General features: G+C 54.6%; 37 protein-coding genes. 11 read left to right on the top strand and 26 right to left on the bottom strand.

Annotated elements, in window-relative coordinates:
* The 7 genes from FE784_RS34365 to FE784_RS34335 form a co-directional block, all read right to left on the bottom strand.
* On the bottom strand, positions 1-464 hold a 464-nt coding region (locus tag FE784_RS34365), incomplete at its 3' end, for a cohesin domain-containing protein (protein WP_176706719.1).
* Positions 461-1,150 carry a cohesin domain-containing protein gene (locus tag FE784_RS34360; protein ID WP_139606770.1) on the bottom strand — a complete coding sequence of 230 codons (690 nt, stop codon included), beginning with the start codon at positions 1,148-1,150 and terminating at the stop codon, positions 461-463. The genes FE784_RS34360 and FE784_RS34365, both read right to left, overlap by 4 nt.
* Entirely contained in the window at positions 1,150-4,152 is a 3,003-nt protein-coding gene (locus FE784_RS34355; protein ID WP_139606769.1) for a dockerin type I domain-containing protein, read from the bottom strand. The genes FE784_RS34360 and FE784_RS34355 overlap by 1 nt, the downstream gene beginning before the upstream one ends.
* A 117-nt stretch (positions 4,153-4,269) precedes the next feature.
* The gene (locus FE784_RS34350) at positions 4,270-5,421 is read right to left on the bottom strand and encodes a response regulator (RefSeq protein WP_176706718.1); all 1,152 of its coding nucleotides are present in this window, start codon (positions 5,419-5,421) and stop codon (positions 4,270-4,272) included.
* 35 nt (positions 5,422-5,456) lie between these two features.
* Complete coding sequence (locus FE784_RS34345; protein WP_176706717.1) at positions 5,457-8,567, bottom strand: ATP-binding protein; 3,111 nt, start codon at positions 8,565-8,567, stop codon at positions 5,457-5,459.
* A gap of 223 nt (positions 8,568-8,790) precedes the next feature.
* The gene (locus FE784_RS34340; protein WP_139606766.1) at positions 8,791-9,717 is read right to left on the bottom strand and encodes an amidoligase family protein; all 927 of its coding nucleotides are present in this window, start codon (positions 9,715-9,717) and stop codon (positions 8,791-8,793) included.
* 194 nt (positions 9,718-9,911) lie between these two features.
* Positions 9,912-10,526 carry a TetR/AcrR family transcriptional regulator gene (locus FE784_RS34335; RefSeq protein ID WP_139606765.1) on the bottom strand — a complete coding sequence of 205 codons (615 nt, stop codon included), beginning with the start codon at positions 10,524-10,526 and terminating at the stop codon, positions 9,912-9,914.
* Positions 10,527-10,756: 230 nt separating this feature from the next.
* Between FE784_RS34335 and FE784_RS34330 the strand changes: the two genes are divergently transcribed.
* Positions 10,757-11,518 carry an SDR family oxidoreductase gene (locus FE784_RS34330; RefSeq protein ID WP_246132318.1) on the top strand — a complete coding sequence of 254 codons (762 nt, stop codon included), beginning with the start codon at positions 10,757-10,759 and terminating at the stop codon, positions 11,516-11,518.
* A gap of 78 nt (positions 11,519-11,596) precedes the next feature.
* Here FE784_RS34330 and FE784_RS34325 read toward each other — a convergent pair whose 3' ends face one another.
* The 4 genes from FE784_RS34325 to FE784_RS34310 form a co-directional block, all read right to left on the bottom strand.
* Entirely contained in the window at positions 11,597-12,283 is a 687-nt protein-coding gene (locus FE784_RS34325) for a class I SAM-dependent methyltransferase (protein ID WP_139606774.1), read from the bottom strand.
* An 85-nt stretch (positions 12,284-12,368) separates the two neighbouring features.
* Entirely contained in the window at positions 12,369-13,379 is a 1,011-nt protein-coding gene (locus FE784_RS34320) for a MerR family transcriptional regulator (protein WP_139606763.1), read from the bottom strand.
* A 77-nt stretch (positions 13,380-13,456) separates the two neighbouring features.
* A complete protein-coding gene (gene sda / locus FE784_RS34315) occupies positions 13,457-13,603 on the bottom strand; it encodes a sporulation histidine kinase inhibitor Sda (RefSeq protein ID WP_139606762.1) in 147 nt (48 codons plus the stop codon).
* A gap of 694 nt (positions 13,604-14,297) precedes the next feature.
* The gene (locus tag FE784_RS34310; protein WP_139606761.1) at positions 14,298-14,480 is read right to left on the bottom strand and encodes a hypothetical protein; all 183 of its coding nucleotides are present in this window, start codon (positions 14,478-14,480) and stop codon (positions 14,298-14,300) included.
* A gap of 141 nt (positions 14,481-14,621) precedes the next feature.
* Here FE784_RS34310 and FE784_RS34305 point away from each other — a divergent pair, with 141 nt between their 5' ends.
* Positions 14,622-15,566: an alpha/beta hydrolase family protein gene (locus tag FE784_RS34305; RefSeq protein WP_139606760.1), complete on the top strand. Its 945-nt coding sequence runs from the start codon at positions 14,622-14,624 to the stop codon at positions 15,564-15,566.
* Positions 15,567-15,733: 167 nt separating this feature from the next.
* Here FE784_RS34305 and FE784_RS34300 read toward each other — a convergent pair whose 3' ends face one another.
* The gene (locus tag FE784_RS34300) at positions 15,734-16,684 is read right to left on the bottom strand and encodes an acetylxylan esterase (protein WP_139606759.1); all 951 of its coding nucleotides are present in this window, start codon (positions 16,682-16,684) and stop codon (positions 15,734-15,736) included.
* Between the two features lie 494 nt (positions 16,685-17,178).
* On the bottom strand, positions 17,179-17,649 hold the full coding sequence (locus FE784_RS34295) for a DinB family protein (RefSeq protein ID WP_139606758.1): 471 nt from the start codon (positions 17,647-17,649) through the stop codon (positions 17,179-17,181).
* Between the two features lie 1,152 nt (positions 17,650-18,801).
* Here FE784_RS34295 and FE784_RS41290 point away from each other — a divergent pair.
* Positions 18,802-18,948, top strand: a complete 147-nt coding sequence (locus FE784_RS41290) for a hypothetical protein (protein WP_176706716.1) — start codon at positions 18,802-18,804, stop codon at positions 18,946-18,948.
* A gap of 131 nt (positions 18,949-19,079) precedes the next feature.
* Here the strand turns inward: FE784_RS41290 and FE784_RS34285 are convergent, their stop codons facing one another.
* The 4 genes from FE784_RS34285 to FE784_RS34270 form a co-directional block, all read right to left on the bottom strand.
* Positions 19,080-19,622 carry a hypothetical protein gene (locus FE784_RS34285; RefSeq protein WP_176706715.1) on the bottom strand — a complete coding sequence of 181 codons (543 nt, stop codon included), beginning with the start codon at positions 19,620-19,622 and terminating at the stop codon, positions 19,080-19,082.
* Between the two features lie 476 nt (positions 19,623-20,098).
* Complete coding sequence (locus FE784_RS34280) at positions 20,099-20,566, bottom strand: hypothetical protein (protein ID WP_139606756.1); 468 nt, start codon at positions 20,564-20,566, stop codon at positions 20,099-20,101.
* A gap of 24 nt (positions 20,567-20,590) precedes the next feature.
* On the bottom strand, positions 20,591-21,349 hold the full coding sequence (locus tag FE784_RS34275; RefSeq protein ID WP_139606755.1) for an SDR family NAD(P)-dependent oxidoreductase: 759 nt from the start codon (positions 21,347-21,349) through the stop codon (positions 20,591-20,593).
* A 136-nt stretch (positions 21,350-21,485) separates the two neighbouring features.
* A complete protein-coding gene (locus tag FE784_RS34270; protein WP_164821447.1) occupies positions 21,486-21,911 on the bottom strand; it encodes a MarR family winged helix-turn-helix transcriptional regulator in 426 nt (141 codons plus the stop codon).
* Positions 21,912-22,350: 439 nt separating this feature from the next.
* Between FE784_RS34270 and FE784_RS34265 the strand changes: the two genes are divergently transcribed.
* The 5 genes from FE784_RS34265 (at position 22,351) to FE784_RS34245 (ending at position 30,230) form a co-directional block, all read left to right on the top strand.
* On the top strand, positions 22,351-24,498 hold the full coding sequence (locus FE784_RS34265; protein ID WP_139606754.1) for a YhgE/Pip domain-containing protein: 2,148 nt from the start codon (positions 22,351-22,353) through the stop codon (positions 24,496-24,498).
* A gap of 131 nt (positions 24,499-24,629) precedes the next feature.
* Positions 24,630-25,562, top strand: coding sequence for a hypothetical protein (locus FE784_RS34260; RefSeq protein ID WP_139606753.1), 933 nt, complete (start codon positions 24,630-24,632; stop codon positions 25,560-25,562).
* 140 nt (positions 25,563-25,702) lie between these two features.
* A complete protein-coding gene (gene uvrA, locus FE784_RS34255) occupies positions 25,703-28,624 on the top strand; it encodes an excinuclease ABC subunit UvrA (RefSeq protein WP_139606752.1) in 2,922 nt (973 codons plus the stop codon).
* Positions 28,625-28,776: 152 nt separating this feature from the next.
* Complete coding sequence (locus FE784_RS34250) at positions 28,777-29,958, top strand: DUF4062 domain-containing protein (protein ID WP_139606751.1); 1,182 nt, start codon at positions 28,777-28,779, stop codon at positions 29,956-29,958.
* A complete protein-coding gene (locus FE784_RS34245; protein WP_139606750.1) occupies positions 29,955-30,230 on the top strand; it encodes a hypothetical protein in 276 nt (91 codons plus the stop codon). The genes FE784_RS34250 and FE784_RS34245 overlap by 4 nt, the downstream gene beginning before the upstream one ends.
* A 338-nt stretch (positions 30,231-30,568) precedes the next feature.
* Here FE784_RS34245 and FE784_RS34240 read toward each other — a convergent pair whose 3' ends face one another.
* Positions 30,569-31,768 (bottom strand): Gfo/Idh/MocA family protein, encoded by a 1,200-nt coding sequence (locus FE784_RS34240; RefSeq protein ID WP_139606749.1) that lies wholly within the window; start codon positions 31,766-31,768, stop codon positions 30,569-30,571.
* Between the two features lie 246 nt (positions 31,769-32,014).
* Between FE784_RS34240 and FE784_RS34235 the strand changes: the two genes are divergently transcribed.
* Positions 32,015-32,890, top strand: coding sequence for a helix-turn-helix domain-containing protein (locus FE784_RS34235; RefSeq protein WP_139606748.1), 876 nt, complete (start codon positions 32,015-32,017; stop codon positions 32,888-32,890).
* A gap of 228 nt (positions 32,891-33,118) precedes the next feature.
* On the opposite strand, the gene FE784_RS34230 is transcribed toward FE784_RS34235, so the two are convergent.
* Complete coding sequence (locus tag FE784_RS34230) at positions 33,119-33,412, bottom strand: winged helix-turn-helix transcriptional regulator (protein WP_176706720.1); 294 nt, start codon at positions 33,410-33,412, stop codon at positions 33,119-33,121.
* A gap of 442 nt (positions 33,413-33,854) precedes the next feature.
* Here FE784_RS34230 and FE784_RS34225 point away from each other — a divergent pair, with 442 nt between their 5' ends.
* Positions 33,855-34,793, top strand: coding sequence for an aldo/keto reductase family protein (locus FE784_RS34225; protein WP_139606747.1), 939 nt, complete (start codon positions 33,855-33,857; stop codon positions 34,791-34,793).
* A 553-nt stretch (positions 34,794-35,346) separates the two neighbouring features.
* The gene (locus FE784_RS34220; protein ID WP_139606746.1) at positions 35,347-35,652 is read left to right on the top strand and encodes a hypothetical protein; all 306 of its coding nucleotides are present in this window, start codon (positions 35,347-35,349) and stop codon (positions 35,650-35,652) included.
* Between the two features lie 81 nt (positions 35,653-35,733).
* Here the strand turns inward: FE784_RS34220 and FE784_RS34215 are convergent, their stop codons facing one another.
* The 7 genes from FE784_RS34215 to FE784_RS34185 form a co-directional block, all read right to left on the bottom strand.
* Positions 35,734-37,632, bottom strand: coding sequence for an LTA synthase family protein (locus tag FE784_RS34215; RefSeq protein WP_139606745.1), 1,899 nt, complete (start codon positions 37,630-37,632; stop codon positions 35,734-35,736).
* Between the two features lie 265 nt (positions 37,633-37,897).
* Positions 37,898-39,988 carry a tail fiber domain-containing protein gene (locus tag FE784_RS34210; protein ID WP_139606744.1) on the bottom strand — a complete coding sequence of 697 codons (2,091 nt, stop codon included), beginning with the start codon at positions 39,986-39,988 and terminating at the stop codon, positions 37,898-37,900.
* Positions 39,989-40,053: 65 nt separating this feature from the next.
* Complete coding sequence (locus FE784_RS34205; protein ID WP_139606743.1) at positions 40,054-42,420, bottom strand: helix-turn-helix domain-containing protein; 2,367 nt, start codon at positions 42,418-42,420, stop codon at positions 40,054-40,056.
* A gap of 37 nt (positions 42,421-42,457) precedes the next feature.
* On the bottom strand, positions 42,458-43,579 hold the full coding sequence (locus FE784_RS34200; RefSeq protein WP_139606742.1) for an exo-alpha-sialidase: 1,122 nt from the start codon (positions 43,577-43,579) through the stop codon (positions 42,458-42,460).
* The gene (locus FE784_RS34195) at positions 43,576-45,129 is read right to left on the bottom strand and encodes an extracellular solute-binding protein (RefSeq protein WP_139606741.1); all 1,554 of its coding nucleotides are present in this window, start codon (positions 45,127-45,129) and stop codon (positions 43,576-43,578) included. Before FE784_RS34195 ends, FE784_RS34200 begins: the two co-directional genes overlap by 4 nt.
* 89 nt (positions 45,130-45,218) lie before the next feature.
* The gene (locus FE784_RS34190; RefSeq protein WP_246132317.1) at positions 45,219-46,097 is read right to left on the bottom strand and encodes a carbohydrate ABC transporter permease; all 879 of its coding nucleotides are present in this window, start codon (positions 46,095-46,097) and stop codon (positions 45,219-45,221) included.
* A gap of 46 nt (positions 46,098-46,143) precedes the next feature.
* Positions 46,144-47,046 (bottom strand): ABC transporter permease, encoded by a 903-nt coding sequence (locus FE784_RS34185; protein ID WP_246132316.1) that lies wholly within the window; start codon positions 47,044-47,046, stop codon positions 46,144-46,146.
* Positions 47,047-47,556 lie beyond the last annotated feature (510 nt).

Below are 47,556 nucleotides of genomic sequence, written 5' to 3'. Positions count from 1 at the left end.
GACGTATTGCTGCTCGTCCACGTTACTTTCGCATTCGTCGCGTTTGCCGGTACGACTGCCGCCGTCAACGTTCCCGGCGCTCCGCCCGCCGCCAAGCTCAACGTCCCCGGCGTTACCGTTACGCCGGTTACGGCGATAACGACCGCATTGCTCACCTTCACCTTTCCGGCCTTCAAGGTTTTGTCCATTTCCACCGCGGATGTATCCGTGAAGGTAAAATCATCGATATCGGTTTGCTTGACGACGGTCAGCACTTTATCGCCGAGCGAGGCGTCATCCTTGATCTTGAATGCTATCGTAAAGAGCGCGTCTCCGGCTTTTGCGGCCTTTGTGCCGCCCGCCGCATCGACCCACGCCGTCTTTAGCCAGCCTTCCGCATTGTTGAAATTGGAAGCGAAGTAATCTCCTCCGTTCCCGGTAATGCCGGTCACTTCCAAAGCCCTCTTGTCATAATTGATCTTCATGCGTAGGAGCCGACGCCCGCCGACGCCTGCGCGAGCGATACGGGCACATGGACCGTTTGTCCCGCCATTCCTTCCGCTTCGCCGATTTCGACCGACGACGTTCCCTTTGCGGCCGTTACCGTCACCTTGCCTGGAGTGAAAGTGGCGAAATTGTTCCATGTCGAGTCATCCTCCGAAAACGAGCCGGAAACGATCGTGATCGCCGAATCGCCGGCGGATGCCGCGCTTTTGATTTTGAACTTTAACGTAAACGCTACTTTTTTCTCCAAAAGGAACCCGAGTCCATCCAAGTATGCTTGATCCACCTTGATCGTTCCGGCTGTTGTGGTGTCCACATTGGATTCAATCGCTGATAATTGGACGTCCACCGGCAAACTCTGATCAAGCTCCAGCACGTTCTTATCGTAACTGATTTCCGTTTTATAGCGCAGCACGGACGACATTGCGGGATCGAGGGTTATCTTCACATCCACGCTGTCCCCGGGCTTCCCCGATGCCTGACCCGCCTCTATGCTGGCGGAGGTGCCGTTCGCTCCGGCGACCGGGCCGAAGGAAAAGACAAGGCACAGTACAAGCAAAACGGCTAACCAGCTTCTGCCGGTCAAACCCGCGCGACGAGCCGTTCCGAAAGAAGCGCGTCCGTCCGAGCCGGCAGCCCCGCTCCGTCCGACATTCCGATTGACCATTACCCCGCCACCCCCAAGTAAATGTTCATGATGATTTTCAAGTCGTCCGCGTCAACCTTGCTGTCGTCGTTCATATCGAGAATCGCTTTCTGATCGTTCGTCAATTGAATCAGACCTTGCGTATATTTTGTAATATACAGCGCATCCGCCGGCGTAACCTTGCCGTCGCCGTTAACGTCTCCTTTCAGCACGGTCACTTGCTGAGTAACCGTAAAGCTCACCGGAGCGGCTTGGTCGGCCGTGACCGTGACCGTCGCCGAATACGTGCCGGCAGCCAAACCGTCTTTGGCTTTCACCGTGAACGACCTCATCGCCGTATTTTGGGTCAAGGTCTTGCCAGTCAGCTTGGAAAGCACGAAATCGCCGGCGTTCGTCCCGCTCAGACTCACCTGCAGATTGGCCAAGTCTCCCGTGCCGTCGCGAACTGCCGCAATCGACCTCGCTTCCTGCTTGCCCGCCTCGTATCCGGCTTTGAGCAATGTCAACGTTTGGTTGCCGATCGAGCCGAGAATCGTGGTCGGCACGGTATTCAGGCTGTCGTTGGTCATGACCGTCGTCCGATTCGAAATCATGCCGTACCGCGTCAGAAATCCGAGATAGGCGGTATCGCCAACAAAAACCAGCTTTTGCGCCTCCTCGTCCACCGCGCCGTCGGTAAACTCCGTACTGCCTGCCTTGGACCACGTACCGCTTTCAAGCCTCAGCACACTAAGCCTTGGCTCATCGTCCGAGACAACCACATACGGCGTCTCATTGTGTATGCTCAAGGAAAACTGCGGACGCCCCCCTTTCGGCGGATTCGTGCTGTCTACCTTGGACCAGGTATCATTCGTATATTTCAGGAGAGTCATCTTGTAGGAATCTTGAGTGTCTCTATAGGCAATGTAAGGAATGCCGCTGTCACTCAGGACAAAATCCAAATAGTAAGCATTGCTCATATCGCCGGGCGTTCCGACCTGCACCCAGTCCGAGCCGACAAGCTTCTTCACTATCGCCTTGCCGTCATTTACATCATTCAATTTCGAATGTCTGTATGCTCCGTAAACAACGCCGTTGCCGTCAGCAGCCAGATGAATATAAGAAGCGTCGTTGGAAGAGAGATTGCCGTTTCCGGCATTCACCCAAGCGGTTCCGTCCCACTTCTTCACGATGGCCGGACTGCTCCCCTGAGTTACCGACCATGCGACGTAAGGGACATCTCCGGCGCCAATAACGATTGAAAGGTAGAACGGATTACTTTGCGATATACCGGCGCTTCCTACTGTCTGCCAAGCCGTTCCGTCGAACTTCTTAACGGTCACTTTTTTGCCGTTGCTTCCGTCTGCGAAGGCCAAGTACGGACGATTGCCGCTGTCGAAAGCGAGTGCCATCGCAGACCCCGCGCTGCCTTCGGTAAAGCCCGCGCCGCCTACGGCTTGCCAACTTGTCCCGTTTAAGGTTCTCACCGTCGCTTTTTCTTCGTGATCGTTGTCCTGATAAGCGACATACAGCTTGCCTGTCCGATCGGCCGCTACATCCCCGAACCAACCGTTCAGCCCTTGCTCGCCCGCATATTTCCATGAAGCGTTCGTCCATGCCCGTACGCCGGCCAAAAGCGCGGTCTGAACTTCCGCTTGGGACTTGTACCCGCCGTAGTTGCGTTTGGCCAGCATCGTATGGAGAGCCGCGTCGCGGTCGGCCACGCTCAACGCGTTATATGCCGTCAAGTCCAATTGCAGCAGCGTGTTCCCCAACGCGTTGCCCAAAGCCGTCGCGTCGCCCGCGGCGTTCACATTCGCAAGCGGCGTCTGGTTGACGATCGCCGCATCGAACGCAAGCTGCACATCCGCCGCGCTGCCGTAGCCTCCATAGGGACGAATGGAGAATACGTGCGAGACAACCGCGGTTTGATCGTTGCTTTTCCATTTCGAATATACGCCGAGCGTAAAGCCGCTTCCTGTATACTCAAGCAAATCTTTCATCGCCGCCGTATCGGCCGCGTCATTCACTGCATCCGTGACGCTCGGGCCGATATTGGCGCTCGCGTATAGGTTCGAGCCGGACGACCATACCAACGTATCTCCGTGCATATCGACGGAAGATTTCTGATCGTTCGAGGTCGTGATTGCCGCACCCGACGACGTATCGAGATTATACATATAAACTTGAGCGTCTGCGCCGCGGTTGTCGATCCAGGCGACGCGGTTGTTATAGATGACGGGATACTGCTGGCCGCTGCCGCTGTGTTGGAGAAACTTGCCTTGATTCAAGTCGAGATCGTACAAATAAACGGTAGAGTAATATTCCGAGTCGCTTCGCGTGTCTTCCCAAACGATCTTGCTTCCATGAACCGCCGGATTTTGCTGATTGGTTCCGGTCGCAATCGTTTCCGTTTTATTTTCGCTGATCGTATACACATAAATTGCCGATTCGTACTTGCTCGTTCCGGGGTTGTACCTTTTCTCGTACCACACGACGCGATCTCCCGAGAGGGCGTGTCCCGTTTGCACGCTAAAATCATTGTCCGGGTTCGTATTGATTTTTTTGGAGGTCGCTTTGTCGATGTCGTACAAATAGATCCCGTTATTGATCCGGTATACGATAAAGTTCCCGTCGATCAAAGGACTCGACTCGTAAATCGCATCGCTGTTCGTAAGTCGCGTTTCCGTGCCATTGCTAGCATCATACAGATAAAGGTCCATAGTCACGCCGCGGTTTTCCGACCATACGATTTTGTTTCCGCTGACGTCCGGCGTGTAGGCTTGACCGCTGGTCGTAAGTCGGCGTCCCTGCTTGCCGGACGTATCGTACATATGGATATTGCTGCTGCTGGACCAAACGATCAGATTCCCGTCCATTTTCGGCGAGCTTTTCGATTCCTTCGTGCCGTAAGTGACCGGATACTCCGCCGTCGGCGCCGCGTAAGCCTTTCCCCCCTCCAGTGCCGGCAATCCGAGCAGGCCGGCGAACGCCAGCAGCAAGACCAACAACCCTGACACAGACTTGTTCAATAGGCCGCGCATTTCCTCATCTCCCCCTCATGTAACAAAAAATAGGCCATTGGTAGTATACCAACGGCCGCTTAAAGATCTCTTAATCCGAAAGACCCTTATTCGCAAATACGCCAAATAGCCGTTCTCTCAATGAAGAGGGAACGGCCGCGATCCGGCTTTATGAAACTCGATCGATTGAGCATACGGATCATGCTGCAGTTCCTGCAGCGCATGAATCAACCTGTCGCGTATTCTGGCTGCCTGATCATGCTTGCCCATCGTTCGATAGCATTCCATCAGCAAGCGGTATACCGTCTCGTCATAAGGCTCTTCAAGCAAGAGCCGCTCCGCAACCGCAGCAGCCTTGCTCGGCATGCCCTCGCTCCGATAGTGCTCCGCAAGCAGAAGGCTGACGTCCAGCCATAATCTGCGCAGCTGCTCGATGGCCTCGATCGCCCATGGGTAATCGCAACGTTGCAGCAGAGGGCCGCGATACAATTCCAACGCCGCTTCCAGCTTGCCCGCTTCGCCGCCTTCCAACAGCGCCCGCGCCGCAAGCAGCGATTGGCGCAACGAGAAGTAATCGCAATCGACCCCTTCCCGGCTCAGCATATACTTCTCTTCTTTATATTCAACGATATTGGCGAATCCCAGCTTGCGGAAATCCGCTCTCAAATAGCTAATGCAGGTATGCAAATAAATTTTCGCTTTGGCGTAATCGACGTCGCCCCACAGACGGTCGATAATGTCGTCCCGATGAACGCCTCCGGCCGAATGCAGCAGCAAGAAGACAAACAATTCCCGGGGTTTGGCCGTACGCCATATCCGCGCTCCCTGAAGCTCGTCCGACACTTCCAATCCGCCCAGCAGACGAATGTTCAGGCTAGGCGGCGCCTGCTCGTCCGGGCCCGTCCCCCCTGCCGCATCCAGCCGGGTCGAACGGCGAATTCTTTCCACGGTTTTCAACAATCTGGCTTCCTCCAGCGGCTTCAACAAATAATCGATCGCCCCTTGCTCGAAAGCGCCGATCGCGAACTTGTCGTACGCTGTGACAAACACGATGGTCAAGGCGGCGACATCGCTGCGAAGCCGCTCCGCCAGCTCGATTCCGCCCATGCCGGGCATCTCGATATCGAGAAAGACCGCATCCGGCTTCAAATCTCTTATTTGCTCCAACGCCTCGAACGGATTGCCCGAACGACCGACGATTTCTATCCCGCCTATTTCCAGCAGCATCATTTCCAGCATTTCCAATGCGCGCCGCTCGTCATCTACCAAATAAGCTTTTAAGGCTCTCATCTTTGCACCCATTCCTTCGCTTCGCAATTCCAGACTTACCTGGCAAGCGGAAGCCGGAACGTAATTTTCGTACCTATTCCTTCCGCGCTTTCCAGCTCCAGCGTGTCCCCTGTCAACCGGGACACTCTTTTGCGAATGCTTGCAAATCCTACTCCCTGCGCCGTTGTTTCTCTATGAAGCAACTCTTGCGCGGTTCGCCCCGGCATTCCGACGCCGTCGTCCTCCACGATCACTTTCATCGCGGCCTTCTCGCGTCGAATGATCAGCTTCACCGTTCCTCCTGAAATTCGCTTGACCACGCCATGCCGAATCGCATTTTCCACCAAAGGCTGTATAGTTAACGGAGGAATGAGATATTCCAGCAATTCCGGTTCCACGTCAATGCGGATATTCAGTCTGTCTCCATATCGTTCTTTTTCAATTTCCGTATAGGCCCGGATCAAATCCAGCTCTTTTCCCAGGCTGATCGTCTGCTCGGCACTATCGATCTGAAACAAGATACGCAAATAGTTGCTGAATACGGAGATCAGCTTCCCTGCCTTGCGGCCGTCCGTATAGCATAACGACTTAATGGTCGTCAGTGTGTTATAAAGAAAATGAGGCTTAATTTGCGATTGCAGGAAAGCCATTTCATGGAGCGCCGCTTCTTTGGCCATTCTTTTCATCGCTAGCAGTGTCCGGATTCTTGCCCGCACCTCGCCCGTATCCAGCGGTCTGGCAATATAGTCATTGCCGCCGGCGTCCAGCCCGGCCTCTATATCGGCCGGCGTGTTCCGGGCCGTGATGAATAAAATCGGCAATTCGATCAGTGTGTACCGCTCGCGAATCAGGCGAACGGTTTCGTATCCCGAGCCGTCGTCCATCATCATATTGATCAGTACGATGTCCGGCTTGTCCGGCACCTCGACCTTGCGCACCGCTTCTTCCCGGGATTGTGCCGCCATGACCTTGTACCCTTCCATCGCAAGCAGCGGAAGCAGCACCTCGAACATGACCGCTTCATCCTCGACAATAAGCACCGTGTATGCGCTGCGTGCGGAATTCGCCTGCAGGCCAGTGGGCAATCCGACTCCGGCGGCGGCTTCCAACGATTCGTGAACCGGATAGGGCAACGCTATGGCTTCGGCCGAAAAGCCGAGCGGAAGGTTCATCACGCAGCAGTACCCCCCGCCGGGAGACCATTCCATGCGCAAGCTTCCCTGCATCAGCTCAACCAGCTTGTCCACGATGGCAAAGCTCCATCCAAGCCCCCTGCTGTCCAGCTCCAATGCTTTCTCGCGATGCTCGAATGCCTGCCGAATCACCTCGAGATTGTCGGTCAGCATCCCTTTGTCCCTAATCTGTATCGTTACCTCGACGGCAGTGCCGCGGCGACGACCGATTACGGCAATACTTCCGCCTTCCATAAGCACTATACTATTGTCGATAAGGTGATACAGCGCCTGCATGAGACGATTCTCATCCGCAAGGACATACCCGGCGTCCCGATCGATGCGACGATTCAGCGAAATCCGTTTGCCATCGGCAATAAATTCGAATACTTCGAACACCATGGAGACGCAGGCGGCCAGATTTACGTGCTTAAGCGCCATCGTTAAACTGCCGTCCCTGATTCTTGCAAGGTCGATAAGATCATCCACCATGTACGACATTCGGTAGGCGGCATTGCGAACCATCTGAAGCTTGTCCTTGGCCGCCGACTCTGCGCCGGGATTTTGTCCGGCAGCTTCCATGATCGCTTCCGACAAATTTAAAATTCGGTGCAACGGCGTTTTGAGCTCCACCGACGTGCGGCGCAGAAACTCGTCCTTGAGTCGATTAGCCTCCCGCAACGTTCCCGATAGCCCTTCCATTGCGGAATAAGTTCGAAAATACCGCTGCACGAGCATGATACAAATCAAGAGTAGAAAACAGATGATCGACGTCGGGGCAACCCAGTTTTTATCCATGTAGTATCTTACATGCAAAATATTGCTTGATTTAAACAGGAGCAGGAACAGCATCGATGCGATATAGATACGCAGCTCCATTTTGCCGTATTTGCCAAAATTCCCTCTCGCATAGTTGATCGCCAAAAGGATAATCAACAAAAAGTGGAACAACATGACTATATTAATAGCCAGCCGCTCGACGGCAATATATCGATAGTAGGGCAAGAGCAAAATCGCTGCGCAATACGCGCCCACCATCAACGCCGGTATCGCCAATATTTTGCCGTATTTGAACGGGCGGTACATTCTGGTCGTCAAAACGTACAGGATGGGCACTCCTGCATAGATCGTAAAATTTTTAAATGTCCAGGCGGCTTCAAAAGGAAGTTTCGGGATAAGCTGCAAAAATAGCTTCTCCCCGTTAACAAATGTATTTCCGGCGAAAAAAATAAAAAATAAGGCGAACAAGATCAAGCTCGAATCGCGAATGTACAAAAGAAACAAGACGAGAAAAAAAACGCCGAACACGAGCAGCACCAACGAGCTGGCCGCCTGAATCGCCACATCCGACAAAATGGTGCGGGACATGTTGTCGCTGTACCCGAAATATAACGGCGTGCCGACGCCTCCCGTACGATGATCGAAATTGGCTACTTGCAAAACGATTTCAATGTAATCGTTTTCACTTTCTTTATGGAATACCGCAGTAATGGGCACATTGGCAGGCAAGTATTCCCGTTTGTTCTCGGCCGGGCGGCCGGAGCTTCCAAGCAGCTTCCCGTCAACGAACAGCTTGGCCGACATAAAAATAACATTCGCGTGAATCGCATATCGGGATTCCCGGTTGTCCCCCACTTTGGCGATCAGCCTGTACGTCCCGTATCCCCACTTGCCCATCGGCTCGCCATTATCCGCGACCGAGCCGCTCCATGCGCCCGGTACGGACTGATAACCGCTAGGCTGCGCCGCTTCGTCGAAATCCCGCGGCTGCAGAAGCCGGCCCGGGTAAAACTCCCACTTCCCGTTCAAAGGCAAATTCCCCTGCCCGATAAAATCCCATTCGCTGAGGTCGATCTTTCCCTGATCGACAGTAGGCATCGCCTTGGGCTCTTGGAAATAAATCCCCCATATAGCTATACCCGCGAAAATGATCATGACGCCAGTAAGGATAAGGAGAAAGGAATCGGGCTTGATTCGCCCGACAAAAGTTCTCATGTGATCTACGCTCCACTGTGCTCGCGATAACGAACCGGGTGTCAACCATTCCTTACCGTTCATGTTTCGGTTCGGACCGTACTTCGAGTGAATAGACTCGCTTTATTGTACTTCATTTCACGACATTATCCAACAAATCCGCGAGGCTAACCGCCTGGTCTATCGCCGCGGGGGCACGCCAAAAAGGAGCCATTCCATGGCGGAATGACTCCTGATAACGAACCTATTCATCCGTGTTCGGCTTCGCGGCCTCTTCACCGAGCCGCTCCCAACCTGTTGCGGATGCCCTGAACTTCATTCGGACGAGCGAGCCGTCCGGCTTCTCCACGGCGACCATAATCCCTTCGGCAACCGGTATGATATGATGAACCTCTCCGTCCTTTACCAAGGCGAGAACCTGCGGCGCCAATACGGGCAACAGCGTCTCCTCGAGCCACATCCGTTCCCGGTACCATTGCGGCGGCGCAGCCGGAGGCGGATACCCTTCGGCCGGTACGCCCAACTCCTCCGCCAACCGCCCGGAATCGTTCGGCAGACGACGCCCCGCCCCGATGGCTGCGACGAAACGAAGACACAGCTCGACCGTTCGCAGCACTTCGTCGTAGTCAAGCGATCCGTTCGCATATCGGATTTCCACCGTCCCGATATCGAACCAGGCAGCCGCGTTAATCCCGCACCGGTGGGATTGCGGGCGTCCTCTGTGGCGAATCGCCGATTCCTTCGGGTCGGACCTGAAGCGGTGCAGCATCGCCTCGGTCACGGGCGGACAAAACAGCATGCGGTGATCGCTCGTACGCAGCAAACCGCGAAGCGCCTCCTGCATCGATACTGCCGTTTCGACGATCGGCAGCAATACGGGCTGTCCCCATCGCTCCAGTCCGACATGCACATGAAGCCCGCAGCTCCAATTCGCGGTCGCCCCTTGCGCCTTTAGCCGGTCCAGCATAACCCTAATCTGGTCCCGCTGCTCCCACACGATCGGAGGCGGCTTCAGCTCGCTGCCCGACTCCGCCCCCGTTTCGTCGATTTGCAGCTCGTCGAGCGACATCACCCATCCCGGCAGCAGCTCGACCTGCTCCGGAGCTCCGCCTACAAACTCGATTTCCACTCCGAATTTCAATTCCTGCCACATTACCTGCTTAGGCCACATACGTCCTACCCTCTCTCATTCGTAATGGAATCACGTGATAAGGAGACGGAGACGCAGGCGGCCCTCGCGCTCGGGGTTAACGGGGAATTTTTTGTCTGGGCAAAGCAATCCCTCCTGTTCTTTCTGGATTTGTGAATAAACGGAGCGCACCGACCCAACACTAAATCGAATCCCGAGGCAAGCGATTCATTCGGTTACGGCATCCCGCCATGCTTCAAAACCACTTTCCCCGGTCTCCGATTCACGATCAGCAGAAGCTGCTCCGCCATGTATTCCGGCGTATAGGGAAACCCTTCGCGGATCCAGTGATCGGTAAGGCCCAGCAAAGCATGGGTCTGGTAAATGATCTGCAGCTCGGTGTTGATTTTGGAAGACGACTCGTCCGGAGCGACGTACAGATCTTCCATGGAGACCGATTTCAACGTACGGAACATTTGCTCGCGAAAGTTCGGCAGCACGTTGCCGTTCAGCAGCGTTTCGTACAACTTGGCGTTCCGGTATATATGATCGAATATCGCAACGGAAGTATAGGGCAATTCGTCCAGATGAAAAGAAGCTTTATCCCGGTACGGTGCCCGGAACGCCTCGATCAGCCCGGAAGTGACTTCGCCGATCACGTCCGCGAGCAGCGCGTCCTTATGCTCGTAATGCGCGTAAAACGTGCCGCGGTTGCAATCGGCCAGCCGGACGATTTCCGTGATGGAGACGGACTGGAAGTCTTTCTCGGCCAGCAGCGTGAGGAGCGCACGCTTGAGCGCCTGCTTGCTTTTGGCGATTCTTCTGTCCGGTTTTGCAGCCGTATCCGACATGGGTCACACTTCCTCCAAACTCCGGTAGAATGAATAGGCTCGCGATTTATCCAACAGAATCGGCCAACTTGTTCGTTTTCGTACATATCGAACATTTTTACTGATTGTTGCCGTCCGCCGGGAGGATTATACTTTTAGTAGACAGTTGTTGATAAACCGACAGCTGTTCCAGATGCTCGCTTTTATTGTACTTCAATTCGCCGCACAATCCAACAATCCGGGAGGTCATGATCATGAAGCTTGAAGGAAAAGTCGCCGTCGTAACCGGAGCCGGCTCCGGTATGGGCAAGGAAATCGCCGTCTTGTTCGCAAAGGAAGGCGCCAAGGTCGTCGTGGCCGATCTGAACGAGCAGTCCGCGCAAGCAACCGTCGCCTTGATCGAAGCGGGCAACGGCACCGCCGTCGCCGTAGCCGCGAATGTCGCGAAAGAGGATGACGTTCGGAACATGATCGATACTGCGGTCGAGAAGTACGGCACTTTGGATATATTGGTGAACAACGCCGGTATTATGGACGGCATGGTTCCCGCCCACGAGCTGACCGATGAAGCGTGGGAACGCGTATTTGCCGTCAACGCGACCGGCCCGATGCGCGCGATCCGGAAAGCGCTCCCCCTCTTTATGGCAAAAGGCAAAGGCAGTATCGTCAATATAGCTTCCGTCGGCGGACTGTACGGCTCCCGGGCGGGTGCCGCCTACACGTCCTCCAAACACGCGGTCGTCGGTCTGACCAAAAACGTCGGCTACCAATACGCCAAGCTCGGCATCCGCTGCAACGCCATCGCGCCTGGCGGAGTGAAGACGAATATCGGCGCGGGCAGCTCCGCTCCAAACGAGTTCGGAATGGAAAAGGCGATGGCGGGAATGGGCATTAATCCGAGAGTGGGCGATCCCGCGGAAATTGCCGCCGTCGCGCTGTTCTTGGCGTCGGACGAGTCCGGCTTCGTCAATGGCACCGTCATTACAGCCGATGCGGGCTGGACGGCATATTGAACCGGAAATAAATATAGGAACAAACGGCCGTCCGAATGGGTGCGGCCGTTTTGTTCGTTTAACGTAATTGCGGCTTCCTCATAGATGCAGCCACCATATTCCGGCACATTCGGGGAGCCGAACCCAATGATTCGCTTTGACCCGTTCCGCCAATTCGGCTCCGAAGAAAAATTCGGCCAGCTCGACGGCTTGCCCGATATGCTCGAATTCGTAATCGGTACGAATCCATTTATGGGAAAACCCGTACACGTTCGTTAATGCGGAATAGTAGCCGCGAAGAAAATCGGGAGCGTCCGGAGCGTCCGTGCCCGTCCCCAACGTCTCCAAAATGACGACCGTTCCGCCGGGCCGGAGCACCCTCTTGATTTCCCCGATAATTTCATTTAAGTTGCGCTCCCATTCCGGAACGTTCGTGTTGGTCAAATAACAGAGGCTCCAACCGGACACGACGAGATCCGCGCTATGGCGCTCCAAGGGCAGCTTCCGATGGTCGGCCGCTTCGGTTCTCCAGCTGGTCAGCCCCGTCTGCGCCAGCTTGCGGGCGGCAATATCCAGCATGGCCCGCGAGGCGTCCAGCGCTACGATAGACTTTGCCCTTGGCGCCAATGTCGCGGCTAGCCTTCCCGTTCCGGCACCGAGATCCACGACGTCCAAACCGTCGAATTTTTTTATTTCCCCAATTACATGGGCCAATCCGGGCTGTTTGGAAATGAGCAGCTCGTACTGCTGCGCTTTTTCCAAATAAATGTTCGAATGATCCGGCAACATGCATTCCTCCTTCGTTTGTGTACGTCCCCATCGTAAGGGTTGACGTTACGAGAAGGTCAATCCCCGCTTTGCCTTTTTCGTTCTAACGGATCGGTACCGCGTACACGATATGCAGCAGCTCGTTAATCCGCTCCGCCTTGACGATGTAATCGCGCTTCTCCAGCCATTCCGCAACGTCAGGCAGCAGCGCGTAGCCGCTGTTATCGGGAAAGCTGTCGGCATGCGACGCTCTTGCATGTTCATCTTGGAACAGCAGGTCGGCTATGCAAATACGGCCGCGCGGCTTCAGCACCCGGCGCATTTCCTCCAGCGCGAGCCGGATTTGACCGCCGGACAAATGGTGCAGGGCAAAGCTCGACACGATAAAATCGAACTTCCCCTCCGTATAAGGAATCGCGAGCAAATTGCCGATCCGCGTCTCCACCTGCGGAAATTTCTCGTTGCACTGCTTCAGCATTTGCAGAGATTGGTCCACTCCCGCCATCTTGGCGCCCTGCCGCGCCAGCATGCCGGCGAGATTTCCCGTCCCCGTTCCGAGATCCAGGCCCTCTTCGTTCGACCGGGCCGAGGTCCATTTCGCTACCAGCTCCAGCGCCTGCGTATAATCGGAGAATTCGCCCGAATGACTCTCGACCCGCTGATCATGCGTGGAAGCCAAACGGTCATAGCCCCATCGGTCGCGCCATTCGCCGCGCTCCTCCCGCAATCGTCTGGATAACTCGGCAATCCGATACATCGCTTCCACGGGAACCGTCTCGCGTTCATTCGTCAGCGCCAGCATCCGGTCGGCCGTTTCAATCATTTGCTTCAATTCGATCCATTTGGACGCCATCCCGGAGCGTTGAATTTCCAGATTGCGCCGAATGGCATCCCGGTCGCCGGCGCTGCTTGCCGTAATCGTCCTGCGAATATCCTCCAGCGGCATCCCCGCCTCCCTGAGCGCGATAACGGTCTGCAGCCGCCATACGTCGCTCTCGTCGAAGGTGCGGTATCCGCTGCTATCTTTAGCCGGCGCCAGCAAGCCTTTTTCTTCATAGAAGCGGATCGCTCTCGACGAAATATTGAGTTTTTCGGCAATTTCCTTGATTTTCAACCCGAACCGCTCCCTTAACCTTTACCTGTAACGTTGCCGCAGCGTCAATGCAAAAAGCGGGCACAAAACAAAAAAGCTCAGTTCGCCTGAGCTTCAAAATACTTTATGTTTAATTTCCGTCTCTTGATTTCCGCCAGCAGCAATGTTACGAATTCCCGGTCCAGCTTGAGGTCGATCGCCTTGTAGTAGGAGTCCAGCAATGCTTCGTTGCTCAATGTTTTCATGTCCGTCACCTTACTTCTTACCTGTTTTTCTATATGGTAACATGGCGCCACAAGCGGAACAACCGCACCGTTGTACACATGAAAGTGTGGATATCTTGTGGGCACTATGTTGATAACTGTCTAAATATGTATGCGGAACAGGTCGAATAATGTGTATAAAGTTATCAACAGCCGCGAATGGCGATGGTGCCATAAAAACATTTTATAGGAAATTTTGGGTTGGTAGATTTTGTTGATAGATTAGTAGGGAAAAGGGCGACGGCACCATCCGTATGCCAACGGCGCATCCATAATGCGAGGAGTTGAATTCGATGAATGATAACGGATCGGCAGCAAATCCGCCTACAACCTGCAGTCATCGACAGGCGTTACACGACAACACATTGCCTGTACTAGCGGTACTGAATTCCGTACTGGTCTCGAATCTCGTGAAACTCCTGAATATAACGGCTAGGGCTTCCGTTATTTTGATCTCTCGGGGTGAAAATGGACAGCGAATAGCATATTAGAGGAATGCTTTTCCGTTATTTTGCCGTCGGCCCTGCTTTCGGGGCAATAACGTACGTCAGTTCCGCTATTTATTGGATTCGCGGTCTCGCAAGCACCGGTGAAGGCGTCAACTCTCCCACGATCATGCGAGATGTACTCTATATGCCGAATTATGCCGTCGTACGAAGAAAAGACCGAGCCGTCATCATTCCGGCTCGGCCACCTCCCATGCGATACTCAGCTTGCGGTCCGCCCATTGGCGCACGACCGCCTCCGCCGCCGCCTCCACCTCTTCCTCCGACAGCTCCTCCAGCTTGTCGTCCTCGATCTCCACGACGTCTTCCTTTACTTGCTCGCCGCCCACGGATAAACTGATTATGATTTTCATATGATCCTCCAATGCCGTCAATTACCGGCTATTTGCCTCTCTATCAAGCTATTATACCTTTTTTTTCTAATAAAAAGACATAATCGGGTTTTCCGTTTCGTGCCAACATCCGTTACAATAGGAAATGGAGGGGAATGAAGGATGGAAATTGATGCACTGGAACCATTTTTAGCGGAACAGAGGGGAAACCGCAACCGGCTTTACGCCCTGCTCGGCCGTTTGCCTGCGCGCAACCGGCCGATCTCGGCGGAAACGGTCATGACCGAAGACCGGGGAACGTACACGCTTACGAAGCTGTCGCTCGATTTGAACGGAATCGAACCGGTGCCCGCCTATTTGCTGCTGCCGAAGCAGCCGAAGCCGGGCCGGCAGAAACCGCCGGTCATCGTATACCATCATTCGCACGGCGGCTACTACGGCGTAGGCAAGGAAGAGCTGCTTCATCCCGCTCCCTACTTGCAGCAGCCCGGCTATGGGGAAGCGCTGACGCAGCGGGGATATGCGGTGCTCGCCATCGACAGCTGGGTGTTCGGCGAACGCAGCGGACGGAGCGAATCGTCCGTCTTCAAGGAAATGCTTTGGCACGGACGCTCCATGCTGGGCATGATGCTGTACGATTCCATTCGCGCCGTCGACTATGTCGTTACGCGTCCCGAAGTGGATGCGGGGCGAATCGGCACGGTCGGCATGTCGATGGGCAGCACGATGGCTTGGTGGCTCGGCGCTCTCGATACGCGGATCAAGGCGGTCGCGGATATTTGCTGCCTGACCGACTTCCAAGCTCTGATGAAGGACGGCGGCTTGGACCGTCACGGCCTGTACTATTATGTGCCCGACCTGCTTACCCAGTTCACGGCTTCGCAAATCAACGCGCTGATCGCGCCGAGGCATCATTTGAGCGTAGCCGGCGATGCCGACCCGCTTACGCCGGTTGAAGGTCTCGAGCGGATTGACCGTGATCTCAAAAATGTATATGGCTCCATCGGAGCGGCGGATGCCTGGAAGCTGCTCCGCTATGATGCGGCGCATCAGGAAACGCCCGAAATGCGCGAGGAAGTGCTTGCCTTCTTCGACCGCGTCCTGTAAAAGTCTTGATCGTAGTCTTAAGTACATCCGATCTTAAAGGTTGCTTGATTCTGTACAGAAAGTCGCACTTCGCTTAACCGCTTTAGCGAAGTTAAACTTTCCATAACGTTCAAAAAGCCGTGTATCGACTTTGCCAGTCGATACACGGCTTTTTTGTCCGATTTCGCTCAACCGAGCTTCCGGCGGACGAACTCGAGCGTCTTCCGGTTATGGTAGCCGAGGTGCTCGTGCCCCATGAACGGGTAAGGGTGAATTTCCTTCTCGCACGTCAGCCGGTTGTATGCGGCATATACCGTCTCCGGCATGCAGATCGTATCCTTCAGTCCGACGGATACGATAACCGGAATGCGAATGCGCTCGGCCAAGTTCATGATGTCGAAATAACTCAGCGTATCGAGCACGGCATCCAGCCGGTCGGGAAATTCATTGACGAACGCCGACAGCTCGGTGAGCGAGCCCGTCGAGTTCAGCATGCCGAAATCCATATGGCACATATTCGGCACGTTAGCCACCGCGATGGCGGGCGTATCGCTTAACGCGGCAGCCAGCAGCGCCAGACCGCCCCCTTGGCTCGATCCTTCGACGACGATCCGCGACGGATCGACCTCGCTTTGCCGGCTCGCCCATTCGACCGCCTTGATGCTGTCGATCGCGATGGCCCGGTAATAGCAGTTGTATTTGTCCATGATACCCTGGCTGATCCAGCCTTTCGTCATGCCGTGGGCGCTCGCCAGACGATTTCCCGTGTCGCCTTTTTGCCCGCGCACGTCCACCGCGAATACCGCATATCCGAGCATCAGCCATTGCGCATACCGTTCCGGGTATCCTCTTCCGCCCGTATAGCCATGAAACGTAACGACACAAGGAAGCTTGCCTTCCCTCTCCGCGCGCGGGACTATGTACCAGCCTGCAATCGGGGTATCGTCGAATCCCTCGTACCGCACGTCGTATACGTCCGCCAATGGAAACAGCGGCTCCATCCCTATTTTCGTATCGTTCAAAGGCTTGTCCGCAAAAAACGCCAGCGTCTCCGACCAGAACGAGTCCAAATCCCCTGGAACGTGCCTGTCGGGCCGGTATGCTTCCAATACGGCCAGCCTGTTTTGTATCGCATTCATAATCTCGATCCTCTCCATTTCAAGCGATGTAGTCCAACATCCATCATACGACGTAACGGCAAGACGGGCAATGCGGAACGAGTCCGGTCCGGTCCAGCTTCTTACTCCCCACGAACCCCTATGTTCGGAGGGTTCCGAAACAAACAAAATGAGGATTCGGGCAGCGCGGCCGGAATGTCTCGGAGGATACGGCAACGCATATGTGCAATGATCTTCCTTGGCTACGCTTGGGAGGACTTAGGGAGCAAGAAAGCCCGTAGACAACGGGACTGATGAAACAATGCAGTTTGAGCCAAGGCGAGTCATCCCCCTGTGGCTGGGCCAAGCCGAACGGAACGCCAACAAAATGCCAAGTGAAGCAAGGTAGCACCCGAAAGGGCGGACTGTGCGAGGAACAAGCTTCAACTCTATGGTTTGCAGCCTGTTGGCGTGTTGTTTGCAACCATCGATCACCGTTGAACTATCGTTTCCCATTAACGAAAGGTGGATCACCGTTAAATCTCGAACAATCCCCTGCGAATCAAGTTTGCGGTAATCGGCTGTTTGCCAATTTCTCGCGACCATACAGACAATTGGCCGATGTGGTGGATCTCATGGGCGATAACATGTCGCATAATCTCCCCATATTTGAAGTACTCCCATTCGCCTGTATCGTCGTTTTGGTCGGACAAAATACGAGTTTCCATGCCGCTATTCCAATCGTAGATGAATGGAGCGATCTCCGCATGGCAACGTGCTGAAAAATCTCTTAACTTTTGCACGTCGGCACAGTCCTCGAATTGAGGCTGATTTCCTTGCAAACCGCTTATCCAGCTGTACTCGACGTCCACAATGTGAAACAGCGTATAGAGAATGCTGCCCGGGCCGCCTTTGCGTTTTTTCAGCAACTCTTTCTCGGTCACCGAGTCGCACCAGTCAAACCAATCTTTGCGCACTTGCCAGTTATATTCGAATAGTTTCAACATGGCATACAGCCTCCTGTATTTTTTCCATGACGAGGGTCTTGCTGTAATTCCTACTTACTAATTTCGCAGTAATTAATCGTTAAAGTATTCGGGAGATCATTGAGCAATCCTGCCCGTATAACTTCGATAGTTTGCTAATGTTGCCGACTCAGATTTTGCTGGTCCGTCCCTGCGGCTTTAAGCCGCACCACTTGCCTTTGCGGTACTGCTGAGCCAGCGCTCGAGCGTTCGTACACTGATGCTTGTTTTGGTGCTGACAACCAGGTCAACCTGTAGACTGGCCTGAACTTTGACGCTCCAAACGGCTCCCGCAGCCGATGCCACCAGACTGGGAGATACCAGCAACGCCAAGAAAAGCGAAGCGAATTGCTCCCAGAGGCGATCAGACTCTCATTCCGCACGAAAGGATGCGCCGCGCCTGTTAGTGGATGGACGGAAGCAAAGCGCATGATGCCATTCAACAGCAACCTGTTCCGACTGCCGGGCTGTGGCTGGCTCCGGGATTCTTGCAACTGCTTTCAGCGAGTTTTTGTTTGCAAGCTGTTGAACGAAAAGTCCAAAGAGGGCTGCAACAGGTCGCCATCCAGCAGCCTGTCACAGCCCCCAAACCCGCGTCCGATGCGGCCTCTCGGCGCTCATTCTTCTCCCGTCGCTACCGGATTGTCCGCGTAGGAAAAATCCAGTCGCTCCAGCTTCTTACTCCCTCATGAACCTCCATGCTTGAATAGTTCCAACGCAGAAAAATAGGGGTTCCGATCAGCGCGGCGGGAATGCCTCGGAGGATAAGCCAGCGCCCGTGTGCAACGACCTCCCTTGGCTACGCTTGGGAGGACTTAGGGAGCAAGAAGCCCGTGGAGGACGGGGCCGACGAAACCATATGGTTTGAACCAAGGCGGGATCCGTACATTCGACTGCGGGCGATTCATCATCTGGAGAAAGGGTATATCATCATTTTCTCGGGAAGGAACAGGCAACCTTATGTGACGACAGATTACCTGTCCGTCCGATCGAGGTAAATTGCGAAGCATTGTTGGTTGCTAAGCAAGGCGTCGATAGGGAACTGGAGGCAGACCGAAACACAATGAGCACGCCAGCAAGTACAGTGCGCTCCATTTTAACGACATCATTCAGCGGGACTTGAAGGTGGTAGGCATGTCCGCTTTTATTTTGGCGCGGGAGTACGGATTGCCGATTCATGTATTCAATTTCGACCGGCCGGTTTCGATGAAAGAAGTATGCGAGGGCAAGAAGACCGGGACAATTATCAGTCAGGACGATACGCTTATATACGACGAATAGAGGAAGTTTCCCAAATACCCGTTGCCAGTCATCCTCCTAAGGGGCGCGGTGGACGAACCGTTAGGCGCTGGAGTTTGCAGAGGGGTTATGGATAAAATTTTGCCATTTGCGGGTACTTCTCCATAAATAACTCATTTACCTTGTGGAGTTTTTCTGTATACTCGCGATAAGCGCCGGCTTATGATCTTTAAATTTGCGATAAAAATTTCGTAGTATCCGCTGTTTTGCTGGAATTCCATAAGCAACTGCTGCATTTTGTATGCTGGTGTTGATTGATAGGATTCCGAAGTACGGAAGACCATATACGCCTCCAATTCCTTTTGATGATTCATGATGTACTTATCGGTATCGTCGATTGCGTCTTGTATCGTGCTGTGTATGTTTTCGACGTCTTCAGCCTCCATCAAAGGTATGATGTGTTCTAAATCGTTTTCCATTTCCTTCGTTATCGTTAGATGATCGAGAAAATGGACAATCTCGTTGTAAGCTTTTTGTTTCTTGGCGCTACCCAGCGTTTCCTTTAAAAATGGACCAAAATGCATAGAAAAATGCATCCCATACGCCCCAGGGAAAGCCTGCACTAATTTTTCTTTGATTGCAACCGCATGATCCAAATGAGAGTTAATATATTCCATTCCTTTATCGATATCGTAGTTTTCAACTAGACGGCACATTCCCCGCATAGCCTATGGCTGCTGCTTGAAAAACTCAACTAACGCAGGAACAAAACGCCTTATCGCGAAAATCGGCTAATAACCCCGCGCTGAACAAGACGCCAGGATGCCAAGAAAATTACTGGAATACGCTGAACGGCTGCAAAAGAACGTCAGAGACGACAAGGATGTCGTGTTGCCGGTTATCACGTCAGCGGAAGCAGTAGCAGCACACGTTCGTCCCTAAACCTCTGTCACCATAAACCGCTCACCACCAAAATTCGTGGCGGGGTTGTGGATAAATAATGCCATTGATCTTTCCGCTCATTCAACAACAACCTACCCCAACTGCCGGACTGTGGCTGGCTCCAGGGTTCCTGCAACTGCTTTCGTCAGATTCTTGTTTGCAAGCTGTTGAACGGGAAGTCCAGAAAGGGCTGAAACAGGTCATCAATCAGCAACCTGTCATAGCCCCCAAACCCGCGTCCGACGCGGCCTTACGCCTTCTCTTCTTCTCCCGTCGCCACCGGATTCCCCTCATACGAAATCCAATCGCTCCAGCTAGATTCCATGCCGGCCGCCCCGTCTATACGGTCATCCTCACGGGCAAGATGCTGGAATGCGGAAGCCAGACTGTCCGTAAATTTTAATTGAATCGATCCATGCCGCTCGACTTGTCTAGCTGCTGCAGTCTCTTTGACGGCTTCGGGCAGCACGACAACAATCCATCGCAGGTGCGCATGTTGGAGGATCGGCAGAGCGTTCAACATCGAGTCCAGAGTGGCGACCGTCCTTTCGGCGATAATCCGATTATCGATCAGAAGGTGAAGGGGCTGCGTCGCCTCTTGCAAAGCCATGTGCGCATCCGCAGCGATATCCCGGAAATCCTCCATCGTTACCACCGGTTCAAAATGCGTCAAAGCCAAAATATGATTTTGCACCAGCCACCCTGCTTTATAACGCATGCTTAACTCCCCTTTGTTATGTGGTCAAATATATTGTCGACTATATGCCCATAGCGCCTCAGCTTCATGGCCTACGGGCAAAGGAACGCGGAAACGCATTGGGCGATCCTGCTTCCAATGCACCCCCGAATGCTTCTCCAAGATCAGCCGACCCAGATAAGCGCTGCCTTTGGCTAACGGCTGGCCGAACATTCGAGACAACAATCGGAACAGCAACGATGCCTCTTGGAACAAATTCGTTCGAACGATTCCCGGATAGCAGGTATGCACGCGCAACTGCGGATATCGCTTGGCGAGCTCGGAAGCATAGAGATCGACCGCAAGCGCTGCCTTCATCGCGGATGATAGACCGGCTTGTGGTTCAGCCCAAGAGGTCGAAGCATTCTTGTGGACGCCATTACCTCCTACCATAACGATGCATCCGTCAGGTACGATCTTGTTCTGCTGAAGAAGGATCTCCGATAACGCGAATTTACTCAAATAGTTTGTTGCGAAAGTCGTCTCCAACCCTTCATTGGTCAGCCGTGCCTCTTTGTCGGTATATATTCCTCCCGCACACAGCGCCAACGCATTAATCGGTCCTTCTAGCTGTTCCGCTAATCGACGTACATCCGACATCTTGGACAGATCTGCATTGAGGTAGTCCGCCCCCAGCTCGGCGGCAATCTTCTCGCCTTGGGTTCGATTACGACCGACGATCGTTACCTCCCAACCGCGTTCCGCGGCAAAGCGCGCCGTCCCGTAACCGATTCCGCTTGTTCCTCCAGTAACTACGATTCGCATAATGCCTCCCAGTATTAATTAGGATACTAGCTATAAAACAAACGTTATTCATCTTCATACTTATAAACGCACCATCGCACTCACCCCCTCTTTAATCGTTAGGACCCTAGCTATAGGCGTAGGCGAAAAGCCCCTATTAATAATATTCCTTATCCCCTAGATTCTTGGCCACTCGTTGCAGCCATTGTCCCAGCAAATCTCTCTCGGCTTGCGTGAACCCTTTAAGCATCTCGTTCTCGAATTCCAGAATAAGACCGACCAGCTTTCCGAACACCTCGTTGCCCTGCTGCGTGAGCGTCACAACGTTAGCCCTTCCGTCCGTATGGCTAGGCTTGCGGGAGATGTATCCCCGAGCCTCCAGCTTATCTAATATTCCGGTCAAAGTCGCGGATGTAATTCCACTATGATGCTGGAGCTTCTGCTGCTCCAATCCCCCGGATTGAGCCAAATAGCCCAGGATCTCGAATTGCGAAGTCGTCAGATTGAATGCGCTTAACCGCACGTCAAGCTCTTTGCGCATAATAATATAGGTTCTTTTCAAGTAAAGGATGGATTGAGACATGCGGTATGGCTCCATTCTGAGATCGTGTCGATATTACTAGCATCCTAATTATATATTGGATATTTCCAGAATGTCAACCGACCTCGCTTCATAAGTATCTCAAGTTGTGCTTGTCGTTCAGCTTAGACAGGCTTAAGTATAACGAGCATGTTCGCTTGGTCGGCTACGCCCGCTCTGTTAGTACTTTCAGGAGTGATGCGTTGACTCCTTGTTGACTCCTTGTTGACTCAGAACATAGAAAAATACATCGCCCGGGCATGTAAGCGACATGGCGATGTATTCAACGGCACATATTGCTATATGTTTTTCGGTTCTTCCTCGTCTCTCACGGCTATCGGGTTGGTTGGGTCGCTGATCCAGTCGCTCCATGTTCCCGCGTATGGCTTCCCTCGGTTCTATCCATACTAAAGCGGAAAATAGAGGAAGGGCGGAAACGGCCATGAAGCCGATCGTTCGAATATATACGGGCGACCTCCAGCGAATCGCGCGCAATTGGGCGGCAGCGGTCATCGTGCTGGGGCTCGTCGTGCTTCCGTCCCTTTACGCATGGTTCAACATTTTGGCGTCGTGGGATCCGTACAGTCAAACCGGAGGCTTGCCGGTTGCCGTCGTCAATCGCGATCAAGGAGCTTCCATGCGCGGGAAGGCGCTCAATCTCGGCAACGACATCACCGAGTCGCTCAAGGACAACCGCAATATCGGCTGGACGTTTACCGGAGAGGAGCAGGCGATCCGGGGCGTCGAGCATGGAGACTACTATGCCTGCATCATTATTCCGGACAACTTCTCGGCCATGATCGGCACCGTGCTGTCGGATAATCCGCAAAAAGCCGAGCTCGTTTATTACGTAAACGAGAAAATAAACGCGGTATCGCCGAAAATTACCGGCAAAGGCGCAAGCGGAATTATCGAGCAAGTAAACCGCGCCTTCATCCAAACGGCCAACGGGACGATCTTCCGCATCTTTAACGATATCGGAATCGAGCTGCAAACCGAACTGCCGACCATCCTGACGCTCAGGGATGCCGTCTTCCGGCTGGAGGCGATGCTGCCGGAAATCGGGCAAGCCTTGGCAACGGCGGCCGCCGATATTGGCAAAGCGGAAGAAATCGTTGCCGCGGTGCAGGCTCGCCTCCCCGTTATCGCCCAGCTGGCGAAGGACGGCGAACAACTGGCCGACCGGCTGGCATCGGCGCTGGAAAGCGGCTCTAAGGCGGCGGAGGCGGCCGGGCCGGACGTGCTGCATAACCTCCAGCTGCTGAAGGCGACGGCTGATGCCGCTGTGCAGTTGACCGAGCTTCTGCGCGACGGCAACGCCGATACGGCTATCGTGTCGGCCGGGCTGGAACGGCTGTCGCGGAGGCTCGCGATCGCTTCCGACGTCTCCGGCTCCCTGCTAGCCTTGATGGAACGGTTGGCCGGCTTTGCCGGACAGGAGAAGCTGATGCCGGCCACCACCAGGCTCGGACAAGTCCGGACGGCGTTCCAGCGGCTGAAGACGTCGGCCGATGCGGCGCGTACCGCTTTAGGCAAAGGGGAGAAGCCGTCCGAGGAGCTGATTGCCGGGATGGAGAAGCTGTCGCGGGAAGCTTCCGATCTGCTGGGGGATGTGCTGAGCCGATATAAGGCGGAAATCCAGCCCGCGATCGTCCAAGGGCTGGACAAAGCGAGGCAACCGGCGCAAGCCGCCCTCGTCGTATTGCAGGAAGCGAACAGAAGCATTCCCGACGTGCAGCGTATCGTAGGCGAAGCGGCGGAAGGGCTGGCCGTCGGGCATGGAACGCTGCAGGACATTATCGGCCGTATGCCGGCAGCCTCGGACAAAATCAAAGGACTGGCCGACCGCATACGCGCCATGGAACGGCAAGGAAGTCTGGAAGAGCTTATCGGCCTGCTGCGCAAGGACGCGTCCAAGGAAAGCGAATTTTTCGCGGAGCCGGTCGTTTTGCAGGAGCATCGGCTGTTTCCGATTCCGAACTACGGCTCGGCGATGTCGCCTTTTTTCAGTACGCTGTCCTTATGGGTCGGAGCGCTGCTGCTCGTCTCGCTGCTGACGGTCGAGGCGCATCCCGAAGGCGAAGCCCGGAGCCATCATGTTTATTTCGGACGCTTCCTCACCTTCGGCACGCTGGCGATTCTCCAATCGTTTTGCGTGACGATCGGAGATATTTGGCTTCTGGGGACGTATGTCGCCGATCCCGGGGCGTTCATTTTATACGGGGCTTTGATCAGCGCCGTATTCATGTGCATCGTATACACGCTCGTATCCGTATTCGGCAACGTCGGGAAAGCGTTGGCGATCGTGCTTCTCGTGCTGCAGCTGTCGGGCTCGGGCGGAACGTTCCCGATCCAGGTCACCCCCGCCTTTTTCCAGGCGATTCATCCGTTTCTGCCTTTCACATATGCCATAAGCATGATGCGGGAAGCGGTCGGCGGCATCGTGCGGGATGTGGTCGTCATGGATTTGTGCATGCTCGGCGTATTTGCGCTGCTTGCGCTGGTCGTCGGCCTTTCGCTGAAGGAATGGATTAACCGGGCGGGCGCGAAGCTTGTCCGGAAAGCGAAGGAAAGCGGCATGATTCATTAGAACATGACGCCGATATCCGAAGCGAAATCCAAAAACGAAAAAATTTTCCATGGAACGATTTACATGCGAACATGTGTGCTGTATATTAGAAGCTATATGAAAGCATCGTTCGCAAAGGAGCCGTCGACGCTATGGAAAGCGCCATCACTATCGCCTACAAGGAAGCTTTGCAATCGTTCGTGGAAAGGGTCCGGCAGGACGACCAGATCATCGCCGCGATTTTGCTGGGGAGCCTGTCCTACGATCAGGTGTGGGAGAAATCGGACATCGATATGAAGCTGATCGTTCACGACCAGAAGCTGGCCAAGCACGCCATGTGTTTTGTCGAGAACGGCATCCCGATCAACGCCGGCATCCATACCCGGGACGAATTCAAGCGCTGGGTCGAGAAATCGGTGTCCACCTCCTTCAGCCATTCCTACTTGCTCAGAGGGACGCTGCTGTTTACGAAGGACAAGTCGCTTGAAGACTATTTCGCGAATATCCGCTATATCGGCGAGCGCGACCGCCAGCTCCAGCTGCTGCAGCTCGGCTGCCATCTGCTCGCGATGCTGGCCAAGGCGGAGAAATGGTTTTACGTCAAGCACGATCCGGCATACAGCGCATTCTGGCTGATCAAGATGATCGATTCGCTGGCGCAGATCGAAGTGATCCGGGGCGGCGAAGTCCCGATGAGGGAATGCGTGCAGCAGGCGTCGGCTCTCAATCCCGAATTTTTCCGCGATATTTACAGCGGACTCGTCGGCGGGAGTGTCGATGCCGATAAAGTCGAATCCTCGCTCGAACGGGTCGTCGCGTTCGTTCGGGAACGGGAGCTGGAGCTTTTCAGACCGATCATGGACTATTTGAAGCAGGAACGGGACGCACGCTCCATCTCGGAAATGTCGGATAAGCTCGGGACGATCGTGCGGCTCGATGCCGGCCTTCTGGAGATGGCGTGCAGCTGGCTGACCGAGCGCGAATATTTGACGCAGATCCCGATGAGCGTCAAGCCGACTCCCAAGAGCAGGCTTTTTCTCGACGAGCCGGGGTATATGCTTCAGGATGAGGATGACTTTGTGTAATTATGTGGAGTGAACTCCAATGAGTCGGCCAATAGAAGAAACGAATCCCTATAATCGAGGGGCTCCCCCGAAAGTATTCGGAACGCGCTTCGAAGGCCGGATTCACTTTTGGGGGACCGGAAGGGAGCGATCGACTTAATATGAAAACGAGTATCGAGGTCAGAGGCGCCAGACAGAACAATTTGAAAAATATCGACGTGAACATACCCCGCGACCGGATGACGGTCATTACGGGCGTCAGCGGCTCGGGCAAATCGTCGCTTGCGTTCGAGGTCATATACGGGGAAGGACAGCGGCGTTTTCTGGAATCGTTGTCGACATTCGCCAAAAGCCGGATGAATCAATTGAAGAAGCCCGATGTGGACTTCGTCTTCGGGTTGTCCCCGGTCATCGCGATCGAGCAGAAGAAAGGCAACCAGAATCCCCGCTCCACCGTCGGCACGATGACAGACTTGTACGATTTCCTGCGCCTGCTGTTCGCTTCCTCCGGCGAAGCCTGCTGCCCGTTCTGCCGGCATCCGATCGAGACGAAGAACGTCAACCAGATGATCGATCACGTCCAGGCGCTGCCGACGGGAACGGAGCTGGAGGTGCTCGCGCCGATCTTCAAGCTGTATGACGAAGACTATCAGACGCTGTTTGACGAAATTCGCTCCAAAGGCTTCCGCACGGTCAAGATCGATGGCGCGAACCATAATCTAGGCGACCCCGTGGAGCTGGACGAGGAAACGGATTACCAGATGGAAGTCGTCGTGGATAAGGTGGTCGTAGCGCCGGGCTTGTTCAAATCGCTGGCCAAAACGATCGAGAACAGCTTGAGCCTGATCGGAGACGGATTTATCCGGTTCGAGATTATCGGGTCGGCTGGTAGCGTTGCCGCCGGCATGAAAGCGTTTTATCAAAACTTCGGCTGTCCGGAGCATCACCTCGTGCTGGGCGAGCTGCATCCGTCCTATTTCTCCTTCAACGATCCGAACAGCGCCTGCCGGACATGCGGCGGAATAGGCACCTATTTGAGAACGGAGAAACGGTTCCTCATCCGGAATCCGGAGAAGAGCGTCAGCAAAGGCGCGCTCGATCATTCCCTCTATGGGCCGAGCACGAAGAAGTCTTACCGCGGCATGATCATGCACAGCCTGTTCGCCCATTACGGGTGCAGCCTGGACACTCCTTTCCGCGAATTGCCCGAGGACTTCGTCGATATACTGTTCAACGGGACGAGGGGCGAGCAGTTTCCGCTGCTGTTGACCGATACCGATTCCCGGCACGCGAAGCGGCAGGTCGGACAGCTGAGGCGTTATCACGGGCTCGTGGCCGAGGTGAACCGCTGGTATAAATGGTTCGTCAAGAAAAGAGCCGGCAGCGGCGGAGGCGACAACGAGTTTTTCAAACGGGTTATGGTCGAGAACAGCTGCCCGGACTGCGAGGGAAAGAAGCTGAAGCCCCAGCGGTTCTGCGTGCGGATCGGCGGCAAAGATATTCACGACCTGTGCAGCATCCCGCTGAAGGAGCTGAAGTCATTCCTTGACGACGTCTCGTTTCCGGACCATAAGCGGCAGGTGGGTATGCAAATCGTCAGCGAGATCGAGTCCAGACTGGCGCTATTGATCGATATCGGCTTGGAATATTTGAATTTGGGCCGCAGGTCCGACACGATCTCCGGCGGCGAGGCGCAGCGCATCCGGCTGTCCACGCAGATCAGCTCCGGTCTGATGGGCATGCTGTACGTGCTGGACGAGCCGAGCATCGGGCTGCACGCGCGGGACAGCCTGAAAATCGTCCAGACGCTGAAGAAGCTGCGCGACATCGGCAATACGATCATCGTCGTGGAGCACGATATCGATACGATCCGCAGCGCCGATCACATTATCGAGATCGGACCGGGTCCCGGCGAGCGGGGCGGCCAAGTCATCGCACAGGGCACGGCCGGCCAGCTGCGCAAGTCGAAGCAGTCGCTGACGGGGGCGTTCCTGTCCGGAGCGAGACGCATCGAGGTGCCTTCCCAGAGGAGGGTCCCCGCCGGATTGTTTCTGCGCATCCGCGGGGCGCGGGCCAACAATTTGCGCAATGTCGATGTCGACATCCCGCTCGGCGTCCTGACCTGCGTTACCGGCGTCTCCGGCTCCGGCAAGAGCACGCTCATCAACGAAGTCATGTACAAGCAATTGTACGCCGTCTTCCAGGATCAGCGCATCGTACCCGGCGAGCATGACTCGATAGAAGGCTCCGAGCATTTGACCGGCATTATCAACATCGACCAGTCGCCGATCGGACGAAGCACCCGTTCCAACCCGGCTACTTACGTCGGCTTCTTCGACCGGATCCGGGAGCTGTTCGCGGAATCGGAGGACGCCAAGGAACGGGGGCTCGGCAAAAACGAATTCAGCTTCAACCAGAAGACGGGCCGGTGCGAGAGCTGCCAAGGGGAAGGCGTCGTGACGACCCAGCTGCAGTTCATGGCCGACATCGAATCGGTATGTCCCGCCTGCAAAGGCGCCCGCTTCAACAACGACGTGCTGGAGGTAAGGCTGAAGGGCAAGAACATATCGGAGGTGCTCGATCTGAGCATCGAAGAGGCGGTCGCGTTTTTCAGCGATCAGGCTTATATTTTGCATAAGCTGAACGTGCTGAACCAATTGGGGCTCGGATATTTGAAGCTTGGCCAATCGTCCACGACGTTGTCCGGCGGCGAGGCGCAGCGAATCAAGCTGGCGACGGAGATCGGCAAGCTGAAGCGCGGGTCGCACAACTTGTACATACTCGACGAGCCTACGACGGGCCTCCACCTGCACGATATCCAGAAGCTGATCGATTGCCTCAATCAACTGGTGGACAACGGGCATTCCGTCCTTGTCATCGAGCATCACCTCGATGTGATCAAAGTGTCGGATTACTTGATCGACATGGGACCGGAAGGCGGCAAGGGCGGAGGCTCCGTAGTGGCGCAAGGCACGCCCGAGCAAGTGGCCGCCGTAGAGGAATCGCATACGGGGAAATTTCTGAAAACGGTGCTGGCGTCCGAGAATCGGTACTGGCATGAGCCGGTGCTGTCGACGAAGTAAGCGGGATGCGTAACATGCGGTTCGTCGCGGGAACCGTACGAAATGACGGGGGCTCGATCGCCCCCGTCATGTAACGCTGCAATTCCTCTGACTCTATTTCCATGTCGTGGTATAATGGTAGCAAATGGTTCGTCCGATAAGGAGATTGTACTGTGCCGAATCCTACTACTTTTTTTCTTAGTTCATCTGCACAAGACTCGCTGACGGATATTCGAAATACGGCATATACTGAAATACGGGAACTGGGGCATAATGCCGAAATGTACGAGAAGACTTTCGGGCCGTGGCCATCCTTCATAGAAGGAGCGAGACACTGCATAGAGAAAGTCAAGGAATGCGATGTTTTTTGCCTGTTTATCCATAATAAAGCAGGGACCATGTTGGATTCGGGACGAACGATTACACACCTGGAGTTTATGGAAGCTATCAATCAAAGGAAAGTATTGCTTTTATTCGCCGATCGGACTATCAAGCAGCAATATTTCACCGCCGTAAAGTGGGTAATCAAAGACTTTCTCGGAAAGTATAGAGCCGATTATAACCGCAACCCCTCCTACAAAGAAATTAGCGAATTTCTTGAAGCCGAGTCTCGGAAGAACGATTCGCCAATTCCCGCAAAGCAAGCTGTAGAACCTTACGTTTGGGTATTCCTATATGACATTATTGACGTGCATCAAAAGTATGTGGACGATCTTAGCATGGGTGTCGGAATTCGTTGGAAACAATACTTGAGCGATCTTTTACGGCAAGGGGTCGAGCTCATTCCCAGAAAAAAAGAAGCTCTTGAAAGCATGGATCTTGCGCAAGAATTCGGCGACTTCTCGGATTTTTCCATACACATGATGAAGTTTGTTACGATCAAGGATCTGAATTTAAAAAGAATCCTTGTACTGCTGCGGGAGACTTTATCCGGCGCAGTTATAGTCAACGATTTCCATTTGACAAAGGCGGTTGTCGGCAAAGTAAAAAGATGCTCCGCGATATGCGTATTTCGCCGAATCGAACGCACTTTGAGAAATGTTTGTTCCGATGGGGACACCGGCGGCGACAAAGACTTCGATCTCAAGGACAGCTCTTCTTTTGTCGCAATAACCTACAACAATTTTGAAAACGAAGAGCCCGCTCTGTTCTATATCGAATCGAAACGAATGTTTTACTTGACCTATAAAGTAGGCGAATATGTGATCTCCTACCACTTTCCCGTGGAATCGGAGTGGAATCAACAAATGTTTGAGGACTACAATGAAACGATTATTGATGGTATAATGGACGCACATGCCAATTCCATGGTTTTCGACTACATCAACACCGTGCTGGGAGGGTTGCAAAGATGAAGAATCGCCAAAGTCTGAAGAAGAGATATCGTCGGAACATGGCCGTTGCTTCCGTAAAAGTATCGGCAGCCCCCAAACACAATGTGTTTGTCGTACAGAACGGAGAAATTGTCCCTGCCATTTCGATTCCCGATGCTTTGCCAAAGGATGCGGTTCTCTTCGCCAAGTCGCGTCAAAGATCGGCGGGAAAAGCGATTCAACACAAACGTTCACGGCTCAAAGAGCTTGTGAAAAGCATCGAAAACATGACAAACGACCGGACCTACTCGTAATCGGGTAAGTCCGTTTTTTCTAACGACAGCCTGATCGCATACGATCTGGAGGCTTCTTGATGAAGCGGGTGCAACGTATAGCCGTATATAAAGGATCAATATTCCGCTATTGTCCCAAATTCCGATGCACGCTTGAAGATAACGGAACAGACTTCCGTTATATCGATCTTTGAGTGTGAAAATGGGTAGAGACCCTCGGAATTGCGGAACGGTTTTCCCTTATTTTGCATTTAACATGGGTATTCGGGACGATAGCATACTCCTGTTCCGCTATGGACGGATCTCCGTCCACTTGATCCGGCTATCTTATCGACAGGGCTGCCCGAACCATCTCCCCGCTACCGGGTCGCTCCCGCCTTGACCAGCGTATCGTTCACCGGTATGCTCACCGGCAAGCCGGTCTCCGCCGATTCGGTAGCGGCGATGGCGATGGCGGCGCTGTCCCGCGCTCCCCATATGCCCGGCATGGCCGGCTCGCCCTTCTTGATCAGATCGACGAATGTCCGTACGATCGAGGTGTCTCCGCCTCCGTGTCCGCCGGAACGGCGCTCGGGATAGTAGGTCTGCACTTCCTTCGAATGCCGCTTCATGACCGTAATTTTAAAATCTTGCTCATTGTTGTAGAAGCCGGTAATTTTCCCCTTCGTACCCGTAAACATGAATTCCCGCGTATACTCCGGCGTAAAGTGGCTCTCCAGGTAGGAAAGACGCGCCCCGTTGTTGTAATCGATTACTACGATCCCGTTGTCATGCGTGTCGATCTCCTCCGCGTAAACGCACAAATCGTCCTTCAACCGAACGCCGCCGTAATCCATCTCCAGCCCTTTGCGGTTGTCCACATAATAGGCGCATGTGGCCGTCTCGTCGCATGTCCGGCACCGTTTGTCGTTCGGAGCGCTGCCGCCGAACACGTCCAGTCCGCTGGAGCAGTACACTTTGACCGGAGAGGCGTCGATCAGCCAGTTGGCCAAATCGAGCGAGTGCGTTCCTTTCTCGAGGATCAGGCTTTTGACGTAATCTTTGCGGCGCCTTGGTCCGTGGTAGTAATAGTCGCCCCCGACCGAGACATTGTCGATTACGTTGCCGAGCTTGATGTCCCCGATTTCCCCCGAGGAAATAAGCCGTTTCATATCCTCCATAAGCGAGCAGTACCGCAGCTCGAGTCCGACCATGAACACCCGTTTCGCTTCCAGGCCTGCCTGTGCCATCAGGTCGCAATCTTCGATGGACTGCGCCATCGGCTTCTCCAAATAAACATGCTTGCCTGCCTTCAGCGAGGCGATCGTGTGCTCCCTATGGGCGTGATCGTTGCTGCAGATGACTACGGCATCCAGCCCGGGAAGCTGCAAAAACTGCTCCAGCGATTCCGTTGCCGGAATATCCCCGAGCTTCTCCTTCGCAAATGCCAAGCTTTCCGGCCGGATGTCGCAAAGTCCTACAATCTCGCAATCCGGATGCTTGCCGAAATAGGCGCCGCCGAAATAAACGCCGCGGTTTCCCGTCCCCAATATGCCGATACCTATTTTTTTGTGTGCCATTCGTATCCGCCGCGAATAACGCGGCTTCCCTCCCCTTGCCGATCAAAAGGATCGTGTCTCAACCACCCTCAGCGGGAACGCCGGTTGTAGTTCTACCCTTATCATAACGGGAATGATCTTTCGCGTTCTATACAACGTCATGCTCAAAATTGATACGATTCTGTCATTCGGCTTTGATCGCCATGGTATAATGGAATCCATCAGGCAGCACCTATGCCGTATTAGCGCGGAAAGGATGAGATCCGGATGATGCCTTCGGGCAATAAGCAAGAACCATCGGTCGGCAAACGGTTCCCGTTCCGGATGAGCCACGTCGCCAAGACGGTCCGCGGCCATCTCGTCACCCCCCATTGGCACGATCATCTCGAGTTTATTAAAGTCGTGGAAGGAACCGTTACGGTCACGCTGGACAATCATACGTTCACGGCGGAACAAAACGACATCATCTATATTAACAGCAGGCAGGTGCACGGGATCCAAGGCTCGACGGACGGCCCGTCGAGAATCATGGGCATGATTTTCGACAGGCTGTTCGTAACCAATTTGCTGGAAGGGTTCGAGACGAGGCAAATTTACAGCCTGTTCGTCCGGGCAAACTGGGTGCCAAATCCGATCCGATCCTCCGATCCGATGTGGCAAGAGCTCAATCGCGAGCTGGAAACGGCGGATGCCGAATACGCCCGCAAAGAAATTTGCTACGAGATGGCGATCAAATCGTGCATTTACCGGATGCTAACGACGATTATGCGCCATTATGCCCGGCAGCTGCCTGCGGTCGCCAAGGACGATTTGTCGATCCGCCCCGCCCTCGAATTTATCGAGGAGCGGTACGCCGAGCGGTTGTCGCTGGAAGAGGTCAGCAAGCTGACCAGCCGCAGCCCGTCCCGCTTCAGCCGCTTGTTCAAGGAAGTAACCGGCCTCACCTTTACCGACTATATAACGTCCACCCGGATCAATATGGCCAAGCAAATGCTCGTTACCGGCCAATGGACGATCACCGAAATCGCCGAGAAAACCGGCTTTTGCAACGTTCATTACTTCGGCAAAGTGTTCAAGGAATCGACCGGAGTAAGCCCGCTGCAATTCAAAAACGAGGCGATCCGCAAAGGGCTTGACGATTAGAAGCGCTTCTGATTATTCCCGACCGCCTCGTATCGCCATACGGTCGTTGGATTCTGCAGCGCTACCCTCCCGCTCCTTTACTTCTATTCTTCCTTTGCTGCCGCATCACCGAGTCTACGATATGAAGGAGGTATGCCCTTGTCCGTAACGGACGAGAGCCTGCCTCCTTCGTTTCTCTGCTGTACATGATTCACGGCCAATCAATCCGACTACCTGCCGGACCGGAATTCAAGCCCATTTCGCCGCCCATAGCTTCATTCCTTTGATGATCGGGTGCAAGTCCTCGCCCTTCGGCGTCAACGTGTATTCTACCGTAACGGGTACCGTCGGGTAGACGCGCCGTTCCAGCACTCCTTTTTCTTCCATGTGGCGCAGCGTGTTCGTCAGCGCGGTCGGACTGATGTTATGAATGTTCCGCTGCAGCTCCCCGAACCGCTTCGTCCCTCCGAACAGCTCTCGCAGTACGAGAAAAGCCCATTTTCCGCCGATTACGTCCAGCGTCTTCTCGATCGAGCACGGGATGCACGTCGCCTCCTTCGGCGCCGAGCCGGTTCTCGCCCCCTTCTTATGCTCGTGCTGCTCATTTGTAACGATTCCCGACGATTGAACCGGTTGCTGCGCCAACGGCTTTTCCAACGAATTTGCCACGGTTATGGCCTCCCGCTTTTTTTATAGTTAGTCAATAAAACTTTAGTAACTTGGCTATACGTAATTATATCAATCGGATTTTACTACTTTCAAAAGTGTACCAGCTTTTTTTATAATAAGAAAGACCCCTGATCAGGCAATTCGATGAAGTACATTCGTGCTATAGAGGTTGCCTTTCTTGGTTCAGAATGTTACGGTCCGCTTTTTATGAATGCGCTTCTGTAGCGCTCGGCGAACCTGGACATTCCGAATCGCTAGAAAAGGGGATGAACGGATAAACCGCCTACCATACTGGAGCGAAAAGGAGTGGTACGAAATGAAATACCGCAAACTGGCAAAAACAGGTCTCAAAGTAAGCGAAATCAGCCTTGGCAGCTGGCTTACCTACGGAGGCTACGTCGAGCGCGAGAACGCGGTCAATTCGATACGCCGGGCGTACGACTTGGGCATCAACTTTTTCGATACCGCCAACGTCTATGAACGCGGCGCCGCCGAAATCGTCGTGGGTGAAACGCTGAAGGAATATTCGCGCGAGTCCTATGTGCTCGCGACCAAAGTATTTTGGCCGATGGGCGAAGGCCCGAACGACCGCGGCTTGTCCCGCAAGCACGTTTTCGAGCAGCTGCATGCGAGCCTGAAACGGCTGGGTACGGACTATGTGGATATTTATTACTGCCACCGCTTCGATCCCGAGACGCCGATCGAGGAAACGCTGCGTACGATCGACGACTTCGTCAGACAAGGCAAAGTGCTGTACGCGGGCGTCAGCGAATGGACCGCGACGCAAATGGCTCAGGCGCTCGGAACGGCCGACCGCTATTTGCTCGACCGCATCGTCGTCAATCAGCCCGTATACAATATGTTCAACCGTTACATCGAGAAGGAAGTTATTCCGTTCGGTACGCAGAACGGCATCGGACAAGTCGTCTTCTCCCCGCTCGCCCAAGGCCTGCTGACGGGCAAATATCAATCCCCGAGCGATATTCCCGCAGATAGCCGCGCCGGCAAGCTGGAGAACATGCGAAAAGGGATTACGGAAGAGAAAATCGCCAAGGTCGCGCAGCTCGGCGGAATTGCCAAAGAGCTCGACATTACGGTAGGACAGCTGGCCATCGCCTGGATTTTGCGTCAGCCTAACGTAGCGAGCGCGCTTGTCGGCGCCAGCCGTCCGTCGCAAGTGGACGAGAACGCCAATGCGTCCGGTATCGAGCTGTCCGCGGAAGTGATCGAGCGCATCGAAACGATACTGAAATAAATAGCGGAGCCCGACCGACTGGATCGGATTGACGTAACGAGACACAAAGAGCCTCCAACGCCGCATCTGCACGATGCGGATTGGAGGCTTTTATCGATCGTTGAAATACGTCGCTTGACTTTTGTATGCAACCTGAAAGCAAAGGGCGAGAGCAACATGTTGCCGTAAATAGAGGAATAGATTTCCGTTATTGTCCCATATTTCGTTGCACTCCTGAAAATAACGGCACAGGCTTCCGCTATTTCCATCCTAGCGGGGGAAAATGGTTGTGAACAGTGGAATAGCGGAGCGGGCTTCCGCTATTCTGCTATCTACTCTGGTAATGGGATCAATAAGATACGCCAGTTCCGCTATTGTATGGATTCGCTGTCACCCAGGCACCGGCAAACGCGGCAAGCCTTCTCCGATCATACGATTCATGAACTTCTGTACGCCAACGATTCGGTCGAAGTTTTTTATCGCCCGTCAACCGGTTATGAGTTCGAACCGCCTCTTTGCTATAATAAATAACGAACCGCATCGCGCGGCAAAGGCTGCAGAGGAGAGATCGGACATGGCTTTCGGCATTACCCGAGGCGAACTGACCCGGTGGAAAGAGACCGTCTCCCGGGGCGAAATCGCTTATTTGACCCACTATTGGCTGGATGCCCGTTTCCCGGATTTCCGTACGGTAACGAAGGTCGGCTGTGCCGATCTGGAGCGTCTGTCCGGTTGGTGCCGAGCCCACGGCTTGAATCCCGGCTATATCCACAACCGTCCTCCGTTTCCCCACTTCGACCTGATGGGCCGGAAGCAAGTTGACGTATTGCGGCAGGAGAAGCTATGGGATCATATTACACGATTCCGGCTTGAGGAATAGCCGGAGCTTTTCCCGCACAAAAAAACCGGCTCCTTTCTCGCCCGAGAAAGAACCGGCAATGGACGAAGCGGGAAGGGCCGTCTAGTAGCCTTCCCGTCTGGGCAAAATTTTCATATATTCGTCGGACAACCTCATGAGCGCCATCGTGTAGTAGTAATCTTTTTTGTATTTGGCATAGTCGCTCACAGGCTGCAGCGTCCGGAGCGATACGGCTTTGCCGTCCTCGAAGCCTTCTCCCGGAATGAACAAAATATCGTCGTTGACGAAAGAACCTGTCGGCAAATAATAACGGATGCCGAACACGTTGCGGTCGGTGTTCATCAGATCGTGGCCGAAATGGACGTAATTGCTGTCCTCGAACGAAATACCGAGCAAGTTGGCAACCGTCGGCATCATATCCAATTGACCGCCGACCTGCTCCACGGTCTCGCCCTCCGTTTGCCCGGGCACATGCACGATAAACGGTACGTTGAACCGGGTCACATATTCATCGTACGGGATGCCGAGCAGACGCGTAACTTCCTCCGGATCGTTATACTGCGGCTTTAACCCGGAATGGTCGCCGTACACGACTACGATCGAGCTGTCCCATAACCCGGTTGCCTTCAGCTGATCGATAAACGTCCCGAGCGCATGATCGGCATAATTGACCGATTCCAAATATTCCCCCACCTGCGTATCCTTGTACTTCTCCGCCGGAAGCCGGATCTGCTTCTTATTGTCCGGAGTAACGAACGGATGATGACTGGATGCCGTAACGAACTGCGCGTAGAACGGAGTATCCTTCCCGCTGAGTCCCTTCAATTGTTGGATTCCCGTCCGGAACAGCTGTTCGTCGGAGGCGCCGAAAGCGTTGAATTCGTCGTTTTGGAAATACGGCTCGTCGTAATAACGGTCGAATCCGAGCGCAGGGTACATTTTATCGCGATCCCAGAACCGGACATCGTTCACATGGAACGTCATCGATTCGTAGCCTTCGGCCTTCAGCAATTTCGGAAGGCTCGGCAGCTCGCGGTTGCCGAATCCGGTCGACATCGGGATGCTCCCGGCCGGGTAGATCGACGTATTGAACATGAACTCGGCGTCCGACGTATTGCCTTGACCGATTTGCTGGAACACGTTCGGGAAATAGTAGCTGCTGCCCGCCAGCTCGTTCAGCACGGGCGTCAAAGGCTGACCTTCCACCGTGTACCCGATCGTGAAGTTTTGCAGCGACTCCACTTGTACGACGATCAGGTTTTTGCCTTTTTGCGTACCGAACAGCCTCGGCTCCTGCTCCCCGTCCGGCTTGCTTGCGCCGTAAGGATACTTGGATTGGACCGCGTTAATGATTCCCGCAGCCTGATCCGTGTCGGTAAATTTCGTTTCGCGGCTGTTCTCCCACGCTTCCAGTACGAAGGAGCTCTGGTAATTGAAAAATCCGAGCTTCTCCGCCCGAATAAGCTCGTTGCGAACTTTGCCCTCGACCCGGATCGACAACGCCGATACCGCCAAAGCGACGACCACGACAGCGGCCATAGACGCCTTTCGAAGCGGAAAGCTGCTCCATACGTTAATGTTGCGCCGCCTCCAAACGATCCACAACAGAACGGCTGCAGCCAGATCGACGAAAAAAATATAATTTTCCGGATGCATCGCCCGTTTCACGCTATTCGACACCTGCAAAACCTGCTTTAGCCCATAAAGCGAGGTATACGTTACGATCGAACCGAAATGGGTATAATACAACGTCGCAGCGAACAAAATAAGCGAAGCGACGATGTTCAAGCTCCAGAAGGCCGCTCGCTTCGCCCTTCCCGGGACGAACAATTCTATCAGTCCCGCAATGACTACGACGGAAGCAAGGTCTAGCGCGACTCCGCCCCAATCGATTTTATGATAGATGAACACCCGCAGCACGATAAGCTTGATCCAGATGAATACGGTTATGCGAAAAAACAGGCTTTTCCACAAGAACGGCGCAGTTCGGTCGTTCCTCATATCCGACTCCTCCTATTCTCAGAAAACCTCCATCGGCGTATATTAACCTTCCAACCTTAAAACAACCTTAAAATAGCCAAGGAAAACAACTGTTTCCGCATATTGTCAAACAATGTTCATAGTACGCCGGTTCTATAGCAAAAAAAGACCGCCGACTAGTCGGTGGTCTGAACGCTTAACTTCTAATTGCAGCACACTCAGGCGGATATGAATGATACCGTCCGAACCGTGTTCATCGCCCAAATGGCGACGGTTCAAACCTCCTTCAGCTCCGTTCCGCTTCGAGTCTCCGCACCTCGGCCGACAGCTCCTGAACCGCCTTGATCAACGGAGCGACGAATTCCTCGTAGCGCAAGCCTTGCTTGCCCGTCGTCCGGTCTTCCGTCCAGCCTGCGAAGTCGTCGACGCCGAGCGACCCGAGCGCTCCCTTCACCTCCTGGGCGATTAGGCCATAATGCGGTCTGCCGGTAGCCTGCAGCGTATACGAAACCGGACGCAGCGCTTCGATAAACGCCAAGCCGAGCTCGCTATCGCGGACATTCGCCTTATCCCGGACGTCCGACGTTACGATCACGGGAGTCGCCGAATAAATTTCGCTCCACCGGTTCGTTGCCGAGCCTAACGTGTAAGCGTTGTCAACCGCAGGCTGGAGATCGTTCGTCCGAACGGCCGTGCCGTTCATGTACAACGTGTCGGCCCGCCACTCGATTCCGTCGACTGAAGCTCCCGTGCGCTGCACCAGCTCGTAATCGACCGCTCCCCCATCGGAATCGTTCAATATTTGCCGGTTCAACGAACCGTTGTTGACGGTCATCCGCCAATGCTTGCCGTCCGCCGCTCCGTCGGTCTCGCGCATGACGAGAAACGGCTGCTTGCTCTCGAGCTGCATATCTTTCTGCACGATCGAGAGGCGGCTGCGGTCCACCGTTCCGAATTCGTATTTGGTCCATCCGTTGGAGAAAACGTGAGGGCCCACGATTATATCGCGGGAGTTGTTTTGGAAGCTGATTCCCGTGCCGGATGTTCCCTGAAAGTTCAGACCGTCATATACGTGCTGCGCGCAATTGTTCAAGTAGATGCCGTAATGCAGTCCCAAGCCGGGAATGAGACCGTCGAGCGTAAGCCCGTTGCTGCCCGTAAAATGGAAGCCGTACGACGTCCCCGTAAACACCGTCACGCTCGTGTCCGCCTGTACGCGGATATTGCCGATCCACGATTTCCCCACGTTTTCCAGCTTGATGCCGTACCAATCGCCGCCATGGTCGTAACCGGACTTGTGCCGTCCGATCGCGACGTTATGGATCGCCGTCCACGACCGGTTGTTCAGAAACAACCCGACCTTCTGGGCGTTTACCAGCGTATCGTGAATGCGCCCTTCGGAGAAAACGGTCGTCCCCGTCGAGACGATCCCTTCGTAGGAATGGGCGATATCGACATGCGAGATGAAGAAAAAGACGCGATTGCCGATCTCGATTCCTCGCTTCACCCCATGCGTCGTCACTTTGCTAATCCGGACCGACAAAGCGCCGCCGCCCGCGGTCATGGTCAGAAACGTATGATCCGGCTGCGCCTGCGGATCGCTCGACGTCAAGTATACGCCTATCGCGTCGACATCCTCGATATAGGCGCCCCAGCAGTCGCCCAAACGGATATAGTTCTCCCAGCCGTAGTCGTAGACGAACCCGGAAGAAACATTTTGCAGCACGTCGCCGCGAAACTCCAAGCCCGTAAAGAAATACCGCGTCCGGTATGTGTAATACAGGGAGGAATCGGCAGGAGTCGCGATCGCGTAACGGCCGTGAGCTCCCCGGGTCATAAGCGTCATATGCTCGACACCGCCTTCCTTCCCGACGATCGACTCGGCTTGAAAGACGATGCCGTCAAGCCCGGCCATCTGGTCGAACATCAAGGTCGTACGCCCGCTGCCCTCGCCGACCAGTCTGACGAGCGGAGCCGACAGCGTGCTCGTGAACCGGTATATGCCCGCTGGGAAATGGACGTTTCGCCCCGCTGCCGCATCCAAGGCGGCTTGGATCGCCGCGGTATCGTCGGTTGCGCCGTCGCCCGCAGCCCCGTGGCAGCGGACATCGATCCAGTCCGGCCGGCATCGGCCTCCGCCGCCATGCGGCGGTCCATATACCGATTCCGTTACCGGGCCTCCTTTGGCATAGGCTGACGGCACAGCGCCTCGAATCCATCCTCCAGCCGCCAGTGCCGCTCCAGCCACGCCGATTCCGGCCAAAAACTTTCTCCTCCCGCTATCCGTACGGTTATGTGCCATACCCGCCGCTTCCGCTTCGTCCGGCAGCTGGCCGGTATACGGCGTGTTCTCCACATTGTCGCGATTCCCGTTCATAAAAGTTCGCCTCCCGTTTATGGCGCCGATTCGGCAATATCCTTTTGAACTGCTCCCGGTGTCGCTTAATCGTCCGCTCCCGCATTCCGGCCTGACGTCGCGGGCGTACCGTTCTTGTCCCACTCCGCTTTGCGGTAGCTTTGCGGGGCGATGCCCTCCGTTTTTTTGAATATGCGCAGAAAGGTCGTACGGCTGTTGATCCCGACCCGTTCGGCGATATCGCCGATCGTCATATCCGTCCCGGAGAGCAGCAGCTTCGCTTGATCGATGCGAACCCGATTCATATATTCGGTAATATTCATCCCGGTCTTTTCCTTGAATATCCGCGAAACGTACTTGGGCGACAGGCCGAGACGATCGGAGATGCTTTCCAAATACAGCTCGCGTCCGTATTCCGTTTCGATCATGTCTGTTATGGCGGATATGAGGGAATTCGCCTTGTAAGTTTGCTGCCTCGCGCCCAGCTCGGCTGCGAGACGGTCATAGAAGCCCAGCAGCATCTCCTTCTTGTTTTCGTAACGGACCGGCCATTCGTCCGAGTCGCCCAGCAGTCCGTCGGCCTCTTCGGATACGAGCCGATCTCGGTCGAGGCCTTGCTCCATCACGAAGCGCAGCCCCGTCCGGTACAGGTCCGTCAGCAGCACGGCCAGAGCGTGCGGGGAAGCGCCCCGTTCCTCGTGCTGGCGCACAAACTCCGACACTTTTTCCTTAACGGCCGCCTCCCCCGCCTTCAGACCGTTCATCAGCTTGATCTCGTCGGCGAACGTATACAAGACGCTCGGACGGATTGCGAGCCGTTCGTACTGGACAATTTCGCAATCGCTGGCTCCGTCGGCGTGCTGAAGAGCCAGCATCGCTTCCTTGTACGATTCGCCGATACCTCTTACCCCTTCGCGGACTTGGCCGATGCCTACCCGGATGATGCAATATTGCAAATCGAATTGAAACGTCCGCATGAATTCGTCCAGCGCTTTGCGCAGCGCGGCCTGATCGTCGTCCCCTTCACCGGGCTCGATAACGCATACGTACAGATGACGGGTGCATTCCAGCACGTACAGCCGGAAGTGCACGCCCAGAAACGCCCCGATCAGCTTCCTCAGCTTGCTCCAGACGACTATCCGGTCCTCGTCCGGGATATGCTCGTAGAACGCTTCCTTGAATTGAAAATGAATGTTGCAGACGCGGTAACCGTCCTTCGCAAAACCGAGCCGTTCCCGGAACAGCTTGTGCAGCTCGGCCTCGTTCGGAATTTCCCGATCCTTGATCAAATGGAGCAGCGTCTGGTCCATATATTCGCTCCATACGCTGTTGAGCTGCAACTCGAACGTACGACTGCTCCGAATCAGGCGGCGAATGCCGTGGCCGATCTCGCCATAGTCGTCGGAAGCCGGCTCCGGATCGTCGCGCGGTTCGCCGGGATCGGCCAAAGCGTCCTTGATTCGCTGTATCGGGGTATACAGCTTGAATGCGAATATAAACGAAAAGGACAGTCCGATGACGACAAGCACGGCACAGATCAGAACGATCATGTTCAAAATGCCGCTCGCCCGATCCGCAAACTCGGCCATCGGAGTCAACGCATACAGCTTCCAGCCGTATACGTCCGACTGGACGTAAGAGACGAAGTAGTCCTTCCCGCCGAGCGCCAGCTCCAAGCTGCCCGCGTTGCCGTCCGGGAACGATTCGGCCAGCTTGCCCGGTATCGGCGACTCCTTGTCGGCCGCGTCCTCCATCCCGAACACGACCCTGCCTCGTCCGTCGAGCGCCACGAACCGCGTCGAAGGAAACGCGGCGTTTCCTTTCAGCGTGCTGCGCAACGATTCGACGGAAATATTGGCCGCGAGCACGGCGTTATTGCCGCGCACCATGCTTGCGACGATCACCGGAACGACGATCCCGGAGCCGCGGACTGTCCGTAATGTTGACGGCTCCAATATATCGATCACCCGCTCGGAGCGGATCGTCCTCCTCCAGTACTCCGCATCGAACGATCCATAGCTCATCACCCGGCCGAAAAACGGCTCGAAGTCTTCGATGCCGGAAGTCGTATACACCTTGTCGTGATCGATGAACATGAACAAATCATCGGCGAATTCCGTCAAAATCGCCCCGGTTCGCTTCAAGCTTTGCAAAATGTCCAGCAAGCCCGCCCGATCCTCGAGCGTATATTGGTCATCGGGCTTCAACAGCCCGTTCACCTTCGCATCGCTGAAAAAGCCGATTCCCGCCTCCTGCACCGTCCGCAGATGGGCATCGATCAGGTCGGCCGAAAACCGCAGACTCATCGCCGATCTCGCGGCGAATTCGCTCTTGTATTCGGACACGAAATTGACATACGTGACGACGCCGATCACGACGATCGGAATGAGGAGAGACAAGAAGTAGAGCAGGATTTTGTAAAAAAGCCGGTTTGCGGGTATCCTCAGTCTCAACGCTGCTCATCCTCCGAATTCCATAATCGTCGTGCCGTTATATCGTTTCGATCGGCACGCGCAAGGCCGACACGCCTTCCTTGCAGACCGAGTAAATGACATGAAGAAAGCCGCCGTGCACGAGCGTATGCGGATAACCGTAGTCGCCGCCCTTGTACATGCCCGGGAATTGCCGCTCGCAAGACTCATCCTTCAGTATAAAGTGCCGGTCGAAGCGGAATCCGTCTTCGGACAGCGACAGCACCAAAGGATTTCGCCGTCCGCGAGGCAGCGGGTCGGGCGTGCCGACATAATAAATTCGGCCGTCGGGCAATGTTCCGAAATGAAACTTGCTGTTGTTGTCGGTAAACGGCGTCGGTTCCGGCTCGGTCCAGGTCATGCCGTCATCGCCGCTGCGCGTTACCCACAGCCGTCCCGCTCCGCTCCTCAGCATCATGTGGATCATCCCGTCCGCGGTCTCGTAAAACGAGCCTTCGCACAAGCCGGCCGGCCATCCTTTCATTTCTTTGACCCGCCAAAACGATTCCGAGTCGTCGACAATGGAACTCTCCGCCTCCGGCGGGTAAATGCCCGCGCGGGTCCAGCCGGACAAGCCGGTCGGATCGTCCGTATAAGGGAACATGATATTGCCGCTGATGATCAGTCTTCCGGAGCGTGTCCGCTGCGGCCCGTGATTCGGGATAATCGGCACGTGCAGCGGAATCGGCGCGCTCCACCGGGAGCCGTCCTTTGTCGAGACCGCGTACAGCGACGTGTTCATATGTCCGCGGTCCCCGTCCTTGCGCGAGCCGTTCTCCAGATGCTCGGCCTTGTATTCGTACTGCCCGCAGTAGGCGACCAGCTCGTCTCCGTACTGATGGAATCCGGCCGCCGTCAATACGGCGTCTGCATAAATCCCCGGCGTGGAATCGACGAGCGGGCACGGCTCGGACCAGCGGACGAAATCGTCCGATGAGGATATCATCAGCCTCTGCCCGACATCGTCCTCATTGACTTTGCCGCTCGACCAGATGGCGTAATAACGGCCGTTGTAAGAAGCGAGATGCGGATGATGCGAGTACGACCATTGCCCGTCGGCGCCAGGCTTGAATATAGTAACGGTTTCAACGTGCAGCTTGGCCCGCTTCCGCTCATTGAGCGAATTCACGATCGTCGTCATCGCTTCACCCGGCTCATCGCCGTATTATAGATGGTCTCGAGCTGCGGCACGCCGTTGTCGTTCAACGCTTTGACGAAGGCGTCGAATTCGCCGAGCGGCTTCGCGCCCATGATGAATTTGAGCACATCGGCCAATATCGGGCTCAGCTTCGAAGTAATTTGCTTGATCTGCTCGTTTTCTTCGTCCGTAAATGGCGGCTTCAACGACGGAGCGCGGATTTTCGAGCCCGGATCTTTGTCGATCTGCTCGCCCCAGCGCACCAGATCGGGGTCGGATACTTGGATGATCGGCGTCTCGTCGACATGCGGGGCGATGGTCAAATATCCAGCGCCCAGCTCGGACAGCATCGCGCGCGCCGGATCGGCGGCCGTCTTGTATTTGTCGATAACGGCGTCCAGCAGCTTGGGCTTTCCGTTCGCGATGTCGAACGTCTCCCCGCGCACCCCGAAGTTCGCGACAAGGGTTCCTTCTTCGCTGTACAGCCAGTCGTAAAATTTCACGATCGCGGCGGGATCTTTCACCTTCGAGCTTACCGCGTACAGCTCGGAAATCCAACCGGCCTTCGGATAGGCGAAGCCGCGGATGCTCCCTTTGCCGTTGCCCAAGTACGGGATCAGGTCGAGCTTCGCTTCCGGGTTATCCTTTTGCATAGCCTGATTATAATTGACGGCGAACGTATTGTTGTCGAAGTAGAAAAACGCTTTCCCCGTGCTGAGCTTCTCCGCCCATTTCTGCTGCGTATTGACCGCGAAATCGGGATCGAGCAGCTTCTCGGCGTACAGCTTGTTCAAATAAGCGAGCACTTCCTTGAATTCCGGCTTGTTCGTCCCGTATACGTAGGAGCCGCCCTTGACGTCGGGATCGAAATACATGCCGTAGCCGGAGCCCATTCCGTATGCGACAGCGTCCAGAATCGAACCCATCCCCCGGGCCGTCCACGGCGTAGAGTCGGGATAGGCCGCCTTCAGCTGCTTCAAGGTTGCGTACAGCTCGTCGTAGGTCGCCGGCGTCTTCAAATTGTGTTTTTTCAGCAAATCGGTGCGGATCATCGGCGCCTTGCCGGCGGACAGCTGATTTTGCGCGGTAATCGGGAAGCCGTACAGCTTGCCGTCAATCAGCAGCTTGTTCGTCTCCGGATTGTCCTGCAGCCGTTTTTTCAAATTCGGCGCCTGGTCCAAATAATCGGAAATGTTCAGGAAAATGCCCGTTTTCGCATATTGAAAAATATCGTTCTGATCGACCAGTATCACGTCCGGAATGTTGTTCGTGCCGATCAGCACCTGCTTCTTGTCCTTGTAGTTGCTCTGCGGCACGCCTTCCACCTGGAGCGTGACGCCCGTCTGCTTGGCGATCTCCTTCAGCACCGGCGTATTTTGCTTGAGCGCCTGCGACGGATGCTCGTAGCGGATCATTTTCAGCGTCATCGGCTTGGCGCCTTGCTGCGCTTCGGTCCCGCCGGCATCGGTCTTGTTGCCCGAGCAGCCCGACAGCAGCACTGCGGTAGAAGCCGCGGACAGCAGGAGTCCGGTCTTCCATCGTTTGTTTGACATTGTACCCCTCCGTTAACCATTGTAACAGCATTCATTCGACGTGGAAAAGCATAGGACGCGCGTGCAAGCCGTCCGCGAGGCGGCCGCCCTCATCCTTTCAAGGAGCCGATCATCACCCCCTTGATGAAATACTTTTGAATGAACGGATAGACCGCGATAATCGGCGCCACGACGATCATGATGACCGCATATTTGATATTCGTGGACGTTACCGCCGCATACGGTCCGCTCAGCTCTTGGCTTTGCTCCGACATTTGCCCCATAACGACGATATTGCGCAGCAAAATTTGTACGGGATATTTCGCCTTCTCGTTCAAGTAAATCAAGGCCGGGAAGAAGCTGTTCCAATGGCCGACGGCATAAAACATCGAGATCGTGGCGATGATCGGCAGCGACAGCGGCAGGACGAGCCTCCACAGCACAAGCAGCTCGCTCGCCCCGTCGATGCGTGCCGATTCGAACAGCTCGTTCGGAAGTCCCTGGAAAAACGTCCGCATGACGATCATGTTCCAAGCGCTGATCGCTCCCGGAACGACGAGCGCCCACATCGTGTTGACCATCCCCAGCTTTTGCACGAGCAGATACGACGGAATCAAGCCCCCGCTGAAAAACATCGTAAATACGATAAGCAGCGTAAAAAAGCCTCTTCCGTAAAACTCTTTCTTGGACAGCGGGTACGCGCATAAAATCGTGCAGACCATGTTGACCAACGTCCCAATGACGGTGTACAGCACCGTATTCGCATAGGAACGGATGATTGCCGGATCCTCCAGCAACAGGCGGTACGTATCCAGGTTCGGGCCGACCGGCCAAAAGCTCACTTCGCCCCTCAGGACGGAATGGCCGTCGCTGATCGATACGACGAAGATATGGTACAGCGGATAAAACGTAATGAAGATGAGACCCAGCATGAACGCGATATTGAACGTATCGAACGTTATGGAGGCGATGCTTCGGCGTATTTTCACCGGATTCCCTTCTTTCTCGGCCGATTTGCGGTTTTTCGGGCACAGCTTACCACAGGCTCGTTTCGCTCACTTTTTTGCTGACCCGATTGGCGAAGGTAAGCAGCAGGACGGCGATCACCGAATTGAACAGCCCCACGGCCGTCGCGTAGCTGAAATCGCTCGAGATGAGCCCTCTCCGGTATACATGCAAGGCGATGACGTCGGATGCATCCTGGTTGGACCCGTTGGACAACAGCAATATTTTCTCGAACGAAACGTTCATCACCGCTCCGATATTGAACAGGAGCAGGATGACGATCGTAGGCGCGATTCCCGGCAGCGTCACATGGATCATTTGCTTCCACCGGTTCGCCCCGTCGATAGTCGCCGCCTCGTACAGCTGCGGATCGATCGCCGTCAAGGCGGCCAAATAAATGATCGAGCCCCAGCCGATCCCCTGCCAAATTTCCGATCCGATGTAAATCGAGCGGAACCATTCCGGGCTCATCAGGAAATGGACCGGCTCCAAGCCGAGCAACCCCATAAATTGATTCATAATCCCGTCATAGGACATGAAGTTGACGATAATCCCGACCACCACGACCGTAGACAAAAAATGCGGCAAATAGCTGACCGTCTGTACGAACCGCTTGAACACATGATGCTTCAATTCGTTCAACAGGAGCGCCAGTACGATAGGAGCCGGGAACGAAAACATAATATGGTACAAGCCGATCAGCAGCGTGTTCCGGACAAGCTTGTAAAAGTACGGATCGGTCAAAAACTGGCGGAAATATTTCGTTCCGACCCAGGGGCTGTCGAATACGCCCTGGAACACGTTGTAGTTTTTGAAGGCGATCAGGATCCCGAACATCGGTACGTAGTGGAACACGAGAAAATAGACGAGCGGGATGAAAAACATGACATAGTACGCTTTGCTGCGAATCATTGCTTTTACGATGGCGATCACTTCCCGTATCGATGTTGTAGCGGCGGAGCAGCGTGTCAGGCGGATTGCGATATGACCCTTGCCCTGCCGTCGGATTTCAGTATAGGCCGGGGCACCGCCATATCAAATAACCAATGCCCTCTCCGGTGCGCCACTTTTCCGCTTGGCCCGCAAGATTCATTTATCCGCCTGATGCAATTGACCTTATTGCTGGGGAAATATGCTTGTAAACAATAGTGAAAAGCGTGGTCGGACGCTAGTTAGCCGCCGAGTACAGCACAGTCCGTCCCCAGCCAATTGCTCCGGCTGCTGCCAGCGTTCAGTACAGTGAAGCTTGATCAGAGGGTGGAATCGGTGTACGTGAATTATCGAAAACGAAACATTGAGAGGGGAGATAGGCGGTGTCGGGCGCATGCGAGAAACGTATCGCAAGGAGGACAAGGGAGAAATAGGGATCGAAGATTGAGGCGCTGGGCCATTAGGGTTCGGGGTTCCGGGTTCGGGGTTCGGGGTTCGGGGTTCGGGGTTCGG

This window comes from Paenibacillus hemerocallicola (assembly GCF_006265175.1).
In the GTDB taxonomy this organism is placed as follows: Bacteria; Bacillota; Bacilli; order Paenibacillales; family NBRC-103111; genus Paenibacillus_AB; species Paenibacillus_AB hemerocallicola.
The sequence above is the reverse complement of the archived record's forward strand: the minus strand, read 5'-3'. Positions and strand labels throughout refer to the sequence as shown.

What these genes read in the sequence shown, in the direction of transcription:
- FE784_RS41290 (WP_176706716.1), top strand. Translation starts at nt 18,802, where the DNA reads ATGTCCGCTTTTATTTTGGCGCGGGAGTACGGATTGCCGATTCATGTA.
- FE784_RS34220 (WP_139606746.1), top strand. Translation starts at nt 35,347, where the DNA reads ATGGCTTTCGGCATTACCCGAGGCGAACTGACCCGGTGGAAAGAGACC.
- FE784_RS34210 (WP_139606744.1), bottom strand. Translation starts at nt 39,988, where the DNA reads ATGAACGGGAATCGCGACAATGTGGAGAACACGCCGTATACCGGCCAG.
- FE784_RS34260 (WP_139606753.1), top strand. Translation starts at nt 24,630, where the DNA reads ATGGAAAGCGCCATCACTATCGCCTACAAGGAAGCTTTGCAATCGTTC.
- FE784_RS34345 (WP_176706717.1), bottom strand. Translation starts at nt 8,567, where the DNA reads ATGAGAACTTTTGTCGGGCGAATCAAGCCCGATTCCTTTCTCCTTATC.
- FE784_RS34245 (WP_139606750.1), top strand. Translation starts at nt 29,955, where the DNA reads ATGAAGAATCGCCAAAGTCTGAAGAAGAGATATCGTCGGAACATGGCC.
- FE784_RS34275 (WP_139606755.1), bottom strand. Translation starts at nt 21,349, where the DNA reads ATGCGAATCGTAGTTACTGGAGGAACAAGCGGAATCGGTTACGGGACG.
- FE784_RS34195 (WP_139606741.1), bottom strand. Translation starts at nt 45,129, where the DNA reads ATGTCAAACAAACGATGGAAGACCGGACTCCTGCTGTCCGCGGCTTCT.
- FE784_RS34235 (WP_139606748.1), top strand. Translation starts at nt 32,015, where the DNA reads ATGATGCCTTCGGGCAATAAGCAAGAACCATCGGTCGGCAAACGGTTC.
- FE784_RS34310 (WP_139606761.1), bottom strand. Translation starts at nt 14,480, where the DNA reads ATGAAAATCATAATCAGTTTATCCGTGGGCGGCGAGCAAGTAAAGGAA.
- sda (WP_139606762.1), bottom strand. Translation starts at nt 13,603, where the DNA reads ATGAAAACATTGAGCAACGAAGCATTGCTGGACTCCTACTACAAGGCG.
- FE784_RS34360 (WP_139606770.1), bottom strand. Translation starts at nt 1,150, where the DNA reads ATGGTCAATCGGAATGTCGGACGGAGCGGGGCTGCCGGCTCGGACGGA.
- FE784_RS34280 (WP_139606756.1), bottom strand. Translation starts at nt 20,566, where the DNA reads ATGCGTTATAAAGCAGGGTGGCTGGTGCAAAATCATATTTTGGCTTTG.
- FE784_RS34305 (WP_139606760.1), top strand. Translation starts at nt 14,622, where the DNA reads ATGGAAATTGATGCACTGGAACCATTTTTAGCGGAACAGAGGGGAAAC.
- FE784_RS34300 (WP_139606759.1), bottom strand. Translation starts at nt 16,684, where the DNA reads ATGAATGCGATACAAAACAGGCTGGCCGTATTGGAAGCATACCGGCCC.
- FE784_RS34240 (WP_139606749.1), bottom strand. Translation starts at nt 31,768, where the DNA reads ATGGCACACAAAAAAATAGGTATCGGCATATTGGGGACGGGAAACCGC.
- FE784_RS34270 (WP_164821447.1), bottom strand. Translation starts at nt 21,911, where the DNA reads ATGTCTCAATCCATCCTTTACTTGAAAAGAACCTATATTATTATGCGC.
- FE784_RS34225 (WP_139606747.1), top strand. Translation starts at nt 33,855, where the DNA reads ATGAAATACCGCAAACTGGCAAAAACAGGTCTCAAAGTAAGCGAAATC.
- FE784_RS34285 (WP_176706715.1), bottom strand. Translation starts at nt 19,622, where the DNA reads ATGTGCCGTCTAGTTGAAAACTACGATATCGATAAAGGAATGGAATAT.
- FE784_RS34215 (WP_139606745.1), bottom strand. Translation starts at nt 37,632, where the DNA reads ATGAGGAACGACCGAACTGCGCCGTTCTTGTGGAAAAGCCTGTTTTTT.
- FE784_RS34340 (WP_139606766.1), bottom strand. Translation starts at nt 9,717, where the DNA reads ATGTGGCCTAAGCAGGTAATGTGGCAGGAATTGAAATTCGGAGTGGAA.
- FE784_RS34335 (WP_139606765.1), bottom strand. Translation starts at nt 10,526, where the DNA reads ATGTCGGATACGGCTGCAAAACCGGACAGAAGAATCGCCAAAAGCAAG.
- FE784_RS34200 (WP_139606742.1), bottom strand. Translation starts at nt 43,579, where the DNA reads ATGACGACGATCGTGAATTCGCTCAATGAGCGGAAGCGGGCCAAGCTG.
- uvrA (WP_139606752.1), top strand. Translation starts at nt 25,703, where the DNA reads ATGAAAACGAGTATCGAGGTCAGAGGCGCCAGACAGAACAATTTGAAA.
- FE784_RS34265 (WP_139606754.1), top strand. Translation starts at nt 22,351, where the DNA reads ATGAAGCCGATCGTTCGAATATATACGGGCGACCTCCAGCGAATCGCG.
- FE784_RS34355 (WP_139606769.1), bottom strand. Translation starts at nt 4,152, where the DNA reads ATGCGCGGCCTATTGAACAAGTCTGTGTCAGGGTTGTTGGTCTTGCTG.
- FE784_RS34295 (WP_139606758.1), bottom strand. Translation starts at nt 17,649, where the DNA reads ATGTTGAAACTATTCGAATATAACTGGCAAGTGCGCAAAGATTGGTTT.
- FE784_RS34350 (WP_176706718.1), bottom strand. Translation starts at nt 5,421, where the DNA reads ATGAGAGCCTTAAAAGCTTATTTGGTAGATGACGAGCGGCGCGCATTG.